General features: G+C 59.0%; 54 protein-coding genes and 2 pseudogenes (1 of these 56 running past the window's edge). 36 read left to right on the forward strand and 20 right to left on the reverse strand.

From position 1 onward, the window contains the following. From IB279_RS25545 to IB279_RS25560, 4 genes are all read left to right on the forward strand, one after another. The coding region (locus IB279_RS25545; RefSeq protein ID WP_192339953.1) for an NAD(P)(+) transhydrogenase (Re/Si-specific) subunit beta at nt 1-494 on the forward strand (494 nt) is incomplete at its 5' end. A 784-nt stretch (nt 495-1,278) separates the two neighbouring features. Beyond that, entirely contained in the window at nt 1,279-1,683 is a 405-nt protein-coding gene (locus IB279_RS25550; RefSeq protein ID WP_113188197.1) for a SyrB-like regulator, read from the forward strand. Nucleotides 1,684-1,803: 120 nt separating this feature from the next. Continuing rightward, the gene (locus IB279_RS25555; RefSeq protein ID WP_113188196.1) at nt 1,804-2,316 is read left to right on the forward strand and encodes a hypothetical protein; all 513 of its coding nucleotides are present in this window, start codon (nt 1,804-1,806) and stop codon (nt 2,314-2,316) included. 34 nt (nt 2,317-2,350) lie between these two features. Then, a complete protein-coding gene (locus IB279_RS25560; RefSeq protein ID WP_113188195.1) occupies nt 2,351-2,878 on the forward strand; it encodes a hypothetical protein in 528 nt (175 codons plus the stop codon). Between the two features lie 194 nt (nt 2,879-3,072). Here the strand turns inward: IB279_RS25560 and IB279_RS25565 are convergent, their stop codons facing one another. Continuing rightward, nucleotides 3,073-3,972, reverse strand: a complete 900-nt coding sequence (locus IB279_RS25565; RefSeq protein ID WP_113188194.1) for a LysR family transcriptional regulator — start codon at nt 3,970-3,972, stop codon at nt 3,073-3,075. Nucleotides 3,973-4,249: 277 nt separating this feature from the next. Between IB279_RS25565 and IB279_RS25570 the strand changes: the two genes are divergently transcribed. The 4 genes from IB279_RS25570 to IB279_RS25585 all read left to right on the forward strand — a co-directional run bounded on the left by IB279_RS25570 (nt 4,250) and on the right by IB279_RS25585 (nt 9,858). Further along, nucleotides 4,250-4,894: a DUF2306 domain-containing protein gene (locus IB279_RS25570; RefSeq protein WP_192339955.1), complete on the forward strand. Its 645-nt coding sequence runs from the start codon at nt 4,250-4,252 to the stop codon at nt 4,892-4,894. A gap of 437 nt (nt 4,895-5,331) precedes the next feature. Beyond that, nucleotides 5,332-6,048, forward strand: a complete 717-nt coding sequence (locus IB279_RS25575) for a response regulator (RefSeq protein WP_375292960.1) — start codon at nt 5,332-5,334, stop codon at nt 6,046-6,048. 79 nt (nt 6,049-6,127) lie between these two features. Beyond that, the gene (locus IB279_RS25580) at nt 6,128-7,441 is read left to right on the forward strand and encodes an ATP-binding protein (RefSeq protein WP_246802111.1); all 1,314 of its coding nucleotides are present in this window, start codon (nt 6,128-6,130) and stop codon (nt 7,439-7,441) included. Between the two features lie 581 nt (nt 7,442-8,022). Next, nucleotides 8,023-9,858, forward strand: a complete 1,836-nt coding sequence (locus IB279_RS25585; RefSeq protein ID WP_113188190.1) for a methyl-accepting chemotaxis protein — start codon at nt 8,023-8,025, stop codon at nt 9,856-9,858. Nucleotides 9,859-10,146: 288 nt separating this feature from the next. Here IB279_RS25585 and IB279_RS25590 read toward each other — a convergent pair whose 3' ends face one another. After that, entirely contained in the window at nt 10,147-10,704 is a 558-nt protein-coding gene (locus IB279_RS25590; RefSeq protein ID WP_113188189.1) for an NAD(P)H-dependent oxidoreductase, read from the reverse strand. Between the two features lie 499 nt (nt 10,705-11,203). Then, a complete protein-coding gene (locus tag IB279_RS25595; RefSeq protein ID WP_113504512.1) occupies nt 11,204-12,127 on the reverse strand; it encodes a LysR substrate-binding domain-containing protein in 924 nt (307 codons plus the stop codon). 158 nt (nt 12,128-12,285) lie between these two features. Between IB279_RS25595 and IB279_RS25600 the strand changes: the two genes are divergently transcribed. The 3 genes and pseudogenes from IB279_RS25600 to IB279_RS25610 form a co-directional block, all read left to right on the forward strand. Continuing rightward, nucleotides 12,286-13,467 carry an MFS transporter gene (locus IB279_RS25600; protein ID WP_192339957.1) on the forward strand — a complete coding sequence of 394 codons (1,182 nt, stop codon included), beginning with the start codon at nt 12,286-12,288 and terminating at the stop codon, nt 13,465-13,467. A 64-nt stretch (nt 13,468-13,531) separates the two neighbouring features. After that, the gene (locus IB279_RS25605) at nt 13,532-14,557 is read left to right on the forward strand and encodes an LLM class oxidoreductase (RefSeq protein ID WP_113188186.1); all 1,026 of its coding nucleotides are present in this window, start codon (nt 13,532-13,534) and stop codon (nt 14,555-14,557) included. A gap of 15 nt (nt 14,558-14,572) precedes the next feature. Further along, nucleotides 14,573-14,899 (forward strand): annotated as a pseudogene (locus IB279_RS25610) (aldo/keto reductase); the annotation flags it as partial. Between the two features lie 228 nt (nt 14,900-15,127). Here the strand turns inward: IB279_RS25610 and IB279_RS25615 are convergent. After that, on the reverse strand, nt 15,128-16,048 hold the full coding sequence (locus tag IB279_RS25615; protein WP_113188185.1) for a LysR family transcriptional regulator: 921 nt from the start codon (nt 16,046-16,048) through the stop codon (nt 15,128-15,130). A gap of 105 nt (nt 16,049-16,153) precedes the next feature. On the opposite strand from IB279_RS25615, the gene IB279_RS25620 reads away from it, so the two are divergent. From IB279_RS25620 to IB279_RS25635, 4 genes are all read left to right on the forward strand, one after another. After that, nucleotides 16,154-16,552 carry a tautomerase family protein gene (locus tag IB279_RS25620; RefSeq protein WP_192339959.1) on the forward strand — a complete coding sequence of 133 codons (399 nt, stop codon included), beginning with the start codon at nt 16,154-16,156 and terminating at the stop codon, nt 16,550-16,552. Next, nucleotides 16,549-16,980, forward strand: a complete 432-nt coding sequence (locus IB279_RS25625) for a cupin domain-containing protein (protein WP_113188183.1) — start codon at nt 16,549-16,551, stop codon at nt 16,978-16,980. The genes IB279_RS25620 and IB279_RS25625 overlap by 4 nt, the downstream gene beginning before the upstream one ends. Beyond that, nucleotides 16,980-17,546 carry a DUF4865 family protein gene (locus IB279_RS25630; RefSeq protein WP_113188182.1) on the forward strand — a complete coding sequence of 189 codons (567 nt, stop codon included), beginning with the start codon at nt 16,980-16,982 and terminating at the stop codon, nt 17,544-17,546. The genes IB279_RS25625 and IB279_RS25630 overlap by 1 nt, the downstream gene beginning before the upstream one ends. 204 nt (nt 17,547-17,750) lie before the next feature. Then, nucleotides 17,751-18,548, forward strand: a complete 798-nt coding sequence (locus IB279_RS25635; protein ID WP_210338707.1) for an inositol monophosphatase — start codon at nt 17,751-17,753, stop codon at nt 18,546-18,548. On the opposite strand, the gene IB279_RS25640 is transcribed toward IB279_RS25635, so the two are convergent. From IB279_RS25640 to IB279_RS25670, 7 genes are all read right to left on the reverse strand, one after another. Beyond that, complete coding sequence (locus IB279_RS25640; RefSeq protein ID WP_113188181.1) at nt 18,529-19,356, reverse strand: glycerophosphodiester phosphodiesterase family protein; 828 nt, start codon at nt 19,354-19,356, stop codon at nt 18,529-18,531. The two genes, IB279_RS25635 and IB279_RS25640, sit on opposite strands and share 20 nt — an antisense overlap. After that, the gene (locus IB279_RS25645) at nt 19,353-20,408 is read right to left on the reverse strand and encodes an ABC transporter ATP-binding protein (RefSeq protein WP_113188180.1); all 1,056 of its coding nucleotides are present in this window, start codon (nt 20,406-20,408) and stop codon (nt 19,353-19,355) included. The genes IB279_RS25640 and IB279_RS25645 overlap by 4 nt, the downstream gene beginning before the upstream one ends. Before the next feature lie 36 nt (nt 20,409-20,444). Further along, complete coding sequence (locus tag IB279_RS25650; protein WP_375292961.1) at nt 20,445-21,188, reverse strand: ABC transporter permease; 744 nt, start codon at nt 21,186-21,188, stop codon at nt 20,445-20,447. Between the two features lie 61 nt (nt 21,189-21,249). Then, complete coding sequence (locus IB279_RS25655) at nt 21,250-22,035, reverse strand: ABC transporter permease (protein WP_246802133.1); 786 nt, start codon at nt 22,033-22,035, stop codon at nt 21,250-21,252. An 85-nt stretch (nt 22,036-22,120) separates the two neighbouring features. Next, a complete protein-coding gene (locus tag IB279_RS25660) occupies nt 22,121-23,263 on the reverse strand; it encodes an extracellular solute-binding protein (RefSeq protein ID WP_113188177.1) in 1,143 nt (380 codons plus the stop codon). Between the two features lie 35 nt (nt 23,264-23,298). Continuing rightward, nucleotides 23,299-24,138, reverse strand: a complete 840-nt coding sequence (locus IB279_RS25665; protein ID WP_162741208.1) for a carbohydrate kinase family protein — start codon at nt 24,136-24,138, stop codon at nt 23,299-23,301. An 89-nt stretch (nt 24,139-24,227) separates the two neighbouring features. Next, nucleotides 24,228-25,613: a 6-phospho-beta-glucosidase gene (locus IB279_RS25670; RefSeq protein ID WP_113188175.1), complete on the reverse strand. Its 1,386-nt coding sequence runs from the start codon at nt 25,611-25,613 to the stop codon at nt 24,228-24,230. A gap of 161 nt (nt 25,614-25,774) precedes the next feature. Between IB279_RS25670 and IB279_RS25675 the strand changes: the two genes are divergently transcribed. After that, a complete protein-coding gene (locus tag IB279_RS25675) occupies nt 25,775-26,527 on the forward strand; it encodes a GntR family transcriptional regulator (protein WP_113188174.1) in 753 nt (250 codons plus the stop codon). Between the two features lie 219 nt (nt 26,528-26,746). Here the strand turns inward: IB279_RS25675 and IB279_RS25680 are convergent, their stop codons facing one another. Beyond that, nucleotides 26,747-27,325: a TetR/AcrR family transcriptional regulator gene (locus IB279_RS25680; protein ID WP_113188173.1), complete on the reverse strand. Its 579-nt coding sequence runs from the start codon at nt 27,323-27,325 to the stop codon at nt 26,747-26,749. A gap of 470 nt (nt 27,326-27,795) precedes the next feature. Here IB279_RS25680 and IB279_RS25685 point away from each other — a divergent pair, with 470 nt between their 5' ends. The 3 genes from IB279_RS25685 (at nt 27,796) to IB279_RS25695 (ending at nt 29,566) form a co-directional block, all read left to right on the forward strand. Continuing rightward, nucleotides 27,796-28,419: a stage II sporulation protein M gene (locus tag IB279_RS25685; RefSeq protein WP_162741207.1), complete on the forward strand. Its 624-nt coding sequence runs from the start codon at nt 27,796-27,798 to the stop codon at nt 28,417-28,419. A 201-nt stretch (nt 28,420-28,620) separates the two neighbouring features. Further along, the gene (locus tag IB279_RS25690) at nt 28,621-28,938 is read left to right on the forward strand and encodes a hypothetical protein (RefSeq protein WP_113188171.1); all 318 of its coding nucleotides are present in this window, start codon (nt 28,621-28,623) and stop codon (nt 28,936-28,938) included. Nucleotides 28,939-29,254: 316 nt separating this feature from the next. Next, the gene (locus IB279_RS25695; RefSeq protein ID WP_113504513.1) at nt 29,255-29,566 is read left to right on the forward strand and encodes a hypothetical protein; all 312 of its coding nucleotides are present in this window, start codon (nt 29,255-29,257) and stop codon (nt 29,564-29,566) included. 93 nt (nt 29,567-29,659) lie between these two features. Here the strand turns inward: IB279_RS25695 and IB279_RS37335 are convergent. The 5 genes and pseudogenes from IB279_RS37335 to IB279_RS25715 all read right to left on the reverse strand — a co-directional run. Beyond that, a pseudogene (locus IB279_RS37335) lies at nt 29,660-30,080 on the reverse strand (3-keto-5-aminohexanoate cleavage protein); the annotation flags it as partial. Nucleotides 30,081-30,281: 201 nt separating this feature from the next. Beyond that, complete coding sequence (locus IB279_RS25700) at nt 30,282-30,932, reverse strand: GNAT family N-acetyltransferase (RefSeq protein ID WP_210338716.1); 651 nt, start codon at nt 30,930-30,932, stop codon at nt 30,282-30,284. A 672-nt stretch (nt 30,933-31,604) separates the two neighbouring features. Continuing rightward, the gene (locus tag IB279_RS25705) at nt 31,605-34,715 is read right to left on the reverse strand and encodes an efflux RND transporter permease subunit (RefSeq protein WP_113188168.1); all 3,111 of its coding nucleotides are present in this window, start codon (nt 34,713-34,715) and stop codon (nt 31,605-31,607) included. Further along, entirely contained in the window at nt 34,715-35,785 is a 1,071-nt protein-coding gene (locus IB279_RS25710; RefSeq protein ID WP_113188167.1) for an efflux RND transporter periplasmic adaptor subunit, read from the reverse strand. Before IB279_RS25710 ends, IB279_RS25705 begins: the two co-directional genes overlap by 1 nt. Continuing rightward, a complete protein-coding gene (locus IB279_RS25715) occupies nt 35,785-37,131 on the reverse strand; it encodes an efflux transporter outer membrane subunit (RefSeq protein ID WP_375292959.1) in 1,347 nt (448 codons plus the stop codon). Before IB279_RS25715 ends, IB279_RS25710 begins: the two co-directional genes overlap by 1 nt. Nucleotides 37,132-37,376: 245 nt before the next feature. Here IB279_RS25715 and IB279_RS25720 point away from each other — a divergent pair, with 245 nt between their 5' ends. Then, nucleotides 37,377-38,060 (forward strand): response regulator transcription factor, encoded by a 684-nt coding sequence (locus IB279_RS25720; RefSeq protein WP_113188165.1) that lies wholly within the window; start codon nt 37,377-37,379, stop codon nt 38,058-38,060. Then, nucleotides 38,060-39,343 (forward strand): ATP-binding protein, encoded by a 1,284-nt coding sequence (locus tag IB279_RS25725; protein ID WP_113188164.1) that lies wholly within the window; start codon nt 38,060-38,062, stop codon nt 39,341-39,343. Before IB279_RS25720 ends, IB279_RS25725 begins: the two co-directional genes overlap by 1 nt. Before the next feature lie 62 nt (nt 39,344-39,405). Here IB279_RS25725 and IB279_RS25730 read toward each other — a convergent pair whose 3' ends face one another. Further along, nucleotides 39,406-40,653, reverse strand: a complete 1,248-nt coding sequence (locus tag IB279_RS25730; protein ID WP_162765851.1) for an NAD(P)/FAD-dependent oxidoreductase — start codon at nt 40,651-40,653, stop codon at nt 39,406-39,408. Here IB279_RS25730 and IB279_RS25735 point away from each other — a divergent pair. Beyond that, a complete protein-coding gene (locus IB279_RS25735; protein WP_246802112.1) occupies nt 40,626-41,069 on the forward strand; it encodes a MarR family winged helix-turn-helix transcriptional regulator in 444 nt (147 codons plus the stop codon). The genes IB279_RS25730 and IB279_RS25735 overlap by 28 nt on opposite strands. Nucleotides 41,070-41,112: 43 nt before the next feature. Here IB279_RS25735 and IB279_RS25740 read toward each other — a convergent pair whose 3' ends face one another. After that, nucleotides 41,113-41,793, reverse strand: a complete 681-nt coding sequence (locus IB279_RS25740; protein WP_113188159.1) for a GntR family transcriptional regulator — start codon at nt 41,791-41,793, stop codon at nt 41,113-41,115. A gap of 438 nt (nt 41,794-42,231) precedes the next feature. On the opposite strand from IB279_RS25740, the gene IB279_RS25745 reads away from it, so the two are divergent. From IB279_RS25745 to IB279_RS25805, 13 genes are all read left to right on the forward strand, one after another. Further along, nucleotides 42,232-44,115 (forward strand): N,N-dimethylformamidase beta subunit family domain-containing protein, encoded by a 1,884-nt coding sequence (locus IB279_RS25745; protein ID WP_210338709.1) that lies wholly within the window; start codon nt 42,232-42,234, stop codon nt 44,113-44,115. Next, nucleotides 44,108-45,136 (forward strand): Ldh family oxidoreductase, encoded by a 1,029-nt coding sequence (locus IB279_RS25750; protein ID WP_113188155.1) that lies wholly within the window; start codon nt 44,108-44,110, stop codon nt 45,134-45,136. The genes IB279_RS25745 and IB279_RS25750 overlap by 8 nt, the downstream gene beginning before the upstream one ends. A gap of 27 nt (nt 45,137-45,163) precedes the next feature. After that, nucleotides 45,164-45,589, forward strand: a complete 426-nt coding sequence (locus tag IB279_RS25755; RefSeq protein WP_113188154.1) for a GNAT family N-acetyltransferase — start codon at nt 45,164-45,166, stop codon at nt 45,587-45,589. An 8-nt stretch (nt 45,590-45,597) separates the two neighbouring features. Then, complete coding sequence (solA, locus tag IB279_RS25760; RefSeq protein ID WP_162741205.1) at nt 45,598-46,761, forward strand: N-methyl-L-tryptophan oxidase; 1,164 nt, start codon at nt 45,598-45,600, stop codon at nt 46,759-46,761. A 100-nt stretch (nt 46,762-46,861) separates the two neighbouring features. Further along, nucleotides 46,862-47,869, forward strand: coding sequence for a trans-3-hydroxy-L-proline dehydratase (lhpH, locus tag IB279_RS25765; RefSeq protein ID WP_113188151.1), 1,008 nt, complete (start codon nt 46,862-46,864; stop codon nt 47,867-47,869). A gap of 2 nt (nt 47,870-47,871) precedes the next feature. Beyond that, nucleotides 47,872-48,774, forward strand: a complete 903-nt coding sequence (gene lhpI, locus IB279_RS25770; RefSeq protein ID WP_113188149.1) for a bifunctional Delta(1)-pyrroline-2-carboxylate/Delta(1)-piperideine-2-carboxylate reductase — start codon at nt 47,872-47,874, stop codon at nt 48,772-48,774. A gap of 146 nt (nt 48,775-48,920) precedes the next feature. Further along, nucleotides 48,921-49,742 carry a transporter substrate-binding domain-containing protein gene (locus IB279_RS25775; RefSeq protein ID WP_113188147.1) on the forward strand — a complete coding sequence of 274 codons (822 nt, stop codon included), beginning with the start codon at nt 48,921-48,923 and terminating at the stop codon, nt 49,740-49,742. 198 nt (nt 49,743-49,940) lie between these two features. Beyond that, a complete protein-coding gene (locus IB279_RS25780) occupies nt 49,941-50,603 on the forward strand; it encodes an amino acid ABC transporter permease (protein WP_113188145.1) in 663 nt (220 codons plus the stop codon). 9 nt (nt 50,604-50,612) lie between these two features. After that, nucleotides 50,613-51,266, forward strand: coding sequence for an amino acid ABC transporter permease (locus IB279_RS25785; protein ID WP_113188143.1), 654 nt, complete (start codon nt 50,613-50,615; stop codon nt 51,264-51,266). Continuing rightward, nucleotides 51,263-51,985 (forward strand): amino acid ABC transporter ATP-binding protein, encoded by a 723-nt coding sequence (locus tag IB279_RS25790; protein WP_113188141.1) that lies wholly within the window; start codon nt 51,263-51,265, stop codon nt 51,983-51,985. The genes IB279_RS25785 and IB279_RS25790 overlap by 4 nt, the downstream gene beginning before the upstream one ends. 45 nt (nt 51,986-52,030) lie before the next feature. Further along, complete coding sequence (locus tag IB279_RS25795) at nt 52,031-53,059, forward strand: proline racemase family protein (protein WP_192339961.1); 1,029 nt, start codon at nt 52,031-52,033, stop codon at nt 53,057-53,059. A gap of 10 nt (nt 53,060-53,069) precedes the next feature. Beyond that, entirely contained in the window at nt 53,070-53,267 is a 198-nt protein-coding gene (locus IB279_RS25800; protein WP_113188138.1) for a tautomerase family protein, read from the forward strand. Nucleotides 53,268-53,414: 147 nt separating this feature from the next. Then, a complete protein-coding gene (locus IB279_RS25805; RefSeq protein WP_162741204.1) occupies nt 53,415-53,705 on the forward strand; it encodes a hypothetical protein in 291 nt (96 codons plus the stop codon). A gap of 96 nt (nt 53,706-53,801) precedes the next feature. Here the strand turns inward: IB279_RS25805 and IB279_RS25810 are convergent, their stop codons facing one another. After that, entirely contained in the window at nt 53,802-54,650 is an 849-nt protein-coding gene (locus IB279_RS25810) for a MipA/OmpV family protein (RefSeq protein WP_113504519.1), read from the reverse strand. 1,441 nt (nt 54,651-56,091) lie between these two features. Between IB279_RS25810 and gabD the strand changes: the two genes are divergently transcribed. Then, nucleotides 56,092-56,741, forward strand: the 5' portion of a protein-coding gene (gabD, locus tag IB279_RS25815; RefSeq protein WP_113188132.1) for an NADP-dependent succinate-semialdehyde dehydrogenase. It continues 811 nt past the right edge of the window; the window shows 650 of its 1,461 coding nt (coding positions 1-650); the start codon lies at nt 56,092-56,094; its stop codon lies off the right edge, out of view.

Raw genomic sequence — 56,741 nt, forward strand, 5'->3', positions numbered from 1 at the left:
CTGCAGCCCTCAACGACGCCGACAGCGTCATCATCGTGCCGGGCTACGGCATGGCGGTGGCGCAGGCGCAGCAATCGGTCTCCGAGCTCACCCGCAAGCTGCGGGCGGCCGGCAAGAACGTGCGCTTCGCCATTCATCCGGTCGCCGGCCGTTTGCCGGGCCACATGAACGTGCTTTTGGCCGAAGCGAAGGTTCCCTACGACATCGTGCTGGAGATGGACGAGATCAACGAAGACTTCCACGAAACCGATGTCGTCATCGTCATCGGCTCGAACGACATCGTCAATCCGGCCGCCCAGGAGGATCCGAACTCACCGATCGCCGGCATGCCGGTGCTCGAAGTCTGGAAGGCCAAACAGGTGTTCGTCTCCAAGCGTGGCCAGGGAACCGGTTACTCCGGCATCGAGAACCCGCTGTTCTACAAGGACAATACCCGGATGTTCTACGGTGATGCCAAGAAGAGCATCGACCAGCTGCTGCCCGCTTTGGTCTAAAAATGTCCTTTTTTGAAAGCTCTCGGTCCCATCGAACGCGATGGGGCCGAGGTACAACTCCCATCAAGCCGAGAGGTCGACTCCTATGGAAATGATGTCGTCTGCCTTGCCCCAGTAATGGGCCAATCGATGAAGTATGGAACTTCTGCTCGCTCGCGGTTCGCCTCAGGTCAAATGCAGGAGTATTTTTTGAATAGCGGAAGAGATACGGACATCAGCCGCCCTTGTTCAGATCGCGAGCTGAAATCTTGTCGTTAGCGGGAACACCGAGCCCGACCCGAGCGACGACCGAGGCGACCACTGCCGTCTTTGGTCTCTGATATCGCCGCCACTGCGCGCAGTGTTGATGATGGGTGTAAACGCGCCACCTCCTATAGCATCATCTAAACACATCTCCCCATGCCAGCAGCACGCCTGGTCTGGCCGAAGCGTGTGGTCGAACGCGAACTGAGTTAAAGGGCCAATCCTTGCCGATAGAGGTTAAGCTTGAGGCCCACGCAGAGATGCCGCCTGCGAGGATCGCTGCCCTCGAATGCCCGTAACTAACCAGTCAATGGTTACGATAAATCTGGGTTCGTGAGTTGCCGTGTAGTCGAGCCTTGCCAAAGGGTATTTCGCGTAAAAAATCGCCAATAAGCGCTGTGGCGCTTTCCGATTTTTCAGCGATGAACAAGGAGTGGAGCTCCCGACGTCTATCAGCTCCCGATGTGACATTGCAGGCTCGATGTTGACTCTATTATCTCCCCATTGGAAAAGGATGTTCGGCTAGAGAGGGAAAACGTTCATGGCAGACGAGAACAATACCGAAATCGACGAAATCGTGCCGCCGGCGGAGGTAGCGCCGCCCAAAAAGCGGCGGGGGCTGCGACCGAAGAATGTCGCTTCGGAAGCAATTGCGGAAACACCGGAAGCCGATGTTGCCCAGCCGGCGAGGGGGCGCAGGAAGCGCGCAGACAAGCCGGCGAAAGAGCAGGCCGTTTCCAAGACTAGGGCAAAGAACCTCGCCAAGAGCGCCGGAAAAATCCGTGCGGCAAAACAGGCAACAGAGACGTCAGCCGCAGCTCCGGTCCTCGACGGCATTGCAGATCTTCTTCAGCTCGAAGAGGAGAATGCGCGGCTCCGCAAGGCGCTGGCCGAAAAACTGCGGACTGAGAATGCCGATCTGCGCAAGCGGTTAGGTCTTGCCTGATCTCTCGGTGAAGGGCCGGTCTGATTCCACGACTGGCCCTCGTCATCGCGTTCTTGCTGGAGTTCCTTTGGGGGCTGCAGCAATGGATGCCGGTGCCATTGCTCGAGGTGGCGGCGCACTATGAAATCACCATGGAAGTATCTGGTCCAGCTGGCGTCTCGGGGACGCACGATCAAGGAGCCGGAGAGCCCGCGTGAACTCGAGGCCGATAAACCGGCTGCCGAAGTTGCCGAGCCGATAGCAGAAGCCTCGAACGAAGGTTCTGGCGACCTCCAAACAGCAACCACAAACACTGTTGTTGTCGCGGTCGCCGGAAGTGCGACGCCCTCCACGATGATCGATCGGTCAGGCGCCGAGGATCAGGCGCTGCTTACGGAGCAAGCACGTCCATCCCAGCCGATGATGGCGAAAGGAAAAGCGCGCAAGAGGAAAACCAACACCAGCGAAGTTGCAGTGACCGACGTCGTCGAATATGAAGGCGGTGGCTCCGGTGTTCCGCCGCCGCCGATGACCTTTTTCGATGAGATGACTGCACTGGACGAGGAAATCAGGCAACTAAGATACCGGTTGGCAGAAAAGTTGCTGTTACAGAACACGCAACTCAAGAAAATGCTCGAGCGCTTTGACGCATGATAAGCTGGTGTCGCGCTCTCAACGTTAGATCCATATGAAACCGCAGCAGCGAAAGTTTATCGTTGAAGTCAGATCGGCTCGCCGGCGCACGACCACCAGACCATCCTCCATTTGGGGGGATACGGATCTCAAGGCCCTCGCGCAGGAGATCGAGACAGAAGCGTCGCATTTGTTCGGGCCGGCTGAGCGCCTGAACGAGCTTTCTCCGGCGCCGAGCTCAGATGTTTTCCCGAACGAGGATACCGGAACAAACGCCGTTGCAGGATCCTCGGATCTCGCGGCCGAGGTAGAAGTGGGTACCGGTGCGAAGCATGCGTCCGGTTCCGCTCTCATCCCTCCATTGGATGCGGACCTTCCGAAGACGACCCCACCGAAAAAATCGAAGCGCCAAGGGTCAACGCGCCTGAGACGTCGCGTAGGCGGCCCGATTGTGGCTGCTCCCCCAGCAGTGCGCGACGAGCTTGCTGCGCTGGAGGAAGAGAACAGCCGGCTTAAGGGCCTATTGGTGCGTCGGCTTCAGCAAGAGAACATGCAGCTCCGGAAAATGCTTGAGCGGTTCTGATAAAACGAGGCGGCATTTTTGATGATCTTCGCAAGTCATCGCCCTCTCTTCAAAGCGGAATGACCGCCTTCAACCTTCGTCACGTGGGCAACAATGCGCCAGCCCATACCGCGCGTTGGCCACCGCTCAAAGCTCAAACAACCAGGCAGAAGTCCCATGTGCTGCTGCTGCTGCGAAAGCACAAATGATTGGGGCTATCGTTTGGATTGATCCGAATACACTGATATTCCGGCCACCAACGCATCGAAAACAGCTCGGATGCGAGGCAGCTCGCGCATATCTTCGTGCGTAACGACCCATGTATTGAGTTGTGCTGCAACAAAGCCGGGCAGCACGTGCCGAAGGCTTGGGTCCAGCGAGGCAGCGGGAGTTTGCATCACCCCGATACCTATCCCCGCCCGAACGGCAGCGGCCACCACTGGATGGCTGTCTGTTCGAAGCACAAAGTTTGTGCGCGTTACGGTCGGCCCAAGCGCGTCCGCCAGCGCAAGTTCGCGCGAATTGCGATCTGGTCCTATCAGATCATGGTCTGCAAGGTCCTCCAGGTTTTTGGGCACCCCGCGGGCGGCGAGATATCCCTTTGATGCAAAGAGCCCGAGTGGAAGAGCAGGCAATTTCTGCGCAACCAACGCAGCTTGAACAGGAGGTGTGTTCCGTATTGCAATATCCACTTCGCGTACCAGCAAATCAGCCACGCGATTGCTCGCCACCAATTCGATCCGAACTCCCGGATGGGATGCGCGCAGCCGAGTAAGGATCGGCGGTAGGACTTCGATCGCCATGAAGTCAGATGCACTCAGCCGAACGATCCCCGAGAGCGCACCGGCCGGCGCAGCAGCTTGACGTATAAACAGATCGGAGGCAGCCGCCATAGTGCGCACAGCTGCACCCAGCTCGAGTGCATGATCAGTCGGTGACAAGCCATTGACTGAGCGCGTGAATAGCGTGGTTCCCAGGGCTCCTTCAAGCGCCGCTATCCGGGCTCGGGCTGTGGGATGTGATATGCCAAGCGAGCGAGCGGCACCAGCCAGGCTGCCAGATTGGAGCACTGCAAGAAAAATCCGCTGATCGTCCCATAATACTGATCTGCTCATAATTTTATTTCTACCAGATAGCTACCTTCTTGCAATTCTATTTATAGCAAGCGCGCCTTAGGTTCCAAGCGCCCCTCTCGAACCAGGGAGATCGACTACGGCGTACCTCAAGGCGGCGCTCGCGCTTGGCACAACTGACGGTATCGGCGACGCGCTGCATGCTGTCATCAGCGCAGCCGAAAGCGCTGCTCAGTACGTGCTGTACCCCTAGTCGGGTCAAAGCTGGTGCCTCCGGTCCTAAGAGTTGGCTACTGGTCGAAGCACAGAAAGGATTGGTATGAGCACCATCAAATCCAACCTGCCGCGTAGGGCGGCATGGGCCTTATTTATAGCATCAGCTGTGGGTATCGCGCTTTACTCTGCGCCCCCCTATATGACACTTGATCCGACCTTGAGCAAAATCCCGCTCAACCGTGAACATCTTTCTCATCTATTTTGGATTTCGGTGCACGGCGTTCCGGCGTCACTAGGCCTCCTGATCGGACCGTTTCAGTTTCTTGCCGGATTTCGCAATCGCTTTCCGAGAGGGCATCGAAATCTCGGGCGAGTCTACGTGGTCGCTATTGTGATCGGCAGCATTGCGGGCTTCGTGTCCGCGTTGATGTCGACCTCGGGTATCCCGGCCCAAGTTGGCTTTGTTCTGTTGGCGATTTCTTGGCTGTTCACGATATGGAAGGGCTATCAAATGGCCAGGGAACGTCGTTTTGCGGAACATCGCGTCTGGATGATCCGCAACTATGCTCTGACGTTCGCGGCGGTGCTTTTGCGGGGCTTCCTCGGCATTGGTAGTATGGCGATGGCGATCTGGCCCCAGTCAACATTTAGCGACATCTATACCGCCAGCGTTTGGAGTTCGATCCTGATCTCCGCCCTGCTTGCCGAATGGCTGTTCGTCAGTCGATACCCCAGGCGTCAAGATTGATCTTTCTTTCGCCTCGCAAGCCATCCCGGCCGTTACTGTGTCATGGCAATAGTTGGTCTGCAGTACTGTCGCAACGAGCCCAGCAAAGCTCACCGCTAACTCTTCGGTCTTGACGGGCTCGCTCGCCGCCGTTCTGTCGACGGTCAACGATTGAAAGCGGCGCACCTCCGTCGCGCCTCCGGACTGCCACGCCTCGGTCCGGTCTGGCGAACGCTCGCCGGCGCAGTTGTGCAGAGAGCTTGGCAATAGGGGCGATAATTCTCCGGCATCGGCACGGTTCGCCGATGGCCGCGCGGGGAGAGCTTGGTGTGCAAAGACATGCGGCAGCGGAAAGCTACCGCTACGCTAAAAATCTCGCAAGAGGATCTCTTTGACGTGAGGTGGTTGCAAGACAGCGCCTGCATCAATTCCGGAATAAAAGGCTAATCGCGGTGCAAATCTACCCTGCAAACCCAAAAATCCTGATCGTTGAGGATGACGCTGAGATCAGCAATCTTCTGGCGTTGACCGTCCAGGAGAGCGGCATGATACCGACAATTGCCGCGGCCGGAAATGTGATGCAGGCGCTGTTGCGCGACAATGACTTCGACTTGATCGTGCTGGATGTGATGCTGCCTGGCGAAGACGGATTGAGTATCTGCCGGCGTATCCGTTCGGAAGAAACCACACCTATCATACTTTTGACCGCGCTCGGCGAAGAGGTCGATCGCATTGTCGGGCTGGAGGTTGGCGCAGACGATTACATCACCAAGCCGTTCAGCCCGCGTGAAGTGGTCGCTCGTATCCGCAGTATTCTTAGACGAGCGTCATACGGTCTGGCAAACGGCTCGATGCAGCAAAAGATGCGTTTCGACGGCTGGCAAATCGATCCGTTGCGCCGGCAGTTGCATGATCCAAGCTACGCTCGCGTGGCGCTGACGACCACTGAATTCGACTTGCTCCTAGGCTTTTGTCGCAATCCGGGACGGGTGATCACGCGTGAGGAGCTGCTTTCCCTCACACATACAGGGTTGGCCGGCCCGATCGAACGAAGCATCGACGTGCATGTCAGCCGGTTGCGCCAGAAGATAGAAGCAGATCCCAAGGCGCCCATTCTGATCCAGACCGTAAGGCTCGGGGGCTATGTTTTTACGGCCAAGGTCGAACAGGCATAAAGCGGTTGAAATTGGCGTTGTCCGTTTTTTGAAGGGGCGAGGATCTCGAGGAGGTACGTTGGGATTTCGGTTACCCCGGTTGCGCTCGACCATTCACGGGCAGATGACCGCCGTCATCTTCGTCTGCCTGGCGATCGTGATCGTCGCCGGTTCGTCACTCGAGCGATTGGTGCGGAAGGACTACGACGTTCCCGATCTGGAAGCCTTGTCCGATCGCGTTGCCGTGGTCGCTTCCATGCTGGCTTCAGCGACACCTTCAGAGCGTGGCACCATTTTCGAGATTGCCAACCGGGGAGACTGGAAGTTTTCTCTCCGGCCGATTTCCTTCTCTGAGCGGTTCACAACGACGTCGCCCACCGAACCGTTTGTCCACCGCGCAATTGACTGGTTTCTTCCTCCAGACAATGGAGCCGTTCCGTTCGGTGGGTGGCGGACCTTCGTTGACGGCAAACGCGTCCTTGCCGCAAAAGTCAGCGACGAAGAGATTGTCGTCCTGGAGCAGATGTCGGAGACCTTTCTACGCAGCGACGCCCTGAGCTTTGGATCGAACTTCCTGGTCGCGTTGGTTACATTGATGGTCCTGTTTTCCTTCTTTGCGGTCTGGGCGATCACCCGACCGCTGCGTCGAATTGCCTGGGCAGCAACGACGACTGACATTTCAGTTGGTTCCCCCCCATTCGAAGAGCGCGGCAGCGTGGAGATCGTGGCGTTGGCGCGTGCACTCAACGGGATGCAAAGGCGTGTATCGACGATGGCTGATGCGCGCACGCGCATGCTTCGAGGCATCAGCCACGATTTGCGGACACCGCTAACGAGGCTGCGGCTTCGTGCAGAGAGAATTCCCCAGGACGATGTTCGGGAACCCTTACTCGCGGATGTTGAGCGGATAGACCGTCTCCTGACGGAGAGCCTGAGCTATCTGCGGGATCACCATCAAAGCGAAAAATGCGAGCGCACCGATCTCGTGTCTGTATTGAAGACGGTCTGTGACGAATTCAGCGACATTGGCCATGACGTCCACTATCGGGGGCCTGTCCGGTTGATTGCGAGCTTCAGACCACTTGCAGTGACACGTGCGATCACCAATCTGTGCGAAAACGCTACCAAGTTTGGAACTCAGGTGGAGGTCGGCCTTAGTGTAGTGGGTGATGTGGCGGTGATTGCCGTTGCCGACAACGGGCCCGGAATCCCGGTTGAGCACCGCAAGCAGGTCTTGGAGCCTTTTTACAAGGTGGATACATCGCGCGGTGGCGTTGGTGCTGGATTTGGTCTGGGGCTTTCCATCGTTTGGGAGGTTGCGCAAGCACATGAAGGCGATCTGTCGTTACTCGAAAATGAACCCAATGGATTGGTTGCAAGGTTGACAATACCGCTCCAAACGCGGCGCCATTGAGGGTTGCTACAGACTACGATCCCTGTGTCAGTATCCGGGGCGATGTCGGTCGATCGACGCCGATGAGCGGCTCGCGTAAACGTTCGAAAAGTCGGCGATCAATCCCGTCCACCGGCCGGCCATTTGGCAACGATGATGTTTGAACACCTGTCGTGCATCGACTGGGCGTGCGTTCGACTATCTAGCCCGAAGGCGAAGGGCCGAGCGACCAGTGTTTCTTGATGGGGCATGGGATTTTTTGCGGACTTGCAGCAGCGCAATGCACGACGTGACTGCGCGTTTCTCCATGATGCGAGTATCTCGTCTTGTCGACCGAGAATCTCCGGGGGGATGTCCTCTGGTCTAGAACGGTCAGTCAGTGAAAATGTCTGCGCAACGCAACGGTCGTGAAGTTATTCGGCAGCAACTAAGAGTTATCTTATTGTGAAATCTCAGTATTTCGCGATGCATTATACATTCCTTAAGTGTATGTATATCATATATCCTCATCGGATCCGAGATGCTGTCGGAGCACCCTGCTGGCGATGCTGACATGAGGTCGCGGTCGTTTTGCCTTTTGCATTGTCGTCCAGGAGCTCACTATGTCACGGCCGAAGATCAAGTCTGCACTAACGTCGTTGCTGATGCTTGTTGGCTGCGTATTCGTCGCCTTTGCCGGCTTCGCAGTCTACAGCATGAACACATTGAACAATAACGTCGCGGAAGTAGCGACGGAATGGTTGCCCGGGGTCTCAGCGGCTAAGGAAATGAACATAGCCTTGTCAGCGATGCGTCGCGACTATCTTAACCACATCATGGCTCTCGACGATGCCAGCCGCCGAGAGGTCGAGGTAACCCTCGACAGGGATTCAAAGCACTTTCTAGAAGAGTTGGCCAAGCACGAGATCTTGAGTCGTGATGGCGCGGAGCAAGAGCTGACGAAAGACATTCGTGACAAATTTGCCGCCCTTAAGGAACTTGCAGGTCCCATGCTGGTGTTGTCGAGTGATGAGAAGTTGAACGACGCGAAGATCTATCAACAAACAAAGGTTCGGCCGGCCGCATCTGATTTGACGAACGCAATCGATCAGATAGTAAAGATCAAGACCGAAGGATCTCAAGCTGCCTATGAGACGAGCAGGCAGGTCTTCCAAACAACCATGACTTTTGCGCTCGTAGCAGTTGTAGTGGGTCTGGCCGTTATTGCTGGAGGAATATATTTCGGCTTGTCGGGGATAGCGATGCCGATAGAAGCGATCACTCTCTCGATGAAGCAGCTCGCAATGGGTAACACATCGACACCGATCCCGTACGAGGGAAGGGCGGACGAAATTGGCGATATGGCGGCTGCAGTCGCGGTCTTCAAATCGAATGCATTGGCAAATATTCAACTTGAGGCAGAAGCTGCCCGCGAACGGAACATGACTGAGAGCGAGCGGGCCCGAAACGCGGAGTCGGCTCGTGTAAAGGCCGAGGAAATGCGAGCCGCGACGGACGGCCTTGCTGCTGGTCTATCAAAACTGGCGGAGGGTGACCTCTCGTTCCAACTAAGCCACGCCTTCGCGCCAGAGTTCGAAACTTTGCGCCAGAATTTCAACGCTTCCGTTTTTCAGCTTGCGCAGACACTTCAGTCTGTCGCCACTTCTGCTGCATCCATAGACAGCGGATCCCAGGAAATCAGTCAGAGTTCCGACGACCTGTCAAAACGAACAGAACATCAGGCAGCTTCACTGGAAGAGACCGCGGCGGCGCTCGACCAGATCACGACGAACGTCTCGAACTCGTCGCAGCGAGCCGAAGAAGCGCGGGTGATCGCTGGTCAGGCCAATGCTAGCGCAATGCAATCCGGAATGGTTGTGGCCAATGCAGTCAATGCGATGGAACGCATAGAGCAATCGTCAGGCCAGATCTCCAATATCATTTCTGTGATCGATGAGATCGCATTTCAAACAAATCTACTCGCCTTGAATGCCGGCGTCGAAGCGGCCCGTGCAGGGGAAGCAGGCAAGGGATTTGCAGTGGTTGCGCAAGAGGTCCGAGAACTAGCTCAGCGCTCGGCTTCGGCTGCCAAAGAGATTAAGGACCTGATCCGGAACTCCACCCTAGAGGTTGAAAGTGGTGTGAAACTCGTTCGAGAGACGGGCACTGCCCTGAAGGTCATCGGAGACTATGTCGGAACAATAAATCAACATATGGTCGCAATTGCTCTGTCGGCGCGCGAACAATCCGTTGGGCTTGCAGAAGTGAATACCGCCGTCAACCAAATGGACCAGGTCACCCAGCAGAACGCGGCGATGGTGGAGGAAATGAATGCTGCAAGTGCGACGCTGGCGCAAGAGTCCAACCAACTGCGCGAACTCATATCTCAGTTCGCGCTCACTTCAGCCGCAAAGGGTCCTCAGCACGGTTTGCCACGGCGCGAACAACGGGCTGCATAGACCAGTCATGTCAACCCAACCGGCTCAAATAGACGGCAGCCGACGATTGATGTGGGGTATCTGAAATCCTCCTCTCGCACTCATAAGCGTCAGATCAACGACCCGCCGTGAAAGCACTGCGGGTCGTTTTGCTGGCACGGCAGGCAAGTATTCGTCTTGTTGCGCGTCCTCACTCACGATTTGGCGCGCATCTCGGCGGTGTGGTGCCAGAGTGGTACGCATCGCGCTTCCTGTTGCGGCGGGGCATGCCAAGAACTGTCGACACCGCGCGATTGGGCGCCCGGCCAGCTATGTTCCGGCGGTTTCCAGGGTGCGCGGGGGAAAGACCATTGCGAGCTCATTTACGGCATCGGTAATACGTCTGTCTAAAGCGAAATCCTCCGTAAAACCTTTCGCGGAGGTGTGGGCCGATGCATAAATCGCCGTGGGCAACGTTCTTGCTCGCAAGAAGCCAAAGAGTGGACGGAGCTGGTGCTCCACTACAAGGCTGTGCCGATCCCCCCCGCCAGTCGCACAAAGGATTACAGGCTTTCCATAAAACCCTTCAGGTTCGATTAGGTCGATCAGATGTTTGAACAGCCCGGGATAGCTGCCTTTGTATGTCGGCGTGCCGATGATGAGAACGTCTGCTGCAAGCATCGCCGAAAGGACTAGTTCAGCGGCGGGAGCCAGAGCTTGTCGGCTCAGCGCCGATCCGAGGGATGGCCCTAAATCCCCTAGATCATAGACTTGGGCGTCTACCGAGTACTTCGTGGCTGCCCGCTGCGAAATCTCTTCGACGAGCGCGCGGGTCGAAGAGGGGCGATTATATGAGCCCACGAACCCGACTAGCTTTGGATTACTCATCGTTGCGTTCTCCTTGTCGGCCGGGCCTAATCAGATTGTTAGCTCAGCTTGTATGTCGTGACCCGCGGTCGAGGCCCAAAGCCGCCTCAGTTCCTTTTCGGCCTCGGCGAGATAGCTCCGGGACAGGAGTGGAGCGGGATTTGGAGAGGCTCAAGCGATCTCATGGTCTGAGACTTACACAACTGGATTCCCGCCGATAATACGGCTCGAAGACTCAACTGTTTTGAATTGGGTTCACAGGCTTTTGAGACCGTCGCCGGCGCATAGAAACGATCATTCGTTTCCAGCATCAGTTCCTTCACGCCTCAAGTCTTGTGCACCGAGTGTTGATAGCGGATGCAATCCAGCTGGTTGCTTTCGTTGCATTCCCTTCAACCGACGGAGCACACTCGGAATGCTACAGGAAAACGTGCGCGCGAAACTTGTTGATGCGGCGCCGCACGCTGCATTCTTAGGCTGTCAGGTGAGGCGAGCGAGATTTCGGCAGAATATTGCGACCTCAGGAGATTGGTTCCCGCGCGTCATTTTTTCCAAGGTGCTGCACCAAATAGTCAATGAAAGCCCGAATGCGAGCTGCAAGATGCTCATGTCCGGCAAAGACGGCATGGATCGACTCTATGTCCCCTGGATTATACTCTTCCAGCACCGGAACCAATCTCCCCGCATCGATATCCGGCTGAACGTGAAATTGGCCGATACGCGCCAGACCCGTACCGGAAAGGCAAAGCCTTCGGATTATCATCCCGCTGTTAGCCGCGGTATTGCCCGATACGGGTAGGCGATAGACTTCTGTTGCCCCGGGCTCGCGGAAAGGCCATTCGTTCAGGTTGCGGCGAAAGTTGAAACTGAAGCAATTGTGATTGCCAAGATCTTGAGGCGTTTTCGGTATGCCCTTCGAATCGAGATAGCTTGGGGCCGCAACGATGACACGCCGGCTCTCCAGGAGCTTTCGTGCTTTAAGCGATGAATCGTCCAACGCTCCGGATCGGACGGCTATGTCAGTTCGCTCTTCGATCAGCCCGATAATGCCATCGCTCAACGAGACGTCGAGCTGAACTTCGGGATAAAGTTCAAGAAACGACGGTATCAATGGGAGGAGGTAGCGCTCGCCAAATCCGACGGACGCGTTTACGCGAAGTAGTCCGCGTGGCAGCGTCCTTCCCCCACCTGACACAATCTGTTCGGTTTCGGTTATTTCGGCCAGTATGCGCCGAGCGCGACCGAGATAGATTTCACCTTCCGGTGTTAGCGTCATCGTTCGGGTGGAGCGCACCAACAGGCGCGTGCCCAGCCGATCTTCAATTCGGGTCACGAGCTTGCTGACGGCTGACGGTGACAGCTTCAACCGGCGGCCGGCGGCGGAAAAGCTCTGTAGTTCGGCAGCCGTGACAAAGACTTCCATTTCACCTGTGCGATTATCCATGAGCCTGACTACCTATGAATGTGGTTCACAGGTATTTATCCAATGCTTGGCATTATCACTCAAGTCCTCCTTCGCCATATTGCAGTCAACAACCGCTCAACCGACAGCCCCCGCTGTCTTAGCAACCCCTGCTCGTAGGTGAGGGGGAAGGAACTATCATGCCCATTGCACTCTTTGCCTTAACGATCGCGGCCTATGCGATCGGAACCACCGAATTCGTCATCGTCGGGCTCCTGCCGACGGTTGCCAACGATCTCCACATCACCCTGCCGCTCGCCGGTCTCATTGTCAGCGTCTATGCGCTCGGCGTTACGTTCGGCGCTCCGGTGTTGACCGCGCTCACCGGCCGGATCGAGCGCAAGCCGCTGCTGGTCAGCCTGATGGCGCTGTTCATCGTCGGCAATGCTGCCGCAGCATTGTCGCCGAGTTATGAGCCTCTGCTGATTGCCCGCGTCATCTCCGCCTTCGCCCACGGCGTCTTCTTCTCGGTTGGCTCGACCATTGCCGCCGATCTCGTGCCCGAGGACCGCCGCGCATCTGCCATCGCCATGATGTTCATGGGCCTGACCGTTGCGATCGTCACCGGTGTTCCGCTCGGTACCTGGATCGGCCAGACCTTTGGCTGGCGTGCCACCTTCTGGGCCGTGACCGGCCTCGGCGTGATCGCACTCGCCGCGATTGCCGTGTTGCTTCCGAACACGCTGACCAAGGCACTGCCGGCCAAACTGATGGACCAGGTGCGCGTTCTCGGGTCGGGCCGTCTGCTGATCGTCTTCGCCATGACCGCATTCGGCTACGGCGGCACCTTCGTCGCCTTCACCTTCCTGGCGCCGATCCTGCAGGACATTACCGGTTTCTCTGAGGGCGCCGTCAGCCTGATCTTGGTGCTCTATGGCATCGCCATCGCCATCGGCAACATTGCCGGCGGCAAGATCGCCAACCGCGATCCGGTGAAGGCACTGGTCGGCCTGTTCCTCGCGCAAGCCGTTGTTCTCCTGTTCTTCGCCTTCACTGCCACTTCTCAAGTTCTGACGCTCGTGACACTGGCAAGCCTTGGCTTCTTGTCCTTCGCCACCGTGCCCGGCCTGCAACTCTATGTGGTCCAGCTTGCCAAGCAGCATCGTCCCGGAGCCGTCGACGTCGCTTCGGCCCTCAACATCGCCGCATTCAACCTCGGCATTGCCATCGGCGCCTGGCTCGGCGGCGTCATCGTCGCCTCGTCGCTCGGCCTTGGCATGACGCCGGTCGTCGGTTCCGTTCTGGTGGTGGGCGCGCTGCTATTGACACTTCTGAGTGGCGCACTTGATCGTCGCGCAGTCTCCCCGCTCACTGCGGCATAATTCCCGCAGGTCCGGCGCGCCACGCGCCGGACCTATTCGTCCAGCCCTGACTTCGGAGACCCCCATGTCCCTGGTATCCATACCCAAAGCCGGCGCGCTTGATCTCATTTGCAGACCAGAAGGTGGCCTGACGCTTGGCATCGAATTGCCACTCGACAATGACTGGTCGGCCGAGCGCGAGGCACAAAGGGTGGCAGAAGGCCGTCCCTTCGGTGTTCCTGATCTCACCGAGTACCCCGACCTTGTTCGTCAAGTTGACCGCTCAGGTTTTGCTGCGGTGTGGACGCGCGATGTGCCGGTTTTCGACCCCAACAACTTCGGCGATGCCGGGTCGGTCTATGATCCGTTTGTCAATCTCGGTTTTCTTGCAGGTATCACTGAAAACGTCGCGCTTGGAACAGCGGCAATTGTCTTGCCGCTGCGTCACCCGATGATGGTTGCCAAGGCGGCCGCATCGGTCGACAAATTGTCCGGCGGCCGGCTGATCCTTGGTGTCGCCTCCGGCGACCGACCAGTGGAATACCCACTGCTCGGTCTAGATTTCGAGCAACGTGGCGAAGCGTTTAGGGAGGCTGTCTCCTATATTCGGGATGCATGGAAAGCCGACGGATTGCCTCTCGGGGATGGGCGGATCGAGCCTAGCCTCGATCTACTCCCCAAGCCCGTGCAATCACAAATCCCTATGGTCATTGCCGGCCAGGGCCGTCAAACGCCAGAATGGATCGCCGCAAACATGCAGGGCCGATTTGTCTATCCCGGCGGCATCGAACGCATGGCTATGCAGTCCCGTGACTGGTTTGTCGCGAGAAAAGCTCTCGGTCTGTCTGCCGGGGCCTTCATCAGCGCCTTCCATCTCGATCTTGCCGATAACCCGGATGAACAGGCTACCCCGCGACGTTTTGGTGCCCGTATCGGCCGCAAGCGCTTCATAGATCACTTGCATGCGCTTGAGGATACCGGCGTCAACCATCTGGCCCTCTTGTTGCGCCCGTCACGCCGACCTCTCACAGAGATCATCGACGAGTTGGCGCGCGATGTCCTGCCCGCCCTCAAGGCCCGTTTCCCCATGGCCGAGGCTGCTCTTCAATAATCGAGGGAAAACCAGATGCATGCTGTAACTGCGAATGGTGCAACCATTCCGGCCCTTGGCTTCGGTACTTTTCGTATGTCGGGTATTGAGGTGCTGAAAATCGTTCCGCACGCGTTGAAGGCCGGATTCCGTCACCTCGATACCGCACAGATTTATGGCAATGAGGCAGAGGTTGGCGATGCTATCGCGGCCTCGGGCGTCGCACGTCGCGATATCTTCCTCACAGCCAAGGTATGGGTTGAGAATTACGAACGCGACGCCTTCGTCCGGTCCGTCGATGAAAGCCTGAAGAAGCTGAAGACCGACTATGTCGACCTCCTGCTGCTCCACTGGCCGAACGAAATGGCGGTTTCCGATGGCAGGATCGTTTCGCCAGAAGGCCTCTCGCCGATCTGGGATCGAGCGGCCTGATATCGAGGGGAACGGCACCTTTCACTTCCCCCTTGCAAGCGTCGGCGATCGGGATGCCGGCTTTCGCTTCCGCACGGAAGAGGCGATGAACTCCATCATAGGTCGCCGGCGCTTGATCCGCATGGGTAGCCCCAAAGGCTCGCGGGCGCGCGACATCGTCTAACCGGCGGCGTCGAGGCTTACGCTCGGCATCCACTCCGCCGGCAAAGTTTCGTGCAGCGCCTGTCGGATGATTGTAGCCAGATGCACGCCAATTGGGTTTGCCCCCCCACTGGCATCGTGAAGTCTGAGGCCAAGCGATGGCGGCGTGGGTAAACCGTTGGAAACAGGATCGAGCATGCGCACAGCCGGTGGTCGGCCGACTGGTGTGCGAAGTGCAATGCCGAGACCCGCTGAAGTTGCCGCCCACAATCCGCCCAGGCTTGGGCTTACGAAAGCGATGCGCCAAGCAATCCCCTGCCTATCCAGATGTTCGCAGGCGATGTTGCGCAGCAAACACGGAGCTTCCAGTGCCGCCAGCGGCAAAGGCTCATTTCCCCTGGCGGACCAGACAGGCTCACCGTCCACTGCGCCCAACCAACAAAGCGGCACTGAAGCGATTGTCTCGGCGGTCGACGCGACGCCATCATCCCACGCCAACGCTAGGTCGAGATGGCCAGCTGCGGTTTTTTCAATCAACTCGCTATTGCGCGCGATACGCCCCTCGATCCGCACCTTTGGGTGGGCTCGCGCAAAACGGCCCAGCACCTGCGGCAGTATGGTCTCGCCGAAATCCTCCTGAACGCCGAGACGTATCCAGCCTTCAAGCTCGACTCCGCGAACGGCGCTGATTGCCTCGTCGTTGAGATTCAGCAACCGTCGAGCATAGGATAGAAGCACCTCGCCGGCATCAGTGAGCCGCAATCCCCGTCCCGACTTCTGTACGAGCGGCGTTCCCGCTTGTTCCTCCAGCTTCTTGAGCCGCGCACTAATCGCCGAAGTTGATCGGCCGAGCCGGTCAGCCGCCTGCGCGAACGAACCGGCATCAATGCCAGCGACGAAGCTGCGAAGTGCTTCGATATCGAAGTTTACCAGGCGCATTCAATCATCCGAAAAAGCAGGACTATTAGTCCATAAAGATCTGATTGTTGGGATAATGATGTCGTCTCATACTACGCCCGTCAATGCTTTTCACGGAGCGTAGCAATGCCCTTCACTCGAATATCGTTACTCGCGGGCAAATCGTCCGCGTATCTCGCGGCGATCTCCGACTGTCTCGACCGCGCCCTCATCGATTGCTTTGAGGTGCCGGATAAGGATCGCTTCGCCGCGATCCACCAACATCAACCGGGCGAGTTGATCTTCGATCGCAGTTATCGCGGTGGCCCTCGATCGGACGATTACATCTTCTTCCACATCACAACCGGAAAGACGCGGTCTCAGGAAACCAAAGCACGCTTCTATCGCCAGCTGGTCGCGAATCTTGCTGAAGCTCCCGGTGTGAGGCCGGAGGACGTAATGGTAGCGATTGTAAACTCGACGGTTGAGGACTGGTCGTTTGCCGCTGGCATTCCGGCGCATACGACGATGGAAGCCGGCCAATGAACAATCCCTTCGAGATGCAAACTGCCTGCCCGCCGGCGATGTCTCTCCGGCTCGCCGGTGCCGGCATTTCCGTGGTCCCGGAGGGGGTCTCCAGCGGCTCTTTTCTTGTCCAGATGCTCTTGTCGAGCCGAACCGAAGGCGAGATGACGGCAATGCGCACCTTCATTCCACCAGGTGTCGTCACGCATTGGCACAGCCATCCGCGCGGGCAGCTTCTTTTCGTGTTGGATGGTGTTGGCATCGTCCAACGTGAGGGGGACGATCCGGTCGAAGTTCGCGCCGGGGACAGCATCTGGTTTGCACCAGACGAACGCCATTGGCACGGTGCTGCGCCATCCAGTCCGTTCAGTTACCTCAGCGTTCAACTGGTGAAAGACGGAACTGCTGTTCACTGGCTGGGACCAGTCGCACGAGGAGACCTGGTGTAATGATCGCAATGCAATACAGTTTCGTACTGCCGGCCGACTACGACATGACGATCATCGACCGACGGATTCGAGAGAAAGGGCCGCTGCTTGATGGTTTCCCGCACCTGCGATTCAAAGCCTATCTTTCGGCGCGGAAGCAAAACGACGGTTTCGCCAGTTTCGAGAACCTCTATTCGCCATTCTATCTTTGGGACACGTCGGAAGGGATCGATCGTTTCCTTTCCAGTACCGGCTTTGCGACGCTGACACGGGATTTCGGTTGGCCAGTCGTGCGGACATGGATGATATGGCACGCCGACCTGCATCCAGGCTTGAGGACCGCAAAGTTTGCGAGGCGTGAAATCGTACCAATTGCTCCGCACTCCGATTTCGCATCACAACGGAACGATGCCGTCACCGAGGCGCGATCAGCGATACATGAAGGCGCAACAGCAGCAATAGCCGCTTTCAGTCCCACGGAATGGACAGCAGTGCAGTTTAGTCTCTGGGATGCGGTGCCACAGCCCGTAAGCAGATCGGTTCAGACGTACGCCGTCGGGCACTTGTCACTCCCTAAATCGCAATGAAGCCGTGCCCTTGAACGAGCTTGGGCGCGAGGCTCATGTGATTTGCCGGGCGCTTTCGGTGCCAAGGCAGGATGGCTTCGCGGACGCGAATCCAACATCGCCATGCCGAAATTCGGGTCGTGCGGACTGGTGAATGGGTCTTTGCGGGTCGCCTGAATGCTGGTATTGACCTATTATGACCAGTTGGCGAAAAGGCTGAGATCCATGCAATTTGTACCTTCTGATACCACCTCAGTCATGATCGAAGCGGCGATTGCTGGCGGCAAGGTGGCGATGCGCTATTTCTCGGCCGACGAGCCGCTGGAAATGATCGAAAAGGCGCCGCGCGACTATCAACTCGCGGCCGATATCGAGACCGAACGGGCGATCGCAGCCGTGCTCGCCACGCAGTTCTCGGGGGCGGCGATATCTGGAGAAGAGGGCACGAGCGAACGAAAGGGAACGGGGACTGCATGCTTCGTGATCGATCCGATCGACGGCACTTCCAACTTCGCCTTCCGGATACCATTCTTCGCGCAAGTTATTTCCTACATGGAGGACGGCGGCATCGTATCAGGTGTCGTCTACGACCCCGTGCGCGACGAGATGTTCGTGGCCGAGAAGGGAAAGGGTGCCTACCTCAACGGCAAACGATTGCCGCCGCTTGGCGCGGTAGATCCGGAACGGTCGGTGATCGGTGTTGGACTTCCCATTCCCGGCCAGGTGCGAAGCGTTACCGTTGAGCGCTATCAGGGGGCGCTTTCCAAAACGATAGAAACGGCAGCCGTTACCCGCAGGCTTGGATCGGCAGCGCTCGCCGTTGCTTATGTCGCCGCCGGTCGCCACCATGCCTGCTTCGAAGACAGCCTTGATGTCCTTGACTATCTCGCCTCTGCCCTGATGGTCCGGGAATGCGGCGGCGTCGTCACCGATTTTCAGGGCGTCGAGCAGAATGGGAATGGCGCGGTTCTTGCCAGCGTCCCGTCGCTCCATCCGTGGCTGGTCAACCTGTTTGCCGGATGAAGGTAGCCAGCAGGCGCTCCAGGACTTCCGGCTCGTCCGTCGTAATCTGATCCGTACCCGCCTCAGCCAGCCGTTGCAACGTGGCCTTGAAGTCGGGATGATCGCTGTTGAGTGTGTATGCGTCGACTTTCATGCCGGCGGCTTGAAAAATCGCTACAAGGTTCACGCCCGCCTCCAGTCCGGCAAGCACGATCGGATATTCCAGATAAACGTAAGCAGCATGCGGAGCTGCAGCGATCGCCTCGTGGGCGAAGCTCGCGAAGGCTTTCGAGCGTCGCAGGGTCGGCAAGGTCTCGTCGGTACAGGGGTCATAGCCGATCTGCAATGTCGGCAGGCCATCGGCGAGCAATCGTAATCCGGCCGCATCACCGCCAGTCAGGACGAAGCGATGGGCGCAATCGGCAAGGCAGGCGCGAAAGCGCTCGAAGTGTAACTGCGATAGCGCGCCAACATCGTCCTTGAAATCGAGTTGCATGAGCGCACCGGAGCCCGACGATGCGGTGCGCATTTCCGCCGCCAGCTCGCCTAGGAGCATCGGCCCCCGGGCGGTGAGGTTGCCGTCGTCTTTGCGCATCAAGAATCCCCTGGCCACTGCTGCCGTCGCTTCAGCGACAGGGCCAGTGCCTTCAGTTTCCCGGTCGAGCGTGGCGTCATGCAGGCAGAGGAAGTCGCCATCGGCAAGAGCGCGAAGATCGACTTCCATGGAGGCGCCAAGGCGCGCTCCGGAAATTGCGTTTTCGCGATCAAAGGCGACATCGGAACGGCGACGGCGCAGCCGATGCCACTTGAATACAGGCTGCCGGGTCATTGCAAGGGACTGGAGGAACGCACGGTTTCATGTCCATCCTTGAAGACGCAATAGTGCCCCGCGCCAAGGAACACTTGCTGGCCGAGCTCGAGCGGCGTATCGGTGTCCATGTGGACCTTCAAGCGGTTCTGCCCATCGGTCGTCGCCTCGACCGTTCGGTAGGCGCCGAAGTGGACGATGCGAGTGATCTTTGCCGAGGCTCTGGTCAGGGCGTCGTCGAAGTGAATTTGCAGCTTCTCGGGCCTCACTGCGAGTGTCGCGGCGCCGTCGGGCAGGGCGACTCCGAGGTTCATGCCGGCGGCGTTGATCGCCCCGTTGCTGACTGTGCCTTCGATCATGTTCATCGCGCCGATAAAACCGGCCACGAACTTGTCATGGGGTCGTGCGTAGATCTCAGCGGGGCCACCCACCTGATTGATCTTGCCGACTGACATGACGACGATGCGGTCGGCAATGGCAAGTGCTTCGTCCTGTCCGTGCGTGACGAAAACGGTGGTGATGCCGAGTTCCCGCTGGATGTTTCGAACTTCTTCGCGCAACCGTTCGCGAAGATGCTGATCGAGACTGGCGAAGGGTTCGTCCATCAACAAGATCTTCGGCTCGAGCACGATGCAGCGGGCGATCGCCACGCGTTGCTGCTGGCCACCCGACAGACGCAAGGGGCTGCGTTTGCCGAAACCGGCAAGGCCAACGAGTTCAAGAGCCGCTTCGACCTTGCGGTCGACTTCGCCGCGGCTGAGTTTTCTCAGTTTCAGGCCAAAGGCGATATTGTCGTAGACATTCATGTGCGACCACAGCGCATGGCTCTGGAAGACCATGGCTGTCGGTCGGTGTTCCGGCGCTGCTGCGGTGACATCGACGCCATCTATGAGCACTTGCCCTGCCGTCGGTTTCTCGAACCCGCCCATGATGCGAAGCAGCGTCGATTTTCCGGAGCCGGATGGGCCGAGCAGGCAGACGAGTTCGCCCGACGCTATGTCGAGGGAAATGTCGCTCAGCGCCGTCATGTCGCCGAAACGCTTGTCGATTCCCTTCAATTCCAATTTTGCCATATCAACGCAATCCCGAATGCGAGGACTTCAACTTGCTCATGCTCCGAACCCCTTGGCGAACTGATTGGACGCAAGGACCCGGCGCGCAAAGAGCAGAGCGATAAATGAGGGCACCCATAGAAGCACAGATAGCACCGCGCCGTATTGGACCACGATCTGGCCTGTGATCATCTGCAGCATGACCATCGGCATGGTGCGCAGCTTAGGTGCGCCGACGAGCCATGCGCCCTCAGTCTCGTAGAAGGTGGACACGAAAGTCAGCAGCATGGCTGCGCCGATGGCGGGTGCCGCCTGCGGAATGGTGATGCGAATGAAGGTCCTGATCGGTCCAGCGCCGACATCCCGTGCCGCTTCCTCCAGCCGTCGGTCGACGCCGCGGAAGGCGGCCGAAGGAAGCCAGATCATGATCAGCATGGTGTTGAGAAGCTGAACCAGTACAATACCCCAGAAGGTGCCGACCAGCCGCAGGCTCAGGAACAGAGTGGCGATCATGACGATCAGGCCGAAGCGCGGGAACGCGTTGATGGCCAGGAACGACATCATGAACGTGCGTCGCCCGACGAACTCCATTCGGGCGAAGGCGTAGGCGGCCGGCAGGCAGATCACCGCCGAGAGCAGCGTAACTGTGACCGAAAGTGCTAGCGACAAACGCAGCGCCGAAAGCACGTCCGCGCGCGCAAGTGTCGTATGCCAGTACCGTAGACCCCATCCCGTCGGCAGCAGTGCCGGATAATACCATTGCTCGGCGAAGGCCCAGAGGAAGACGGTGGCGATCGGCATTACCACATAGGCGACAAGGACGACGAGGATGAGAGTTCCGAAAATGGAGCTGGCACGCATCTCACATGTCCTGTCTTTTCGTCAGCATAGCGACATAGATGATGCCGAAGACCGAACAGGTGAGGAAGGTCACAACGGCCTGGGCGGCCGCGAAGTCGGGCTCGCGCACTTCGGCAAAGGTTCTCAGCATATAGGGACCCATCATTTCCGGCGAGGCCGGCCCGAGCATGTAGGGGATAACGAACGAGCCGAACAGGCTGATGACGTTGAGGGCGACGACGACCAGCAGCGAATCCGCGATCAGCGGCAGGATGATCCGCCAGAAGATGGTGGTGTAGCCTGCGCCCACATCGCGTGCCGCCTCGATCGCTTCCTGCGAAACCTTGGCCATGCCTGCGGTCAGGATCAGAAGGGTCAGTGGCATGTGGTCCCAGACGAGGCCGATTACCGGTCCCCATGGCGTGAGATAGGGCGACTTGTAGAAGGTGAGGCCGACGGTTTCCAGCAGCGTCTGCAAGAGGCCGTTGGGGCCGATGTAGCGGATCAGCGCGTAGGCCACGATGATCCCCGGCACAAACATCGGAAACAGCGCCAGTGCCTGCACGACGGCGGCAAGCCGACTGCGGGTGAAATGGAGATAGATGGCAATAGGCAGGCAGACGACGACCAGCAATGCCAGCGTCACTGCCGTGGTCCAGACGGTGCGCAGATAGTTGGCCACGCTGTAGGGATCGGTGAAGAAGCGGTGGTAGCGGGCGAGTGTCCAGGAGACGGAGCCGTCCGTTCCCGTCTCCTGGAGTGTCCGCACGATGGAAACGCCGGCAGGGTAGAGCAGCAGGCAGGCCATGACCACGAGGGGAGGCCCGATCAGGATTAGACCTCGCAGGTTTCTAACAAATGCACTTTCGCGTCCCAAGGCCGGCGCTCCGCAATTAGTTTCGTGCGACGTTCGGCGCGACGTTGCGATACCAGCCGTCGTTGACGGCCGCTTCCCATTCGCCATCCGGGAAGGCCGGAATGGAGGATGGAATGATGTCCGCATTGGCGGTGCGGATGTCGTCCGACAGATAACTCCACTCGATCGACGGGAAGCCGGCGACCTGATCGACGATCTGCTCCTGCACGGCGGGCGATATCAACACATTGGCGAGCTTTGCGGCTGCCTCCCTGTGAGCGGCGTTGCTCGGAATGGTGCAATAGGCATAGCCGCCAACGAAGGCGAGGTCCTGCAACTGCGCAAGCTTGATGTGCGGCGGCAACTCGCCCGACTTCAGGCCCGAAAGCGCCTGGTCCGACCAGGTCGGGATCATCGAGACGACGCCGGACATCAGCAGTTGGAGCGAAGGAGTGTTGCCGGCGGTATAGGCACCTTGCTGATAAAGCGAGGGCGCAAGGTCCTTCAGGATTTCCCAGGCGGCCGGCAGCATCTTCTCGGCCTGTTCCTTTGAGAAGTTCTCCGTGGTGAAGAGCGACGGATCGCGGCCGTTTGCTTCGTGGATTGCACGACGCACGAAGTTGCCGCCCGATCCACCCTTGTCGGGGCGATTGTAGATGAATTGGCCGGGATTAGCCTTGATCCAGGTGGTTAGCTCAGCCCAGGTCTTCGGTGGGGTGGCGACCTTGGTGGAATCGTAGGCAAGAACAACCTGCGAGCCACGATAGGGTAGCCCGAAGGGCGTATCGACCGCGAGCTTGCTCAGCTTCTCGTAGTTGGAAAGGCCGGCTTTGGAGAAATCGAGCCACAACCCGGCCTCGATACCGCCGATCGTGTTGCGCGGGTTGAAGGCCTCCATGACGTCGACCTGCGGATCGTTTTTGGTCTTCAGCGCGGCAAGCGCGCGGTCGGCGAGCGCCATCATGCCCGAGTTGCCGTCGGATACGGTCACGTTGACGGTGAGACCCGGCAGCTCCTGCTGAAGCGCCGGAACAACGACGTTGGACCAGAAATCGGCAAGGTTCTGGTCGCTGCCGACGATGACTTCGACGGTGCCGTCATCGGCAAAGACCAGACGAGGCCCGATGGTGAGGGCGACCGCAGCGGTGGCGGTTCCCGCAAGAAATTCACGACGTTTCACTGCATATCTCCCGTTTTGCGATTGAGGATGTCGTCTTACTTGCCTGCGTTCTGCAGCCGGCGGAGGAGCTCCTCTTCCCCCGGCAGAGCTTTGCCGCCATGAGCGGTGACCGCGGCCGATCCGCATTGGACCGCAGCGTCGAGTACGTTTTCGAGTGGCCATCCCCGGACAAGCCCGTAGATGAAACCGGCGTTGAAGCTGTCGCCGGCGCCTGTGGTGTCCACGACGTCGACCTTGGGCGCGGGACGTTCGATTACTTCGGCCCCGCGCTTGAAGAGGGCTGCGCCTTTTGCACCGCACTTGAGGACCGTGAGAGGTGTGAACCGGCCGATCGTGGCAAGCGCCTTGAGGTTGCCATGGCCTGTGAGCCGCGCGGCTTCCGTATCGTTGAGCAGGAAGCAATCGGTGTTTTCTAGAATGGCAGGGAGATTGGCCTCTTCCAGGCTCTCATCCACGTGCTGACAATCGAAGCAGCAATAGATGCCAAGCGAGCGGGCGAAGGCGAAGAGTGTAGGCAGTTCGTTGCGGCAGGTCAGTCCCTGGACGAGCAAGATACGAGGGCGCAGGCGCTCAAGGACTTCGGCCGACGGTAACGTCTCAGGCCCGTCGAAGCGGCTGATGAAGCCGCGGTCTTCCGCCATCGAGAAAGCGGCGCTGACACGGATGCGGTGTTCCGATCGCCGCTGAAACAAGGAGGTATCCATTCCTTCTTTTTCTGCGGCGGAGATCATGAGGGTGCTGAAGAGATCACTGCCGGTTTCACACCACCAGGCAACATTTGTGTTGAGCAACGTGAGTGCGCGGGCGGTCGTGAAATTGGCGCCGGGCACTGCGTCGAAGCCTTGTGACCAGACATCCGCACCGAGCCTCGGCATTTCGCCGAGACCGGAAAAGATCAGGTCGAAGTAGTATTCGCCTGCCAGTAGAACGTCGTAGGGAGATGCCCGTTCCCGCCTGAGGAGCATTAGCGCCATTCCCCCGCAAACGCGCTGTGCGCGGCGATATATTCGTCGACCAGCGGCTCGGCCCTCGAATAGGAGAGGACGAGTGGATGGGCGACCAAGGCCTCAACCGCCAGATCCTTGCGGCGTTCTGCAATTGCCTTCACGGCAAGCCGCTCGTAGCGCTTGATGTTGTGAACGAGCTGAGCCGGGCCGTCCGGCATTGCACCAATTTTCTTCGGGCGGATGCCGCCCTTGTCGACGATGCAGCTTACCTCTACCACGTCGTCCGGACGCAACCCGTCAATGGCGTCGCCATTGCGGACATTGAGGCCGATGTGGCACTCGGCGCCGGTCTCCATGGCGTCGATGATGTTGAGCGCCACGCCGGCATAACCCTCGCCGACGCCGTCAGCGGCATGTGAGGCAACCGCGCGTATCGCCTTGTCGGCGTCCTCCATGCTTGGCGCCTCGGGACGCGCATAGTGCATGTAGGTCGCTTCACGGCGCTGCTCGTAGGAGAAGTAGGCAGCGAGCGCCGCATCGGGGTCGCGCTCTACGCCGATCGCCGAAAGCTGATCGATGAGTGCACGGTTGAGGTCGCGCACCTCCTCGCCGCGCGTACGGGCGTCGGACTGGATGTCGCCAAGTGCCTTTTCGGCATAGTAGAAGTAGTAGAGATACTCGTTCAGCCACAGACGGTGGCGGCGGATGACCGCCGGATCAAAAATACGTTGCGCCGTCTCTGCGAGGAAGGCGTCGTCATCGAGAAGGCCCTGGAGCACTTCTGTTCCGCCGACGCGGGCCGCACGGGTGTAGGAAAGGTGGTTGAGGCCGAACACCTCGGTCTGAACTTCGCGTACGGGAACACCAAGTTTCTGGGCGACGGCTTCCTGGGCGGCGTTCGCGCCGTCACAGATGCCGACTACGCGGTCGAAACCGGCATCCGAAAGCGCCTGCGCCACCAGGCCGGCCGGGTTGGTGAAATTGAAGAGCCACGCATCAGGGCTTACCCGCTTAAGCAGCCGCGCATAGTCGGTGATGACCGGAATCGAGCGCAACGCCATGGCAAAGCCCCCAGGTCCTGTCGTCTCCTGGCCAAGCACGCCGTGCGAGAGAGCGATGCGCTCGTCCTTGACACGGCCATCTTCGCCACCGGGGCGAACCGTCGTGACCACATAGCGTGTACCGTCCAGTGCACGCTCGGCTTCAGTCGTTGCCGAGATCTTCACCGGCGACTGCATCCGCATGGCGATTTCCCGTGCAAGGCCACCGAAAATGTCGAGCTTCTTCTGTTCGACGTCATGCAGGCAGATTTCGGTCAGGCCGCTGCGCTCTGCGCGCCGGAGAGCCGAGGCCACAAATAGAGGCGCTCTGACGCCGCCGCCGCCGATTAGAGTGAGCTTCATCTGTCACCTCAAACATTCAACTTGAAAGAGAGCTAACTGGTTATGTCCAGACATGTCAAGATAGCGCATTGCATTTGCACTGCGATTGGTGCAGCAGTAGGAACATCACAATCTGGTGGGGAACGATGGCCGCAGGTAGGACGACTGTTGACGAGGCGCTCATGGAACGGGTGCGTCTTAGACCACTGGACCGCGGCGACCACCAGCCGCTCTATCGGCAGGTGAAGCAGGCCATACTCGATCTTGTTCAGGATGGCGTGATCGCACCGAACGCGAAGCTACCCTCCGAGCGCGAACTCGTAGCGGCCTATGATGTCAGCCGTATTACAATTCGCCAGGCGCTGGTTGAATTGGTGCAGGAGGGCCATCTGCAAAGCCAACCTGGCAAGGGCTTCTACGTCACCGAGCGGCAGGAAGGCTTCGAACTCCATCTCCTGACAAGTTTCACGGCCAATGCGATCGCCAAGGGCATGATGCCCGGAAGCCGGACGCTGGAAGCAAAGATCTACGCCGCGCCTCCGGAAGTCACCCGCGCCCTCTATCTGCCGGCGTCTGCCGAAGTGGTTTTGCTCAAACGTCTGAGAACGCTCGATGGGGTCCCGGTGGTCATCCAGTACGATTGGCTACAGCCGGCAATCTGCCCGGGATTGCTCGACCTGGACTGGTCAAGCGGTAACCGCTCGCTCTACGCCGAGCTGCGTGAGCGCTACGATCAGCGTCCCGTTCGCGGCCAGACGACCATCAGCGCGCGTTGCCCCGATGCGGAAGAAGAGGAGCTGTTGAAACTGGAGGCGAACACCGCCGTGCTGACGCTCGACCAGATCGCCTTTAACGCCGCGAACCGCCCGATCAACATCTCCACCTCGATCCATCATCCGAAACGCTACCCGCTGAGCATCCAGCAGGGCGAGTAGTGGCTGCCAACCGGCGAGCTTGTATCGAGTGGTGCAATCGGGTTCCGGGGGGGGGCGGTGTTTCCAGCCGTAGGGTGATGGCGTGATCGTCGACAATAGTCAACCTAGCTGCTAAATATCGTCCACGGCGACGAACCGAGAATTCAAGATCAAGGCGCCGCTTGGGGGGTACAATTCCCGCATAAATGGGGTATTCAACGCGCGCGCAGTCCGCGTCTTTCACACCCTGTCTTCTGCGATGACGCTTGTTCGATGGCCGAGTGCGTCCATCGCCGCGTCAATAATGTATCCGCGCCATTCGCGCGCTTGGCCAGTCTGAACAGCCTGTACGGCAGTGACGCTAAGACCGCTAAATGCGGTTGTAACCCGGATAATTCGGTCGAGTTCCAACTTCGCGAGATCGATGCCAAGTGCAGCGTAGAAGATGAGACCGATTTCGCCTAACTCAGGATCAACTGTATGCTCGGTCGCGGCGATGCGATTGCTCAGAGCCGATACGCCCGGACAATCGAATGCAAAGTCGACGGAGGCTTCCACTACCGCCCGGTCACGTTCAACGCCGACTGCAAGATGATCCACATTCGCCAGAATCGCACGGGTATGCTCGCCTAGCGCCTTGATGACGGCGTCATATATTGCCTTTTTGCTTGGGTAATGGTGCAGCAGACCCGCCTTGGAGTACCGAACAGCATCCGCAATTTGTTGAATTGAGGTGTGTTCGAACCCATGCTTGGCGAACAAGCCGGCAGCGCGGTCGATGATTTCAGCGTTGATCTCAGATCTCGTTGGTCTAGGCATCAAAAAGAGCTATCCGCTCGAAGCTGGGGAGTCAAATTTGGAACAGCGAGTTAGGCTGGGCGGCCTCCTCTGTGCGTCTTCTCGTCAATTTTGATCAGCTGTCGGCTCGCCAAACAAATGCTGCAAGAACGTAGAATCCGTAGTCGTTTCAAGCTTTTCGCAAAACTTCGTCGAGCCTGCCGGCCCACTGCGGCGCCGAGGTGGACGATGGGACACTGAAGCCCGTAGGCACCACAAATCCGAAAGTTCAGGTTTCGCTCGGATAGCCACGGCGAGGCTCCTCGAAGCTGCAGGAGGCAAGTCAGAAGGGCTTGCTATTCCTTATTGACCTTCGCACAAACGCTTAATATACCGAAATGGTCGGTAACCAACCGATTCGGTTTGGAATGGGTTTTGCGCTGCGCTTAACGGCGAACAAGGGCCGCTCGCAGCGGCCTTGCGTTGTCCCGTCGTACATTAGAGGTAAAAGCATGACATTGTTGGCAGGCGCATTTTCAATCATCAAAAGGCACAGACGAGCGTTCATAGGATTGAATGCAGTCTTTTACGGGCTTTTTGCGCTCAGTATGGCCGTTACAGTTCTCGTTCCTGACATCCAATCCTATTTCAAAGGCGACATCGATCAGGCGTACATGCAGCCCGGCATTTTCAAGACCGTTGGCGACGCCTATGCCAGCAAGAACTTGCCGGTTGCGATAGGCCTGACTTTCACGGTGAATTTAATCGTCGCCTTCGCAATGACAACGCTGCCGTCGCTGATAATTCCATTCGTTGGCATTCTCGCAACGCTGCACCGAGCCTTGCTTTGGGGCGTTATGTTCGCGCCGATTGGCCCCTACAGCGCAACATTGATTCCACACTCGATCACGCTCCTGATCGAGGGGCAGGCGTATGTACTTGCGGCCTTTGGCGCCTATGTTCACGGCAGGGCTTTTCTGCAAATCAGCCACTATCGGTTGAGTGCTCGTTGGGAAGCCTGGAAGGCTGGGGCCCACCTCGTCGCAAGGCTTTATATACTGGTGATCGTCGCTCTGCTTGTTGGCGCAATCTACGAGGTCTTCTCGGCGATCTATGTGATGCCGTATCTCGTCTAAAAGCTAGCCGGCAGCTTGAGCAATGTATCGACACGTCTCGAAAGCCGAGAATACCCGTACAACGGCCGGAAGCAGAGCCTCGACCGGCATACTCACGATATGCTCGGGCTCTCAGGAAGGCCGACAAGCCCACCCATGCGCGCTGACGGCTCCATCAACGCCGCGCACTGAATATTCGATAATTACAGAATTGAGGCCTTTATGTTCAAGGGACTGATCCTTGCCGTGGCGATGATCTTGTCGAGCAGCCATGTAGCTGCCGCGTCAAGCGATTCCGCATGGACCGAGTTGTTCGCCAAAGCAAATAGCAGATGTACTGACCAGTCAGGAATGGCGGCGTCTATAGCTTCGACACCGGCAATATTTATTGACGCGGTCGGCAAGGTTGCCCTCCTGCTGAGGGGGACGATCGGCAAAGGGAAGTCGAAACAAACCGTCGACCTTATTTGTCTATACGACGTAAAATCTGAAGACGCGGCGATTTCCGATTACGGTTGGCTTGGCGGAAGCCCGCGATAGCGAATAGGGCTCGTCAAGCGAGCATCGCGTTACAGGTGATGGCTGCACAGTAGCCATGAGCTGTCCGGTATGCCAGCAGCCTGGTTTCCTTGTGATCTAATCAGGACGAGACCTTTCGGCGACGGCATGTCGCCCAAGGGCGGCCGGAAACCCTCATAACCACGATCAACATTCACGCGCGTCCGCTCCGAGACATTCACTCAAGCGTGTCGCCGCGTTCCATGCCGCCTGCTCGTGGCGCCGGCCAATTGGCTGGGTCTGCAAGTTGATGACCTAAACTGACAATCACAACCAAAAAAGGATGAGAAAAACTGAAATGGGCCAACCAGAAAAGAAGACGATCACCTGGACGACGCTCTCGATCGGCAGCGTGGTGTTCCTAGCGTTCGCACTCACCGGATGCATGTCCGTTGAAGAGCAACGCCGGGCTAACTTGTATGAGGACGAGGGCACATGCTCCGATTTCGGTACACGTTATGGATCGCAGGCATATACTCAATGCATGCTCCAGCAACAGCAGCGCCGGGATCAAGCGCAGTTACTTGCTGCGGAACAAGCTCGCATCACGTCAGAGACGACACTAAACAGCCTCGAAACGATGAGAAGACTGCGGGAGGGTAAAAGGTGATGGCACGGCCACCAGGGGCAGGCGGCCGTCCGTCAGGTGGCGGAAGTAGCAGCTAGGGGCCGGTGTTGCTGATCTTCGCCCTTGCACTCCCGCTCAGCGCCTCATCAGCTTCAATTTCTCATGAACCCTTTTTCGGTCCGATGATCTTGGCGCCCATGCCCTCGATGACTCCAATGGCTTTTTGAGGAACTGGCCGTTGCTGATTTGGAGGTTGACTTTGAGGCCGGCGGGTTCGTTGCCGCCGGCCAGGATCGCCGCTGCCGGATCGGCGAGCGCATTGCGGCCGACGGAGAAGGTCGGGAAGGTCCAGCTAGGCGGAACGTTGTTGACCGTTGCTATGAAGGTGTTGAGGTCATCGGGCGCACTTGACGGAATGTCCATGCAGAGCTGAATCAACCGGATCCTCGATCAGGCCTTCCTCGGCAAGCTGCATGGTGAACCAGAGATGGCTGGTGTCGAAGGCCTGGATCTAGGGACCTACGCCAAGCGCCGTCATCTGTCGGGCCATTTCGCGCTTTTGGCGGACGGATTACGCCCGAACAAATTGCAATCGACTTGACTCTCACGCATCGATGTCACCGTATTCGGGCCCGCTCGATTGCCGCAGGACAGGCTATGCAAAGGAGATTGCCTGGGCCCGTGCCGCCTTCTCGCAAGGCATTGTTTTTTCACGCGCTCGCGAAGGGTCCGCTTGGCTTGATTTGCGGCGTCGGTATCAATTCTCGCTTCCTTGCCTGGCTGAGAGCTTGAATCGCTCGATCCCGCATTCATCAAAATTTTCTGGCGCCAGCCAGACTTCGTATTTCATCTTGAGGCTCTGCCACTCGGCATCGGTAATGGAGTACCAAGCCGTATCGCGGTTCGCACCTTTGATGACCATATGATTGCGAAATACGCCCTCAAACCTGTATCCAAAGCGTTCGGCGGCTCGACGCGAGGGCTCATTGAGGGCGTTGCACCGCCATTGCCAGCGTCTTACGCCCAGTCGAAAAGCGTAATCAGCCATCAGAAAGAAAGCCTCCGTTGTAACCCGCGATCGGGCAATCCGCGGACCCCACAGGATGTGGCCAATCTCCGCAACGCCGTTCACCGTATTTATATCCATCAGCCCCTGTCGACCTTCTGCGCGGCCGGTCGATTTGTCGATCACCGCAAAGAACAACGGGTCCAGCGATTGGGCGCTGCGAACAAGCCAGGCCTCGAATTCATCCCGCGATAGGGGAGCGGAATCCGGAAGCCATTTGTGCAATCGGTCGGCCTCGATGCCGGACACTGCGGCGTAGAGTTGTTCTCCGTGCACGATGGGGTCGAGAGGTTCCAGTCGAGTGTAGAAGCCTTCCAATGCGATACGATGGGGCATCGCCATGCCCTTCCAATTCAACAAAGTCACAGGGTTCTCCTTTTATGGATTCAAAATGTCGGGAAGACTGCTTCCCCGGTGATCGGGCACAGTTAGCTGGCATGTCCCGCTCATGGCAGCGTTTGACGCGGATACCTTGCCGACGGGGGAGACAAAGGCGGATTGTTCAGTCACCGCTTTTTCCTTTCAGACTTGTATCCGAGATTTGCACCGGCAAATTGGTTTGGAATAGGTCCACTTTTGGCAAGGGCAGGCCAACCACTTCTGCGCGACAGGACGCGATCTTTCCGGTCACAAGCCGGCGTGCGGCGGGTGGCTGCTCGGAGAGTCCGACGAGGTCATTCGCTTCAACAGAGCGGCATTAGGTAGCAGAAACCACCAGACCTAAAATGGCATCCCGACGACCTTGCAGTTCGACGGCCGGAAGATGCTGTGCGAGGTCGCCGCTTAAGCCTTCCCAAATCAGGTCCGGCGGCTTGTTGCCCTGCCAGTATCGGTCGGGCGAGACAGCGAAAGGCTGCCCTCGTATCCCGAAGGCAGACCTTAACCCAAGCACCAGAACTTCCCCTCTGGCGCTTTCCCCAGCCAGAGTCCGACGACAAGCCGTTTGCAATTCCGGGAAAGGCGTGTGGAATCGCTTTTCAATTCAGGAGCGTAGGCGACTTTTGGTGGCTTTTGCTACCTGATGCTGCAAGGGAGAGGCTCTTGTGCTGGTTGCGGTGATGCGCAGCTCGCAGGTTTCGTTCTCTTGAAGAGCCGCATGACGGCGTGCGGGAAGTCGTCGACCAAGGTGAAGATTACAGGGATAACGAGCAGGCTAAGAACAGTGGAGGTCATCAGGCCGCCGATGACGACGATCGCCATCGGCTGACGGAAACTCGGATCGCCGCCGCCCAAACTCAGTGCGATCGGAAGCATGCCGGCGCCCATGGCGATCGTGGTCATGACGATCGGCCGCGCGCGCTTGTGGCAGGCATCGACAAGTGCCTCGAACCGCGACAGGCCAGCGCGCCGCGACATGATCGCGTACTCGACCAGGAGGATCGAGTTCTTTGTCACCACACCCATCAGCATCAACAGCCCGATCACGGCCGGCATGGAGAAGCTGGTACCCGTCAAGACGAGTGGAAGCAGGGCGCCACCGAGCGACAGCGGAAGCGCCATCAGGATCGTCAGCGGTTGAAGGAAGTCATGGAAAAGCAGGACCAGGACCGCGTAGATGCAGAAGACACCGATCGCCATGGCGACACCGAAGCTTTCGAAGAGTTCGGAGCTTCGCTGCAACTCGCCCTGTTCGACGAGATTCACCCCATCGGTAAGACTACGAAGCGCCGGTAGTGCCTCAGCCTCGCGATAGACGTCACTGAGGATGCGGCCGTTGAGTTCGACCGACAAAGTCACGTTTCGCGAGCGGTCTATGCGGTTTATCTCCGATGGCCCTCCGCCGATGCGAATGTCGGCGACCGAACCGAGATCGACGCTGCCTCTTGCGCCTGTAACACGAAGGCTCGCGATATCCGCAAGTGTCGTCCGGTTGTTGGGATCGAAGCGAACACGGATTGAAATCTGTCGTTGCGGCAGGTTGAGTTTGGCGAGCGCGGAGGAGTAATCCCCGTTCGTCGCCACCCGCACCGCCTCGGATATTGCTTCGGCCGTTACACCGAGGGCTGACGCGCGGTCAACGTCCGGCACGATCTGGATTTCGGGGGCTTGTAGCGAAGCGCTGGAAGTAACGGCGCCAATACCCTGAAGGCTGCGCAATTGCTCTTCGAGCGCGCTTGCCGCCCCTTCGAGCGCACCTGAATCGTCGCTAGCGAGCGTGATCTCCAGTGTGGTGCCGTTGCTCTCTGTGCCGACCTCGATCCTGGCACCGGGTAGGGCCGCAAGCGCCTGACGAATGTCATTTTCGATTTCGGGCTGCTTGCGGTCGCGGTCGCTGATCTTCTTGAGATCGACGACCAGCGTGGCGGTTGCTGTATCTTTGGTCGTGGAAGATTCGAAACCTCCTCCGGATGAGGCGGTTCCGACAGACGAGAACACGTGCGTCACCTCCGGCAGGCCGAGAACGATTTTCGCCGCCTGGCTTGTGAGCGCGTCGGTCTGCTCGATCGTGCTGCCGGGCTGCAACGTAAGGGTCACCTGGGTCTGTGCTTCGTCCGATGCCGGCAGGAAACCGGAACTCAAGAGTGGGATCGTCGAAAGCGACAGGCTGAGAAAGACGCAGACGCCGAGCACGGTCAGCTTGCGATGGCTGAGGCACGCTTTGACGAGGGCCATGTAGGCCCACATGATTCTGCCATCCTTCTGTTCAGCCGGATGCGCCTTCATGAGATAGGCAGCCATCATCGGTGTCAGCAGGCGAGCCACCAACAGCGAGGCGAGAACCGCGACCGCTGCTGTCACACCGAACTGGCGGAAGATCAGACCGGGAATACCGCTCATGAAGGCGGTTGGCAGGAACACCGCAACAAGCGTGAAGGTCGTGGCGATGACCGCAAGGCCGATTTCATCCGCGGCCTCCAGTGCTGCGTCCGTCGGCGACTTCGACATCCGGAGGTGGCGGGCGATGTTCTCGATCTCGACGATCGCATCGTCGACGAGGATGCCCACGACGAGCGAGAGTGCCAGCAATGTTATCGTGTTCAGGCTGAAATCGGCTAAATATATCACGAGGAAGGTCGGAATGACCGATAGGGGCAGGGCGACTGCCGAAAGAAAGGTGGCCCGCCAGTCGCGCAGGAACAGCCAGACCACCACGACCGCAAGGATCGCACCCTCATAGAGCATGTGCATGGAGGCGTCGTAGTTTTCGACGATCGGCCCGACGGTGCTGTAGGCTTGGACGATTTCGACATCAGGATTGACGGCGGCGAAATTCCGCATCGCGGTTTCGACAGCTGTCGCGACACCTGTGTCGGAGAAACCATTCGATCGCTTGACCTGAACGGCGATCGCTGGCGCTCCGTCAAGATAGGCGATCGACGATCGCTCGGCGAAGCCGTCGGTCACGGTGCCGATCTCATCAAGCCGCACCAGTTCGCCGCTCGGCAGTGGAATGGCAAGCGCCTTTAGCTCCTCGGTCGAGGAAACGGCGCCAAGCGTGCGGATCGCCTGCTTGCCGCCTCCGATTTCTGCCCGTCCACCCGAGGTGTCCGACTGCACGGATTTGAGCCGCGAGGAAACGGATGCGGCGCTGAGACCCAGCGAACTCATGATCTGGGGATCGAGATCGATATGGACTTCCCGATCGATCCCGCCGATTCGGCTGACTTCTCCGACGCCGGGCACTGCCAGGAGGGCTTTCGTCACGTCGTTGTCGACGAACCAGGAGAGCTCGGTTTCGTTGAGGTGGGTCGAACGGACCGCGTAAGTGAGGAGAGCGGAGCCCTGCACCGTGACTTTCGTCACACCCGGGGTCTGCATCTCGGGGGGAAGGTCACCGCTGACGCTATCGACGGCGTTGCGAACTTCGTTGAGCGCTTCCTCGCTGTCCTTCTCCAACTCGAAAGAGACGTCGATGGAAACCGCCCCATCTGTGATCGTTGTGGTGATGTGGTCGAGCAGGCTCAGCGACGCGAGTTTGTCTTCGATCTTGCGCGCCACTTCCGTTTCCAGTTGTGCCGGCGATGCGCCCTCAAGCGTAGCGCTGACCTTGATCGTCGGCAGATCCATATCTGGAAAGTTCTGAACCGACAGCCGATTGAAGGCGAGCAAGCCACTGGCGGTCAAAAGAATAAAGAGGAGGATGGCGGGGACTGGCTTGCGGATCGACCAGGAGGAGAAATTCATCACGCTTCTCCCTCGACCCGAACGAGGGCCTTGTCTGCAAGGAAGGCGCCACCGGTCGTCACGACGTCTGCTGCGCGCTCGAGGCCGGTGAGGATCTCGACTTCACCACCATCCCGTCGGCCGGTTTCAACCCGAACGCGGGAGACGCGCCGGTCCGCTCCGACGGTGAAGACGTAGCTAATGCCGTCCCGCAGAACCAGCGCCGTCTCTGGCACGGTCAACGCAGCCGTAGTCTCGAGCGCGATCTGGCCGGTAACATAAAGCCCGACAGGCGGACGGGCCTGCATCGGCAACGCCACATAGGCGATCGCACGGCCCGTATCGGTGCTGACTGTTGGCGAAATCAGGCGGACCCTCCCCTCCAGACGCTGGCTTCCAGGACCGACGATCGTGGCGGTAAGCCCTTCCTTGATGCGCGCAAGATAACGTGCCGAGACCTCGGCCTGCCACTCGACACGCTGCTGGCGAATGAGCCGGAACAGTTCTGTGCCGGAAGAAACGACGGCGCCCAGTTGGGCCGAACGGGATGTGATGAGCCCATCATCGGCAGCCACGATGGTTGTCTGGCTGAGCTTGATCTTCTGGCTTTCCAGCGTGGCTTCGGCGGATTCAACAGCTGCGACCGCCGTTTGCTCGGCGATCAGGTATTCGGTGATCTTTTCGTCCGACAGCGCGCCGCTTGCCCGCACTTTCCGGGCGCGTTCGGCATTCGCTCTGGTCTTTGCGAGGTCGGCCCTTGCCGTTTCGACAGCGGCTTCCTCCTTGCGAAGTTCTGCGCGAACACTCTCGTCTGCAAGACGCACTAGCGGCTGGCCTTTCGATACGATCGATCCGACTTCAACGAGGACTTCGGTGATGCGCAGGCCACTCACTTCCGCGGCAATGACCGCTTCGTGCCACGGCTTTAGCCAGCCGTTCGCTGGCACCGTTTCGGCCCACCTTCGTTCCACGGGTTTTGCCACGCTAACGGTAAGTGCTGCCGCCTCGTTCTGATTTGAAAACGAAGGGCGTATGTCGCAGACAAGGCTAATTCCCAGGAATAGGGTGAAGAGGAGACGGGCCGATCGCATCAGAGCATGTTTCCTTTTGATTGGTCGCTGAAAGACCTTTGGGCGGTTGTGTTTACGTCCCAGCCGCCGCCCAGTGCCTTGTAGAGGGCGATCCAATAGCGCACGGAATCTCGACGGATCTCGATCAGCGAGACCTCGGCCGACTGTGCCGACCGCCGCGCTTCTTCGCGGTCGAGGAGGCTTGCTCCACCCGCCTTCCAGTTCGAGTCGATGGCGTTGAAATAGGCGCGATAGTTTTTCGCCGCGGTGGTCGCGTCGCCAATTCGCCGGCGCGCGCTGTCGTTGCGCACAAGCGCCGTTTCCACCTCGGCGACTGCGTCGAACACGCCGGATTTGTAGGCCGCGACCGCAGCGTCGTAGTTGGCTATGGCACTTGCCACCGCTGCGCGGCGCGATCCGCCATCGAAGAGAGGGATCGACAGAGCAGGGCCGAAAGACCAGGGAATGGAGGTTGCGGTCAGTGAGGAACTGCCAATCGTCAATGAACCGCCGAGACTGAGGCTTGGATAAAGATCGGCCTTCGCAGCCCCGACCTCGGAGCGGGCTGCCGCGATCTCCAGTTCAAGAGCGTTGATGTCTGGACGTTGCCGCAAGGCCTCGGCCGGCACAGCCGACAACTTGATGTCATTCGGAGCCGGGATGGCTGTCTTTCCCTTTGCCAGGAGGTCGCGGACGCGCGGTTCGTCGCCCCCGGAGAGTTGGGCAAGCGACTTGATGAGGACGTCACATTCGGCGTTCTGGGCTGTCAACGTGGAGGAAGAGGAGGCCGCACCCGCCCGTGCCAACGCCAGGTCGGCGCTCGATGTGAAGCCGGAAGTCGCGGCCATTTCCATGGCGCGGATCGTTGCTCGTTGTGAGGCAAGTTCGGCGGCGTAGACCTTTTCAAGCTGGCGGCACGCGCGGAATTGCACGTAAGTATCTGCGACCTCGGCAGCGAGCGATACACGCACCTCGTGCCAATCGGCGACCTCTTTGCGCACCCGAAGCCCGGCTGCCTCGCTCTTCTGCCTGATCTTGCCGAAGAGGTCGACTTCCCAGGAGGCGTCGAGGCCCGCGCTCTTCGTCGTCGCGCCTGTGATCTGATTGTGGCCGGTGCCGCCGGTGCCAGAACCTGTGAGACCACCTGAGCCGTCAAGGCTCGGAAGGAGATCTGCGCGTGCGGACGCGAGCGTCGCGCGGCTCTTTTCGATCTCTGCCGCGGCGGACTCGATACTGGGGTTCTCCGACTCTGCCGTTGCGATGAGCGTGGTCAGGGACGAATCCTTGAAACTCGACCACCACGACAGGAGTTCGACCGTGCGGCCGCCATGCGGCAAGGTCGCATGCCAGTGATCCGCGACCTTCACGGCGGGTGCCTTGAGATCGGGGAGGGTCGTGCAGCCAGAAACAATCAGGCAAGCGGCAATGCTGCATGCGCCGGCAATTCTTCGATGGGCCGCCTTCATTGCTTTTTGTCAATCCCGTTGGTCCTGTTCGGGATGTAGCCGATCGAATGTAAAGTGCGGTCAAAGCTTGGTTAAGATAGGTAAAATCCGATGCCTCGAGCGGTGTCGTCGTATATTCGTACCCTGCACATAAGGAGGCGCTCAACATGGAAAAGGTCCTTCTGGTCGACGACGACACGGAGCTGACGACGCTTCTCAAGGAGTATCTGGAGGAGGAAGGGTTTTCCGTCGTCACCACCGAGGACGGCCGCACGGCAATCGGGCTGGCCGCCGCCAATGCCGTCGACATCGTCGTGCTTGACATCATGATGCCGAAAATGAACGGCATCGAACTTCTGCAGCGTATTCGCCGCACCAGCCCTGTCCCGATTCTGATGTTGACCGCCAAGGGCGACGATGCCGACCGGATTGCGGGATTGAACCTCGGTGCCGATGACTATGTGCCGAAACCTTGTTCACCCGGTGAGCTGGCCGCACGTCTGCGCGCCATCCTGCGCCGTGCGGGTCGCCTGGCACCCGCTTTGGAGGTCTTGCGGGCTGGGGATCTCGTCTTGCACCCGTCAAGCCGGACCGCAGAATGGCGCGGGAAACCACTCGACCTGACAGGTACAGAATTCAGTTTGCTCGAAGTGTTGGCCCGCAGTGTTGGCCAACTCGTGCCCAAACAGGAGATCTCCAGGCGGGCCTTTGGCCGGGCGCTTACCCCGTTCGACCGGCGGATCGACGTACACATTAGCAGCGTCCGGCAAAAGCTCGGCGCGCGGGAAGACGGCCAATCCTGGATACAGTCCGTCCGGGGGCAGGGCTACCAACTTGTGCAGGACCGCTGATGCGGCGGCTGTTCTGGAAGTTCTTCGCCGTCATATGGCTGACGCTGACCGGTTCGATCGCTGTGCTGATCACCGTGCTCGCCTTCTTTCAGGTCGTACCATTCTCGCGTGAGGTGGAACAGGGGCAGCAGGCCCTGACACTCGATGTCGCGGCTCGACTTCTTGAAAAACAGGGGCTCGGTGCGGCCGAGGCCTTCATTTCCGAAGCAGCGCGGGCCTCGACGCCGGTCTTGCTCGCAGTTTCCTCGGTGTCGAGTTCCGGCAACTGCGAGCAGAGGCCGGCTGAGGGCACGCGGATCGTCAGGAATGGCGACATCTGCTATCGCGTCGCACTGAGGGAACGACGGGACGGCCCGGTCTCGCGACTATGGCCCCGGTTCGTGCCGTGGCTCTCCGCCTTTCTCGGTGCTGCGCTTGCCGCCTATTTGTTAGCCCGTTATCTCCTCGGTCCGGTGGAGCACCTGCGCAGCGGACTGAGTGCGCTTGCCGCTGGCCGTTTCGACGTGCGGATTGGCGACAGGATGGACGGAAGGAAGGATGAGGTCGCCGCACTTGCGCATGATTTCGATGTAAGTGCTGCTCGGCTGGAGGAGTTGCAGAAGGTGCAGCAGCGACTTTTTCACGATGTTTCCCACGAGTTGAGGTCGCCGCTTTCGCGCCTGCGCGCTGCGATCGGGGTTCTGGAACAGAACCCCGCCAAGCTCGATGCGGTGATGGGAAGAATGGTGCGCGAGATCGAGCGTATCGACGGCCTAGTCGGAGAGATCCTCACGCTCGCCCGCCTCACGGACCAATCGAATAATGGGATTGAGGTGCAGACGCTTGATGTCATCGATATTCTCGACGACATCGTCGCCGATGCGGAGTTCGAGGCGCAAAGTCGCGATATCAGCCTCCGCCACGATAGGGCGGGAGCTTTCGTCGCCGAGGTCAATGGCGAACTGATCTATCGGGCGATCGAAAATGTGGTGCGCAACGCCGTCAAATACACGGTCGATCACACGCAGGTCTGCGTGGTTTCGAGGGTCGAGAACGACCGATTGCGCATCACGATCTCGGATCAAGGGCAGGGTGTGCCGGTAGCTGAACTCGGCCGGATCTTCCACCCATTCTCCCGCGGGGAGGCCGCCGGCAACACTGGCGGCTATGGGCTTGGCCTTGCCATTACAAAACAGGCCATTGAATGGCACGGCGGGGCCGTTGAAGCCTCGACCGCGGAGACGGGTGGCCTGATGATCGCGCTGGAACTGCCAAGGGTTCGGCAGGGGGGAGCATCGGCCTAGGCAGTTCAATGAAGCGCGGTCAGCCGCAAAAGGGGTAGCAAGGCCCCGCTGCGTTAACCCGTTCATGCGCGGCGGCTGTTGATATGATCCACAACGCCTGCCGGGGCGTCCGCGGAAAACATCTCTGCAAAGCCTGCGGCTGCCTCATCGGCGATATCGGCTGCACGGTCCAGCATCATCGTCTCATATTCGGCGACGGCCTGCGGCCAATCCTGCGCTGCGACCAAAGCCTCTGCCAGATTGGCCGCATCTAGCATGGCAAGATTTGCGCCGACGCCGACGGGCGGCATGACATGGGCGGCATCGCCGATGAGGGTGAGACCCTGCCGATGCGGCCAACGCAGGCCAGCAGGAAGCGCGACGATCGGGCGGACCGCCACGATCGCGTCGGCCTTGACGATCAAGTCCAGGAGCGCGCCGGACCAGCCCTCGAACAGTGTTCGGAGGCCGGCTTTGTCTAACCCGGCAAGGGCAGCAGCCGGACGCTGGGCTTCTGCGAAGGGGAGGGGGATAGCGGCGTAAATGCGGACATGCCCCCCGCCGTTTCGCTGGGCGACCAAACCCAATCCGGCACGCAGGGCAAACATCGTGCCGCGGCCAATCATGTCTGCAATTTCCGGGTGCCGCTCATCGATCCCGTCGATCCAGAGCTCAACGAAGGTCGTGCCGGTATAAACGGGTTGCACGCCGGTCAGGGCCGGGCGCACGCGCGACCAGGCGCCATCGGCGCCGATGACCAGATCGAAGCTCGCGCCTTTGCCATTTTCGAATTCCAAACTATGCTTGCCGCTCGTATCTTTCGTTACAGATTTTAGGCGATGCCCCCATGATACGGTGTCTGGGGCAAGCGAGGACAAGAGCAGTTCGCGCAGGGCGCGACGATCAATCTCGGGTTTTTGTCCTTCGCCCGGAGCCGGAAGATCTTCCGCAAGCACCATCGCGGTCCGATAGTCGAGCAGGCGGGTGTCCTGATCCTCGTGTCGCGCGATCTCTTGAAAGTCCGCCAGCAACCCTGCCTTTGCAAGCGCGAGCTGGCCGGTTTCTGCGTGCAAATCCAATGTGCCGCCCTGATCGCGCGCTTGTGTCGAGGTCTCGGCTTCAAAGACCGCAACTGACCAGTTGTGCCGTTGGAGCAGCGATGCTGCTGTCAGTCCAGCTGGGCCGGCACCGATGATGGCGATAGTGGGTTGTTGTAACATTGCGCAATCTCGCTTATTGGAAACATAGGGTCCTATGTTGTGTAAATAGGATCCTATGTAAAGGCAACCGCAGGACTGCACTGATGAATGATGAAGCTGATTGGCGACCACAGGAAATGCCGACGCTTGTGATCGGGCGGATTGCTCGAATGCTGGCAAGGCTTGACGATGAAGGGCTAAAGGATGTCGGGATCAGCGTCGCCCAGCTCCCCGTTCTCGTCGCCTTGAAGAACGGTGAAATGCTGACCCAGAAGGAGCTCGCTGCCATCGCGGGCGTGGAACAACCCAGCATGGCGCAACTCCTCGCCCGCATGGAGCGAGACGGTTTAATTCGACGCGACCCCGATGCTAGCGACAAGCGCAGCAGCCTGATTTCGCTCGAACCCGAAGCCTATCGCCGGCTGGCGCCGGGCCGTGATGTCTTGCGTCGTCATAACAGGGAAGCGCTCGCAGGGTTCTCGGCGGAAGAGGTGCAATTACTGACGGGTATGCTCCATCGTATCCACGCGAGCCTGGCAGATCGTTGACATCGATCCTTCGATCGAACATGTCCCAAAATCCAATTGGAGGTTACTTGCGCTCCCGAACCTTTGGCAGGTTGCTTAGCAGAGATGCGCAGGCCTTGGTGATGTGGGTAACCAGCAGTTCCGACGCCAGCGCCACATCCCGCTTCCGGCAGGCCGCAAGGATCTGCCGATGCTCTCGATCGTCCACGCCGGTGCCGCCCGACAGGGTCAATTGAATGCGCAGATAACGTTCGATCCGGTCGTTTACGGAGCGGATCAGGTTCATCAGGAAGGGCTTGTCGGCGTCCTCATACAGGCACGAGTGAAACTGCCAATTCAATTCCGCCCAGCGTGCCACGTCGGTTTCACGCGCGAACTCATCGCAGTATTCTTCGGCTCGCTGAAAAGTACGCTCGGTCATCCGTGGTATCGACAGTTTCAGCGCGTTCGCCTCGAGCATCGCCCGGACTTCGAAGATCTCGGCGATCTCCGGCTCGGTAATGCTGGTTACGACAGCTCCGCGATTTCGGTGAAACTCCACCAGCCCTTCTGCTTCCAGGCGCTTTAACGCTTCCCGAACCGGTATTTTGCTGACGTCAAAGAGCTTGGCTATGTCGTCCTGCCGGATCGGTTCGTCTTCATCCAGGATGCCGGCGACGATCGCTTCGCGGATATGTTTGGCGATAATATCCGACGTGGGCGGCGTGTTGCCAAGCGACGGCAGGTTCAGGGCTTTGAGCGGCAATGTTTACTCCATGATCAGTCGTCGCCGACGCATCAATCACATCGAATAACGTAGGATATATACGATCGCACCATCCATGTCTTGACTTACGATCGTATACGATATTCAATATAATAAAGGCAAGCTGGATTGCGAATGATGAGCGCGCAAAAAATACCTGACCTGATTGGATATGTGACGCCCCTAAGTGCCGCACCAGGGGCGGTGTTGGAGTTCAAGATCTCTTCACAAGGCGGCCGACCAGTCTCCGCGCGCGCTCTTCGCCTGAGATGCTGTGATCCAAATCCGAGGGGGCCCGGCATCAAGGCCGAGGAGACTGACTTTGGGCTCGCCGGCCAATACACGGCTTCGGAGCAGCCGGTTTATCTCGGGTCGTGCGCGTTTGGCACTGTTCCAGCGTTGAGCGATCATGCCGCTGTCAAGGTCGCTCTCAGGGTGATGCCGACCTGGCAAAACGACACGGATCAGACGCTTTTGGCACTGCAGAACGCCGACGGGACGGCTGGCGTGGCGGTCGTCATCCGTGAGACTAAGCTGGTACTTCGGCGCCTGGGCCAGGAACTTTGGCAAGATATAGATGTCGGTCTGGCAATGGGGCGATGGTCCACCCTCGGCGTCGCTTTCGACAAGGATGGTGTCTCGGTCTCCGTGTCGCCGGTTCACGGGGAAACGGATGGAGACATTGAGTCCGCCAGACTTATCGATGTGACGCGAGCGGCGCTCACAGGCGCTGACCATATCTGCATCGCGGCTCTGTGGCGTGGGCACCCCGAGCAAACCTTCAATGGTTCGGTCGAAAATCCTTCGATCAGTGTCTTGCGCGAAGATCTGCGGGGCGGCAGGGACGGTGCGGCCTGGGAGGTTCTTGCCAGCTGGAACTTCGGCGGAGACGCGCGTCAGATCTTTGTGGCGGACGAACAAGCTGCCGGGCGAGGGCTGTCACTCATCAACATGCCGACCCGCGCCATCCGGTCTTCATCCTGGTCCGGTCGAAATATGGATTGGAAGCAGGCTCCGCAGGAATATGCGGCCATAGCCTTTCATTCCGACGATCTCAGTGATTGCGGGTGGGAGACAACGATCCGCGCCAAAGTGCCCGAGCACATGAGTTCGGGGGTTTATGGACTCGAAATCGACAACGGCATCGCCAAGGACACGATCCCGTTCTACGTCACCCCCGGGGCGGGAGCGGAACGACGCAGGATCGTGTTCCTGGCCCCGACTTTCACCTATATGGCCTATGCCAATTTTGCCCGCGGCAACTTTGCCGGCGCGCTTTCGGAGCGCGTGGCCGCGTGGAATGCCTATCCGCATAATCCGGATGAGGTGCGAGCCTATGGCTACTCCACTTACAGCCGGCATCCAGACGGAGCGGGCATAACGCTGTCGTCTCGTCTGCGGCCCATTCTGACAATGCGCCCGCAATACCTGATCTACTTCGATCCGAAGGGATCGGGCATGCGACACTTCCCGGCAGATTCGCATCTGACCGATTGGCTCGAGGAGAAGGGATTCGCGTTCGACGTCATCACGGACGAGGATCTCGATCGGGATGGTGTGGCGGCGCTATCACCCTATGACGTCGTCTTGACGGGAACGCATCCCGAGTACCACACGCGGCGCACCATCGAGGCATTGATCGCCTATCGGGAGAGCGGCGGCAACCTCATGTATCTCGGCGGCAACGGCTTCTACTGGAAGATCGGTCGCAATGACGATCTGCCGCATCTGATTGAGGTCCGGCGGGCCGAGGGCGGCATGCGGGTTTGGGCGAGCGAGCCCGGTGAGTACTATCATCAGCTCGACGGTGAATATGGCGGCCTCTGGCGCCGCAACGGTATTCCTCCGCAGATGGTTGCCGGCGTAGGATTTACGGCCGAAGGCGCGTTCGAAGGCTCATATTATCTTCGCACCTCCGCCTCATACCGCGACGACCTTGCGTTTCTGTTCGAGGGCATCTCGCCTGAGGAGCGCATCGGCGACTTCGGACTGTCGGGTGGAGGGGCTGCCGGCTTCGAGATCGACCAGGCGGCAGCCGATCTCGGCACACCTGATTTTGCAACGGTGGTCGCGGCCTCCGAAGGCCACGGACCATCGTTCCACACCACGTTCGAAGAGCTTCTCCTTCCGGGAGTATTCGATGGGCAGCCACGTGAATATGGCGGAATGAGCGCCAACATCGTCTACGGCCGATCCGAGAAGGGTGGCGGCCTTCTTGCCGTCGGCTCGATCACGTTTTGCGGGAGCCTTTCACACGACAATTACAGCAACAATGTCTCGCGGCTTCTCGAGAACTGCCTGAGGAGTTTTCTCGATGAATGAAACGGATGATCGCCAGGAAATCCGCGTCGGCTTCGAAGATTTGAGGTCGCTCCTGCGGGCAATCTTCGCCAACAATCGAACTTCCGCCGAGACCGCAGACATTCTTGCTGAAAACTGCGCCGGTTGTGAACGAGACGGAGCGCTCAGCCACGGTATCTTCCGAATACCTGGCTATGTGGACTCGCTTAAATCGGGCTGGGTGAACGGGCAGGTCCTTCCCGATGTCGAGCGTCTCGGGCCGTCCTTCATCCGGATCGATGCCAGGAACGGCTTCGCGCAGACAGCGCTCGCCGCGGCCGATCCGCTCATCCGGCGTATTGTTCGCGAGACCGGCATTGGCATCGCCGCCATTCGCAACTCCCATCATTTCAGTGCGCTGTGGCCGGATGTCGAACCTTTCGCTATGCCCGGCTATCTGGCCATAACCGCGGTGAACGGACTTGCAAACGTGGTACCTTACGGTGGCAGGAAAGCCGTCTATGGGACCAATCCCATCGCTTTCGCCTTTCCCGTTGAGGGCTCCCCGCCGTTGGTCGTCGACCAGGCGACCAGCGTGATGGCAAACGGCGAGGTCCGCCTCCATGCGCTCGCCAATACACCCGTGCCAATCGGGACGGGCGTTGACCGCGAGGGGAAAGCCTCGACAGATCCGCATGCGATCCTGGCAGGCGGCGCCTTGAACACTTTCGGCGGCTACAAGGGCTCGTCGATTGCTCTGCTTGTCGAAATCCTCGCGGGCGCGGTTACGGGCGGACAGTTCTCGTTCGAGAACGACTTCACGGGCTTTCCAGGCGCACAGACCCCGAAGGCGGGCCAGCTTCTGATCGTCATCGATCCGAACTGGGGCGGCTCGACGAATTTCGCCCCCCGTCTGGCGTTGCTCTGCAACCAACTGCTCGAAGCTGGCCAGGATCGCCTGCCGGGGGCGCGACGGTTTGCGAACCGAGCAGCAGCCGAGCGCTCCGGCATTCCGATCAAAGCGAATGATCTTCAGCGCCTGCGCACGCTGGCGGGCGGCTGAGATACTCAAAAATGAAGGTGGAAGACGATGCTTGATAAAAACAGACTTGAATTGCGGCGCGAGCTGACGCCGGGACAGGTGGACCAGTTGGTCGATCTCTTTCAACAGGAGTGGTGGACCAAGGGGCGGCAGAAGGCAGACGTCGAACGGCTGATGCGGCATTCGGGGCCGATTTTCGCTTTCGTTGATCCGTTGAACGGTGAACTCGTCGCGTTTGCGCGCGCGATGACGGACGGCGTCTACAAAGCGATGATATTCGACATCATCGTCAAGGACACATGGCGCAACACCGGACTTGGCCGGCTTTTGATGGAGACGGTGATGACTGATCCCCTTTTGTCCGCCGTCAAGCACCGTGAACTCTATTGCCTGGAGGAGATGGTGCCCTTCTATGAGAAATGGGGGTTCACCAGCAATCTGCCGGGCCTCTATTTCATGCGTCAGTCGTCCTGAGCTCTGCCATGAACACTGATCAGACTGTCGTTGATGTCGACTATGCTGTGATTGGCCTTGGGGCGATGGGGGCGTCGACACTCTACTTCCTCGCGCGCTCAGGCGCGAAGGTTGTCGGCATCGACCGACACAGTCCGCCCCATCAGCATGGCGCGAGCCATGGCGGCTATAGAGTGACCAGAGAGGCTGTCGCCGAAGGTCCTGCCTACCTTCACTTCGTCCGCCGCTCGAACGAGCTCTTGCGTGATCTTGAGCGGCAATCTGGCGTCGAGCTGGCCGGCCGTACGGGGACTTTGATAATCGGATCGGACCTTGCCGGGCGTCCCGACAGCTTTCTGCGTGATACGGTCGAGATTGCCAAGGCCAATGATATTGCGCATCAGCTCCTGTCCTCCATCGACTTGAAACGCCTCTACCCACAGCTCGTCGGCGTGACCCATGACGACGTCGGCTACTTCGAACCGAACGCCGGCTTTATCCGGCCGGAGCCACTGTTGAAGCTGCAAATCGCACTGGCCAGGCAAGAGGGCGCTGAAATCCTTGAGAATACCGCCGTCAGCCGGATTTCTCCGGTCGAAGGTGGCGTGGAAGTGGAGGCCGGCGGTCTTCGGCTTCGCGCGCGAAAGGTCGCCGTTGCCGCCGGTCGATGGGCAGATGAGCTTCTCGGTGGGCCGTTAGGCCAACTCTTGTCGGTTTCCCGGCAAAGAACCTTCAGCTTCAAAGCGTCCGACACGGCCGCCTATCGGCCTGGTAAATTTCCGACCTTGATGTGGTTTCGCGAGAGCGTTGGCGGCGAATGCGCCACCGTCTTTCCGCTCGAAGGGGGCGAGGACGCAGTGAAGCTCTTCGTGGCTGATACCGAGGCTATTGGGTCTCGTGGCCTGTCCGCTGACGAATTTCACCGCCGTCACGTCCAGCCGTTTTTTGGCGGCGTTTCCACGAACCTGCACCGCTCGGAGACCTGCTACTACACATCGACCCCAGATCACGGATTCCTGCTCGATTGGCACCCTGAGGTCCCGGGCGTGTTTTTGGTATCGGCGTGTTCGGGCCATGGTTTCAAGCATGCCCTGGGCATCGGTGAGGCCGTAGCAGGGCTGCTCACGGAGCGTCCGATTGCTGACCTGTCTCCGTTCAGTGCGAATCGGTTCCTTTCCGAAAATACCAAATAGACTCGGCCCAGCCGAAAGCGGCTTGACTCATATAAGATATCGTATACGATATCTGAAAATAGAAATGGAACGGCAGTCGCCGTCTGCAAGAGGGAGAAGCATGAAGTACGATCGGTTCCTGACCACTGTCGAGCTGCACACCTGCGGCGAAACTTTCCGCCTGGTCACTCAAGGGCTACCCAAGATTCCGGGTGATACCATCGTCGAGCGCATCACCTGGCTCGAACAGAATGCTGACCACTACCGTCGGGCGGTGCTTCTCGAGCCCCGCGGCCACAAGGATCTTTACGGTGGCTATCTGACCGAGCCGGTCCACCCCGAGGCCGATTTTGGCGTCATCTTCCTCAACAATATGGGCTACAGCCCTCATTGCGGTCATGGCGTCATCGCTCTGGCGACCGCTGCCGTGGAACTGGGCTGGATCGAGCGGAAGGCGCCGGAGACCAAGGTCGGCATCGATGCGCCCTGCGGCTATATCGAAGCCCATGTCGAATGGGATGGCGAACGTGTCGGGGCAGTTCGCTTCGTCAACGTTCCCTCGTTCATCTTTAGTCGCGACGTAACGGTTCACACGCCGACCTTTGGTGAGGTTACGGGCGATGTCGCCTATGGCGGCGCAACCTATTTCTATGTCGATGGCAGAAAGCTCGGCGTGGAAATCCGCGAGCATGATGCGCAGCGCGTCATGCAGCTTGGATACGAGATCAAGGCCGCAGTGAACGCCAAGATGCCTTTCGTGCATCCCGAAATCCCGGAATTCAACAACGTCTATGGCGTCATGGTATACGGCGACCCGCGTCATGAGGGGTCCACGCAGGCAAATTGCTGTGTTTATGCCGACCGCGCCGTCGATCGCTCGCCGACCGGGTCCGGCACTGCCGGCCGGGTCGCGCAGCTCTATCTGCGCGGCGAGATGGGGGCCACAGACACGTTGGTCAATGAATCGATCATCGGCACGATCTTCAAGGGACGCGTGCTATCTGAGGCTAAGGTCGGAGAATTCGACGCAATCATCCCGGAAGTCGAGGGGAGTGCGCATATTTGCGGCTTCGCCAACTGGGTGATCGACGAAGCCGATCCGCTCAAGTTCGGATTTCTGGTGGGCTGACAATGATCAAGCGGTTTGATGCAGCGGCCACGGAATCTTTGCTTCCCTTCGATTTGCTCGTCGGGGAGATGGAGACAACCGTGGCGGAGTATGCAGCGGGAAAGATTGCAAGCCCGGAGCGGTTGGTCATTCCTCTGGCAGACGGAGGCGTCATGCTTTCCATGCCCGCCAGCGCACCGGACATAGCGAGCCACAAGCTGGTCAATGTGTGCCCGACAAACTTTTCTCGAGATCTGCCAACGATCAACGGCGAGGTTGTTGCATACGACGCTGTGACCGGGGTTTCCCTGTTCGCCCTCGATGGTCCGACAGTGACCGGCAGGAGGACGGCGGCGATAACGCTGTTGGCAATAAGTCGGCTTCGGGTAGCGCCACCAAAGCGCATTGCGATCGTCGGTACCGGCAAGCAGGCATCGACACATGCGCAAGCTTTTTCATCCTTCTTTCCCGATGCCGAGCTCGTGGTTGCCGGAATATCGCGGCGGGAGGAGGACCTGTTTTGCGCCAGGCACGTTTCCTGCGCCGTCGAGCCCTTTGCGGATCGAGATTGGTCACGCGCTGACGTTGTTGTTACGCTGACCACGAGCAAAACTCCCGTCTACGCAGAGGCGGCGACCAAGGATCGGCTCGTAGTCGGTGTAGGGGCGTTTACGCCGGACGCTGCCGAAGTCGGCCGCGAAACCGTGTTGGCGAGCACCGCCATCGTCGACGACCCAGCTGGCGCGCACCACGAAGCCGGCGACCTCATTTTGGCCGGCGTCGACTGGTCTCGCGTGATCTCGCTTGGCGATGTTTTGCAGGGCTCGACGGGTGTTGACGGCCCCATCTTCTTCAAGAGTGTGGGCTGTGCGGCATGGGACCTCGCCGCATGTCGTGTGGCTCGGCATTCGATTGGACAGCAATGACCGATCAACATTGACACTAATAGACTATCGTATACGATATCCTGATGCGGTCGTGGTACACTCTTTTGCAGCAGAAAACCCATCGCGAGAATCGTATACGATAGTCGATATGCAATAACAGCTGAAAACAAAGAGAGGAACTGGAAATGAAGAAACTCATCCCGCTCATGGCTTTCGCCGCTGCAGCGATCTGCAGCTCGGCCGCCCATGCAGATCAGCTCGACGACATCATCAGCTCAGGCAAGCTTCGCTGCGCCGTGCAGCTCGATTTCCCTCCGAACGGTTCGCGCGACGCCGATAACAATCCGATCGGCTTCGACGTGGATTATTGCAATGACCTCGGAAAGGCGCTCGGCGTCGAGGTCGAGATCGTCGATACCCCGGAAAATGACCGCATTCCGGCGATCCTGTCGGGTCGGGCGGACGTCGCGGTCGCTGTCGCCTCCGACACGCTGGAGCGTGCAAAGACCGTAGGCTTCTCGATCCCCTACTTCGTGTTCGAGACGATCGTGCTTGCGCGCGAGGATTCCGGCATCAAAGCGCCTGACGACATCAAGGGGCATACGGTCGGCGGTCCTGCCGGCGCATACGAAACGCTGGCCCTTGCCAAGGAAGTCGAGAAGAAGAACGATCCGGCGTCGAAAATGCTGACATTCCAGACCCAGTCGGACACGTTCCTGGCGCTCGGTCAGAAGCGCATTGACGCGACCTACACCACCTCGACGATCGCCGCGGCGATCATCGAATCCGGCAAATATCCAGGCCTCAAGGTTGTCGGCCCTGCGCCGGTCGACGCGGACTTTTGCGCACTGATCGTCAAGCGCCAGGAACAAGGCTGGCTCAACTACGTCAACTTGTTCCTGAACCGCCAGGTGCGCTCGGGCCGCTACGCGGAACTCTACAAGAAGTGGATTGGTGAAGATGTCGGCGCAGCACCCGACCTCACTGTTCCCGGCGTCTACCGCTAATCGGCTCGTCCCATCAGAAATGGCGCCCGATCATGATGGATCGGGCGCCATTCGAGAGCGCGGTACCGTCATGGATCGAAGCTGCAATCGTCAATGAACGCAAGTGGCTGCCGGCGCCCCTGCGGCTTCCCGTGTTCGTAAATTCCTCTTTGTGCGCACCGCCGCAATCGCGGGTGCCTTCAGAGAATGAGGTCGCAAATGGACTATGAATTTCAGTGGAGGCCGGTTCTGCGCTCGCTTCCCGACATGCTGTGGGGCGCTCTGCAGACGATCGAGATCGCGGGCCTTGCCATGGTGCTCGGAACGATTCTCGCTATTTTCCTGGCTCTCGCCAAGCGATCCGGCAAAAACTACCTGTCCCTGCCGGCCGACATGTGGATTGAGACGGCGAGAAACACGCCCGCGCTCTTCCAGATCTATATGCTGTTTTTCGGTCTCGGGTCGCTCGGCCTGCAGGTCGGCTCCTATGCGGCGCTGTTGCTCGGCATCACGTTCAACAATGCCGGCTATCTCGCCGAGACGTTCCGCGGCGGCTTTGCAGCCGTTCCCGAGACGCAAACGCGGGCGGCGCGCTCCCTTGGCATGGGGGCAGTGCAGACCCAGTGGCATATCGTGATCCCGCAGATGCTGCGCGCGGTTTTCCACGCCATGACCAACCAGATGGTGTGGTCCGTCCTGATGAGCTCGCTTGGCGTCATCGTCGGCCTGACCACCGATCTCACGGGCGTCACGCAGGAACTCAACGTCGTGACCTACCGGACCTTCGAGTATTTCTTCGTCGCCGCATGCCTCTACTACCTCATTTCCAAGGCCTTTACGCTGTCGGCGCGCGTCGTGGCCTGGCGCCTGTTCCGTTACTAGGAGGCCACGATGTATTTCGGTGGATCATTTTCGTGGGGCGACTTCCTGTTCTTGCTGTCGGGGGCCGTGACCACGCTTTCAATCACCCTTGTAGCCGTCGTCATAGGCACGGTTCTTGGCGTGCTCTTCGGTCTTGTCCGGGCCAGCGCGCCCGGGTGGATCGGCAATTCGCTCGGCGCCGTTCTCGATGTCTTCCGGTCGGTTCCGCTGCTTATCCAGCTCGTCCTGTTCAATTCGTTCAACAGCATGCTGAAGCTGAACTGGCCGACCTTTACAGTCGGATGCATATGCCTGGGGATCTACGCCTCCGCCTTCTGCACCGAGATCGTCAGAAGCGGTGTCGGCGCTGTCCCACAGACGACGCGCCGGGCGGCGCGGTCTCTCGGCCTCAGCTGGCGACAGGAATTGACGTCGATCACGCTGCCGATCGCCACCCGTGTCGTCTTTCCAAGCTGGATCGGGCTCACGCTCGGCGTGATGAAAGACACGGCGCTCGTGCTCTGGATCGGCATCGTCGAGCTTCTGCGCAGTTCACAGATCGTCACGTCGCGGGTTCAGGAGCCGCTGCTGATCCTCGGCATTACCGGACTGATCTACTTCGTGATGAGCTTTCCAATCGCCAGACTCGGCAATCAACTTGAGAAGAAGTGGGGCACGCAATGATTGCCATTGAGAACGTTCACAAACAATTCGGCTTGTTGCATGTGCTGCAAGGCGTCGATCTGTCGGTGCAAAAGGGCGAAGTCCTGTCGATGATCGGCGGTTCGGGGTCCGGCAAGTCGACCATGCTGATGTGCATCAATGGCCTGGAGGGTATCCAGCAGGGCCGGATCACGGTCGATGGCGTGGAGGTTCACGCCAAGGCGACCGACCTCAACAAGCTTCGCCGCCGCATCGGCATCGTCTTTCAGCAGTGGAACGCCTTTCCGCACCTGACGGTGCTTGAAAACGTGACGCTTGCTCCGAGAAAAGTCCTCGGCAAGTCCAAGGAGGAGGCGGAAGCGATCGCGATCGAGCAGCTCTCGCATGTCGGCTTGAAGGAAAAGATCGGCGTGTTTCCCTCCCGGCTTTCCGGCGGCCAGCAGCAGCGTATGGCGATCGCAAGGGCACTTGCGATGTCGCCGGACTACATGCTGTTCGACGAGGTTACCTCCGCACTTGATCCGCAGCTTGTCGGCGAGGTGCTCGACACGATGCGCATGCTGTCGAAGGAGGGCATGACAATGATTGTTGTCACCCACGAGATGCGCTTTGCGCGCGAAGTATCGGATCGCGTCGCGTTCTTTCGCGAGGGGCGCATTCACGAGATCGGGACGCCAGAGCAGATCTTCGAGAGCCCAGAGAAGGCGGAAACGGCCGCATTCCTGAAGTCGTCGACGTGAAAACCGCTGACAAACCGGACTCTCAAGCAATCGAGGAATGTGAAATTGCGCTCATCCAAAATCGTCCATGTCGTTAGTTGCCATGCCGAGGGAGAAGTCGGTGACGTCATCGTCGGCGGCGTAGCACCGCCGTTGGGGGCGACCATCTGGGATCAGGCGCGCTGGATCGCCGAGGATGAAACCCTTCGCAATTTCGTCCTCAACGAACCGCGCGGCGGCGTCTTCCGCCACGTCAACCTGCTGGTGCCGCCCAAGGACCCGAAGGCGCAGATGGGCTGGATCATCATGGAGCCCGCAGACACGCCGCCCATGTCGGGTTCAAATTCGATGTGCGTCTCAACGGTCCTGCTCGACACCGGTATCGTCCCGATGGAGGAGCCGGTCACGCATCTCACCCTGGAAGCCCCCGGCGGCCTGATCGATGTCGAAGCGGAATGCCGAAACGGCAAGGCCGAGCGCATCCGCGTGCGCAACGTACCCTCGTTTGCCGACAAGCTTGACGTGAAGCTCGAGGTGGAGGGGATCGGAACAGTCACCGTCGACACCGCCTATGGCGGCGACAGCTTCGTCATTGTCGACGCCGCGGCGCTCGGTTTGAACCTCCGCCCCGATCAGGCGCGCGACATTGCGCGGTTGGGCGTGAAAATCACGGAGGCTGCCAACGAGCAGATCGGTTTCAAGCATCCGGCAAACGACTGGAGTGGGATCTCCTTCTGCCAGATGACCGATCCGGTGTTCATCAAGGATGGCGTCCTGCATGGCAAGAACGCTGTTTCAATTCGTCCAGGCAAGATCGACCGTTCGCCTTGCGGCACGGGCTGCTCCGCCCGTATGGCCGTTCTCCATGCTAAGGGGTTGATGAAGGCCGGTGACAGGTTTGTCGGTATCTCGCTTCTCGACAGCGAGTTCCATTGCAGCATCGACGAGACGGTTGAGCTCAACGGTATGCAGGCAATTCGCCCCACCCTTTCGGGCCGCGCCTGGATCGTCGGCACGAAGCAACTGATGGTAGATCCATCCGATCCTTTCCAGGGCGGATACCGCGTCTCCGATACCTGGCCGATGGATAATTGAAGCTACACTCATGCCGATCGTGAAAATCGAACTCTTTCCAGGTCGCAGCGCCGAGAAGAAAGCTGAGCTCGCGAAAGCCATCACCGACACACTTGAACGGGTGGGCGAGATCAAGCCGGAGGCGACGATCGTGTTGTTTGTCGAGATCCCCTCCAGCGAGTGGTTTGTCGCCGGCGCGCCGCTCGAGGATAGCTTAGTCAAAAGCTGAACAGGCTCGAGAGGCCGTCAATCGCCCGAACTTCCAGGTGCACAGCGACGAGAGAGATCTCGTCGCTGCTTCCATATCAGAGCGATCTAGCCCGCGTTTGGATAGCCAGGGCAATGACGTCTGCCGCGAAAAGACCAGGAGAGACAGTTGAATTCATCGATTGAAACCGTCTGGAAAGTGCTCGACGATAGCGCGGATTACGTTATCGATCTGACACAGCGCATGATCCGTGTGCCGTCGGTCAATCCAAAGTTTGTTGTGATAGATGGTCAGAACAATGAATGCGCAGTGCAAGACATTATCCAGGCGGAGCTGTGTCGCGGAGCCGACTTGGGGCATGTCCAGCCATGCGCGGTTGGTCTGTTTTTGGGTTCGCGTCACCGTGAGAGGGAAGCAAGCAGAGGTTACATGTTTACGGTGACGGTCGAACAGGTCTAAGAAATATCAGGCGATGTTGCGCGAAAGGCCGGGCGTCCGCTCGGCCTTTTTGTTTTCGCCCTGCCGCTTTACACAAGCCGCGGCGGTAAAAGTTCACTAGAATCTGTAGCCGACAAAAAATGATGCCGACGGCTGTATCTTTTCTTCTACGATTGGGCTGTCGGCCGCATCGCCCGTTAGAATGCCAAGCCCGGCTTCACCTCGGACCAGCCAATTCTCCGTGAGCAGATGTGTGGCCGACGCCGAAACGTTGACGCGCTTCAACCCAGCTTCCGCCTTGTATTCAGGCAAGCCAGAGGCGGCAGACTGGACGCCGTTAACGCCGAAATACGCCTCCATATGCTTGTCATTTGCGACGATCGCCTCGACCTTGGCTCCAAGAATGAGGTGCTCGGTGACCGGAGCGGAGTATTCCATCCCGAAGGTTCCAATCAGGCCTTCGCTGCCGTCAATCGTTTGGTCCGCGGCAGCATAGATCTCCAATCCGTTCCAAGTGTAGGCTGCCTTAGCACCCACAGTGGCAGCGAAGTCAATATCTCCAAGTCCCTCGAGGCGGTCATGGTCGTCCTCGTCGCGACCTGTTTCGTATCCGACCTTGCCTGATAGTGAAAAGCCGCCGTGTTCGAGTGCCTTCGCGGTGATGCCCGACGGATCAATTTCAAGCCAGGCGCCGTAGGTGAAAAGCACGACAGGGATAGGGGTGATCTTGAAGTCGCCGCCGCCTTCATATTCCGGGTTGTAGCTCGCTCCAACACCGACGGTCAGGCTCCATTTCGGCTTCATTGACTCGGTTGAAAAGCGCTCCTGATCGAATTGCGGCTCAGGAATAGTGTCGGCAGAATTTGCATCCGCGCCGAAGGCAATTGAAGTGGTGCCCATGAAGGCGAGGATCAGGCAGATTGCGCCTGGCGAAAGGCGTTTGTAGATTCGACTGAGAGTATGCATGTGGGCTCCAGTGATGTGACACAAGACGCCGGCATAGGCCCGGGCCGTGTGAGAAACACTCTCGTCCTTTCACGAATTGGGCAGGCGATGGATGTCGTTATGTTGCGCTTTGTTGCGATGCCAATCAGGCGGGCAGAAGGGACCGCTAGCCAACGGTTGCTATACGGCGATCGGAACACGCGCCGCGTTTTACCTTCACGGGCAGATAACCGCCATTTTCGTTCTGTGCCTGGTCATCGTCATCATCGCCGGTTCAACCCTTCGAGGGGTTGGCGCGAGAGGGCGACGGCCTAACGGCTCTAGAAGCCCTGACCAACCGCGTAGCAGCGATAGCTTCGATTTTGGCTTCAGCGACGCCGTCGCAGCGGTGCACGGTTCTCGGGATTGCGAAGCACGGCGAGTTGAAAGTGGAGTTGCGACCCACTTCGTTTTTTGAGCACTTTAAGAATACTTCGCCGGGAGACCCATCTATCCTTGGCGCTATCGATTGGTTTCTTCCGCCTGACAATGGGACGATACCATTCGGTGGATAGCGCACTTTGGCTGATGGAAACGTGTCGTTGCAGCGATTTATGACGAGCATATTGTCGTTTCTGAAGCAGTTGCAGAGCGATATCTGCCCGCCGATTCGCTGAGTTTTTTGGGTGGAATTATGCGCTGGCCACTTAATCGTGTCGTTTGGGCGATTACGCGCCGGTTGTGCAATATCGCGTCAGCGGGAGCTTTCCAGGACGGGTACAGCGTTTCCGATGCCTGGCCAATGGAAATCTAAGGCGAGCCACAATGCCGATTGTTTAGGTGCAACTCTTCCCCGCCGCAATGCCCAAAAGAAGTCCGAGCTCGCGAAGGCTCACTGACGCGCCTGTACGCATGGACGGGATCAAGCAGGAGGCGACGACGGTGTCGTTTGTCGGCAAGCTGCTGGGCGCTCACTCGGACAAGAACTGAAGCGATCGAGCGGTGCCCGGCCACCATCCAAGACTGGGCACCGTTTCCCATAGCGAATTCGATTGTTCCTCCAGTGCCGCGCGGGAACCTATTGGTCCGTCGCTCGACCATGAGCGTACGGATAGGCGTAGCAGTTGTACCAGATGCTCCCCTGACCGAGCAAAACAAGGACTTGCTCGAGAAGCGTCATCCGGTATTCGGTCTTTCGAGCGGGTATAGTCGTAGGCATGTCTGTTATCCTCCCAATGCTGATCCGGTGAGTTTCCGAGCGCCTCCATTCTCCTCGTGCGCCCAGATGCTTCACCTGAGACCCAATCTTAATCATTATCATAGTCGAAAATCACGCGCTGAATGGCGAAGAGAGCTTTCAGGATTCTCGATGAAACAAGGCCGTTGAAATCTTGAATGCTAGCGGTAGCACCGTTCCGCAGACTTCGTCAGAGGTGGGGGCGGTGGCATATTGCAAAGCCCGAAGAGACTGTCGGAGAATCCCATGCTCACACATTTTAAAGACCCATCACTGTTTCGCCAGGCATCGCTCGTCGGTGGCGAGTGGATCGAGGCGGACGCGGCGAACGCGATCGAGGTGAACAACCCGGCGACCGGTGAAATCATCGGCCGGGTGCCGAAGCTCGGCGCCAAGGAAACCAAGGCGGCGATCGAGGCGGCGCGCGTGGCCCAGAAGGGCTGGGCAGCGCGCACGGCCAAGGATCGCGCCGGGATCTTGCGCAAGTGGTTCGAGCTGATGATCGAGAACAAGGAAGATCTCGGCCGCATCCTGACGCTGGAGCAGGGCAAGCCGCTCGCCGAAGCGACAGGCGAAATCGTCTATGGCGCAAGCTTCGTCGAGTGGTTCGCCGAAGAGGCCCGCCGTATCTATGGCGACCTGATCCCTGGCCACCAGCCGGACAAGCGCATCCTTGTGATGAAGCAGCCGATCGGCGTCGTCGCGGCGATCACGCCGTGGAACTTCCCCAATGCGATGATTACCCGCAAGGCCGGCCCGGCATTCGCTGCCGGTTGCGCCATGGTGCTGAAACCTGCAGCCCAGACGCCGTTTTCGGCGATCGCGATTGCCATCCTTGCCGAACGCGCCGGCCTGCCCAAGGGCCTCTTCAGCGTCATCACCGGCTCTGCCCGCGA

The organism is Ensifer sp. ENS06 (genome assembly GCF_014852205.1).
GTDB classification, from domain to species: domain Bacteria; phylum Pseudomonadota; class Alphaproteobacteria; order Rhizobiales; family Rhizobiaceae; genus Ensifer; species Ensifer adhaerens.

Coding starts and splice junctions, on each gene's coding strand:
- IB279_RS25550 (WP_113188197.1), top strand. CDS start 1,279: ATGGCAGACGAGAACAATACCGAAATCGACGAAATCGTGCCGCCGGCG.
- IB279_RS25555 (WP_113188196.1), top strand. CDS start 1,804: ATGAAATCACCATGGAAGTATCTGGTCCAGCTGGCGTCTCGGGGACGC.
- IB279_RS25560 (WP_113188195.1), top strand. CDS start 2,351: ATGAAACCGCAGCAGCGAAAGTTTATCGTTGAAGTCAGATCGGCTCGC.
- IB279_RS25565 (WP_113188194.1), bottom strand. CDS start 3,972: ATGAGCAGATCAGTATTATGGGACGATCAGCGGATTTTTCTTGCAGTG.
- IB279_RS25570 (WP_192339955.1), top strand. CDS start 4,250: ATGAGCACCATCAAATCCAACCTGCCGCGTAGGGCGGCATGGGCCTTA.
- IB279_RS25585 (WP_113188190.1), top strand. CDS start 8,023: ATGTCACGGCCGAAGATCAAGTCTGCACTAACGTCGTTGCTGATGCTT.
- IB279_RS25590 (WP_113188189.1), bottom strand. CDS start 10,704: ATGAGTAATCCAAAGCTAGTCGGGTTCGTGGGCTCATATAATCGCCCC.
- IB279_RS25595 (WP_113504512.1), bottom strand. CDS start 12,127: ATGGATAATCGCACAGGTGAAATGGAAGTCTTTGTCACGGCTGCCGAA.
- IB279_RS25600 (WP_192339957.1), top strand. CDS start 12,286: ATGCCCATTGCACTCTTTGCCTTAACGATCGCGGCCTATGCGATCGGA.
- IB279_RS25605 (WP_113188186.1), top strand. CDS start 13,532: ATGTCCCTGGTATCCATACCCAAAGCCGGCGCGCTTGATCTCATTTGC.
- IB279_RS25615 (WP_113188185.1), bottom strand. CDS start 16,048: ATGCGCCTGGTAAACTTCGATATCGAAGCACTTCGCAGCTTCGTCGCT.
- IB279_RS25620 (WP_192339959.1), top strand. CDS start 16,154: ATGCCCTTCACTCGAATATCGTTACTCGCGGGCAAATCGTCCGCGTAT.
- IB279_RS25625 (WP_113188183.1), top strand. CDS start 16,549: ATGAACAATCCCTTCGAGATGCAAACTGCCTGCCCGCCGGCGATGTCT.
- IB279_RS25630 (WP_113188182.1), top strand. CDS start 16,980: ATGATCGCAATGCAATACAGTTTCGTACTGCCGGCCGACTACGACATG.
- IB279_RS25635 (WP_210338707.1), top strand. CDS start 17,751: ATGCAATTTGTACCTTCTGATACCACCTCAGTCATGATCGAAGCGGCG.
- IB279_RS25640 (WP_113188181.1), bottom strand. CDS start 19,356: ATGACCCGGCAGCCTGTATTCAAGTGGCATCGGCTGCGCCGTCGCCGT.
- IB279_RS25645 (WP_113188180.1), bottom strand. CDS start 20,408: ATGGCAAAATTGGAATTGAAGGGAATCGACAAGCGTTTCGGCGACATG.
- IB279_RS25650 (WP_375292961.1), bottom strand. CDS start 21,188: ATGCCGATCGCCACCGTCTTCCTCTGGGCCTTCGCCGAGCAATGGTAT.
- IB279_RS25655 (WP_246802133.1), bottom strand. CDS start 22,035: ATGGCCTGCCTGCTGCTCTACCCTGCCGGCGTTTCCATCGTGCGGACA.
- IB279_RS25665 (WP_162741208.1), bottom strand. CDS start 24,138: ATGCCGAGGCTCGGTGCGGATGTCTGGTCACAAGGCTTCGACGCAGTG.
- IB279_RS25670 (WP_113188175.1), bottom strand. CDS start 25,613: ATGAAGCTCACTCTAATCGGCGGCGGCGGCGTCAGAGCGCCTCTATTT.
- IB279_RS25675 (WP_113188174.1), top strand. CDS start 25,775: ATGGAACGGGTGCGTCTTAGACCACTGGACCGCGGCGACCACCAGCCG.
- IB279_RS25680 (WP_113188173.1), bottom strand. CDS start 27,325: ATGCCTAGACCAACGAGATCTGAGATCAACGCTGAAATCATCGACCGC.
- IB279_RS25685 (WP_162741207.1), top strand. CDS start 27,796: ATGACATTGTTGGCAGGCGCATTTTCAATCATCAAAAGGCACAGACGA.
- IB279_RS25690 (WP_113188171.1), top strand. CDS start 28,621: ATGTTCAAGGGACTGATCCTTGCCGTGGCGATGATCTTGTCGAGCAGC.
- IB279_RS25695 (WP_113504513.1), top strand. CDS start 29,255: ATGGGCCAACCAGAAAAGAAGACGATCACCTGGACGACGCTCTCGATC.
- IB279_RS25700 (WP_210338716.1), bottom strand. CDS start 30,932: ATGGCGATGCCCCATCGTATCGCATTGGAAGGCTTCTACACTCGACTG.
- IB279_RS25705 (WP_113188168.1), bottom strand. CDS start 34,715: ATGAATTTCTCCTCCTGGTCGATCCGCAAGCCAGTCCCCGCCATCCTC.
- IB279_RS25710 (WP_113188167.1), bottom strand. CDS start 35,785: ATGCGATCGGCCCGTCTCCTCTTCACCCTATTCCTGGGAATTAGCCTT.
- IB279_RS25720 (WP_113188165.1), top strand. CDS start 37,377: ATGGAAAAGGTCCTTCTGGTCGACGACGACACGGAGCTGACGACGCTT.
- IB279_RS25725 (WP_113188164.1), top strand. CDS start 38,060: ATGCGGCGGCTGTTCTGGAAGTTCTTCGCCGTCATATGGCTGACGCTG.
- IB279_RS25735 (WP_246802112.1), top strand. CDS start 40,626: ATGAATGATGAAGCTGATTGGCGACCACAGGAAATGCCGACGCTTGTG.
- IB279_RS25745 (WP_210338709.1), top strand. CDS start 42,232: ATGCCGACCTGGCAAAACGACACGGATCAGACGCTTTTGGCACTGCAG.
- IB279_RS25750 (WP_113188155.1), top strand. CDS start 44,108: ATGAATGAAACGGATGATCGCCAGGAAATCCGCGTCGGCTTCGAAGAT.
- IB279_RS25755 (WP_113188154.1), top strand. CDS start 45,164: ATGCTTGATAAAAACAGACTTGAATTGCGGCGCGAGCTGACGCCGGGA.
- solA (WP_162741205.1), top strand. CDS start 45,598: ATGAACACTGATCAGACTGTCGTTGATGTCGACTATGCTGTGATTGGC.
- lhpH (WP_113188151.1), top strand. CDS start 46,862: ATGAAGTACGATCGGTTCCTGACCACTGTCGAGCTGCACACCTGCGGC.
- lhpI (WP_113188149.1), top strand. CDS start 47,872: ATGATCAAGCGGTTTGATGCAGCGGCCACGGAATCTTTGCTTCCCTTC.
- IB279_RS25775 (WP_113188147.1), top strand. CDS start 48,921: ATGAAGAAACTCATCCCGCTCATGGCTTTCGCCGCTGCAGCGATCTGC.
- IB279_RS25780 (WP_113188145.1), top strand. CDS start 49,941: ATGGACTATGAATTTCAGTGGAGGCCGGTTCTGCGCTCGCTTCCCGAC.
- IB279_RS25785 (WP_113188143.1), top strand. CDS start 50,613: ATGTATTTCGGTGGATCATTTTCGTGGGGCGACTTCCTGTTCTTGCTG.
- IB279_RS25790 (WP_113188141.1), top strand. CDS start 51,263: ATGATTGCCATTGAGAACGTTCACAAACAATTCGGCTTGTTGCATGTG.
- IB279_RS25800 (WP_113188138.1), top strand. CDS start 53,070: ATGCCGATCGTGAAAATCGAACTCTTTCCAGGTCGCAGCGCCGAGAAG.
- IB279_RS25810 (WP_113504519.1), bottom strand. CDS start 54,650: ATGCATACTCTCAGTCGAATCTACAAACGCCTTTCGCCAGGCGCAATC.